This window comes from Methylobacillus rhizosphaerae (assembly GCF_900187985.1).
GTDB lineage: Bacteria > Pseudomonadota > Gammaproteobacteria > Burkholderiales > Methylophilaceae > Methylobacillus > Methylobacillus rhizosphaerae.
On sequence record NZ_FZOA01000002.1, the window covers coordinates 59,805 to 117,475 of the forward strand.

Below are 57,671 nucleotides of genomic sequence, written 5' to 3' on the forward strand. Positions count from 1 at the left end.
TCACCGATAGTGTCAAAGAAATTGCGATTACCGGGATAACCAATCATATAGATGTCATCGCGTAGATCAGTGCGATATACACCCAAATTCCACTCAACATTGTCGTTGAGTTTTCCGCGCATCCCTAAATCAAAGGTGGTTGCCTTGATTTGAGGTAAATAGGGGTCGCCGGAGAGAGTGGTTGGCAAGGAGCATGCGCGGTTTTCTGCCAGGCTTCGTGGGGCATACTCTATAGATCCATCAGGGTTCAGATTTACTGGTACAGGAGTTCTATCAAAGGCACATCCTAACTCAACAACTGAGGGAACACGTGTGCCTTGGCTTGCGTTACCATATATATTGATATCAGGTGTGACCTGCCAGGTAGCCCCCAGTGAAGGGTTCAGAGAGTAATAGCTGAATTTCTCTTTCTCAGCCGCATTCAATACATTAGATGCATCTGGAGTGATATACCCAGTAGTTGGGCAGACCCCATTAACACACACATTGTAATAATCAGGGAAAGCCTGCATCTGTGCCAAGTCCCAGACATACGTACCGTAAGTGCGTGAAGCAATCTTGTTCTTGCCCTTAGTATCGTTATAACGTAATGCACCTGTAATACTCAGAGTTTCAATAGGCGTCCAGGTTTCACTGGCATAAATACTCTTAGTCACCTGATGACCAGAGAAATTACTGTTACTGATTTCCTGGCTGGCCGCAGCATATTGATCGCGTATTTGATCTGGCGCTAAATATCCATCGCGCTCAGCATCAAACAAGCCCAACATCTGCCCACTTCTATAAGTGGCTGAAGGCATATCTACCGATGCACCGACCATGAACTTATGTTTTTCATAATTCCAGTTGAGTTGGATGGAAGCGCCATCAGTAATTTGGTCAATCTGGGTATTGGTCATGACGGCAGTAGGCGTTCCCTCTACGACTCCGGCACCCGTACCTCCAGAAGCTGCCCCATCAACCAGTGTTGCAGTACCATTGGAATCTTCAACAATCAGCCCATTATTATTGACATCACCCTGGCATTTATCACCATTGACTACAGAATTAGGGTCAATAATCATGACGTATTTGGTGCCAGTGCCACCATCCGCATCTGGAACCCAATAGTAAAACATAGATCCTACTGTCAAAGCGCGTGCAAAATTGAAACCATTTCGCGCTATCTGAGACAGGTTTTGTTCTACTCTATAGTTATATTCGTTCTGTCCATTTGACCAATCAGTCGCAGGAGGAGGTGCTAGCGACTCACCACCTTCTCCAGCCTGAGGGGCAAATAATTCAGACTGCTGAAAGTTTTTTGTGAAATTTAATTTATGTTGGGCAAATGCTACAAACTCTGCTGGGAGCTCAGCATTAAAAGAGCCGGCTGGCAATTGAGCTAAAGCATAGTCGATACCATACTGCCGAACATTACTCACGAATGGAGTAGTTAACGACCATGTGCCGTTGGGAGCTTCTACAATATAATAGTTTGGCAATCCATACTGATTGGTACTATTAAATAAACAGGTATATTCTTCGCCATCAGCAAGATTTCTCCGTACTTTTTGATTCTCAAATTCAGTGTAAACATCTGCTCCTTTTTGCTTACGTTTACTGTTCCTTCTGTAAACCTGTCCAGTAATAGAGAAGTTGTCATTGACGAAGTAGCTGCCTGACAACTGGAATTGCCAGAGGCGGTTGTCGGTGGTATCGGGGGAGGTGAAAACACTCCTTCTGTCTTGAGCGTACATTTCGCTAGGCAACATGCCGTTGCCAGTTAAATCATTCCAAACAGCCAAGACACTAAGATTGAGATCGAGTTTATCGCCACGGTAACTGCCTTTAGTGAACAATTGATTCACTCGGCTCGGTGAGTTATCTCTCCAACCATCCTCCAGGAAGATGTTGGCAGCAGCGAAGCCAGCCACGGTGCCGTTATTCCATCCTCCTTCGGCTTGCAGCTGGCGTCTGCCAAAGGAGCCTGTCAATACTTCTGCATTGACTTTGGTGTTATTGAAACCATCCTTGGTTTTCATGGAGAGGGCACCGCCCAGTGTGCCTAAACCAAAAATAGGGTTTGAACCGGGGAATACATCAAAGCTGGCAAGTGCATTCATGGGGATCATGTCCCAGTTCATGACATCGCCGAATGGTTCATTGACGCGGATGCCATCCAGAAACACGGACAAGCCTTGTGGTGTGCCAATCTGAGGGCCTGCGGTAAAACCACGGTACGTGATATCCATCTGGAATGGATTGCCCTGATAGTCATTCACATTCACAGATTGCAGTCTGGAATTCATCAGGTCTGCCATGCTCAAGGCATGTGCGTCCTGAATATCCTGGGCTGTGAGGGTCTGGACGTTGCCGGGAATTTGTTCTTTAGTGAGGCCGGTGCCGCCCAATGGCCCGATTTCATAGAAGCGCTTGGCGCGGACTTCGATGGCGTCGACATCGAAGTTGATGGAGGATTCCTCACCTGGGAGGGTTTCTTTCATTTTGACTGGTGCGGCTTTATCAAGAAAGAAGCCACCATGCTGGTCGCTGACTACTTCCAGGCCACTGCCCTTTAGCAGGGTTGCGAACCCTTGTTGTACTGTGTAACTGCCGTTCAGGCCTTTGCTGTCTACGCTTTGTGTCAGGGCTGGATCAAACACCAGCACGACGCCTGAGCGCTGGGCAAAGCGGTTGAGGGATTGGGTGAGTGTGCCGGGTGGGATTTCATATTGTCTGGCAGCGTCAGCGGTGAGTACTACGCTGTCTCCTGCTGCCATGGTGTATTGTGCTTTGCCCGCCATCAGCAGCAATGCACAGTGTAGTGCGACCGCGATTGGCGATGGCTTGAAATGCAGACCGTTCATGAAATCCTCCCTGATTTTTATTGTGTTCTTCACCAAGACGAACAACTCAAGGCAAAGTACAGTCAGGGCATTAAAATTTTTTCATCGCTGGGCGGGTTGCTTGACGCTACCGTGGTTTGACTACTGCAAGTAATGGGGTGTAGTACTGGATATCGACGGGTAGGTAGGTGGTCAGCATTTCCAGTGCTCGGTCGGTATCATTGAGCGGGAATACGCCGGAAACGTGCAGATGTGCGATGTCGTCTTCCTTGAAGTGGATACGGCCATGGCGGTAGCGTTCCAGTTCCAGTAATACGTCTGCGAGGGATTGGTTATCGACTGCCAGTGTGCCGTTCACCCAGCCGGTCAGGGCGTTGGCATCTATATCTTGCGGCTGGCTAATATAGGTATCTTCGATACGGGTTCCCTGGTTGGCATGGAGGATGACACATTCAGGCGCGGCAGTGGAGAACATGCGTTTGACCTTGCAGGCCTCGACTACGGATTCAATGACGCCTACCCTGGTGGCATCGGTTTCTTTTCTGACGACAAACTGGGTGCCAAGCGCTCGGGCAGTACCCTGGCGTGTTACCACGATGAAGGGGCGTGCGGCATCTTTTGCTACTTCTACCAACACTTCGCCTTGCAGCAGTTTGATGCGGCGTTCGGCAGTGGAGTAATCAATATCCACAGCGGAATAGGTATTGAGGGTAATCCGGCTATGGTCGGGCAGTTCTATCACACGCTGTTCACCCACTGCGGTGGTGTAATCCGCCATCAGGTAAGAGGCTGTGTCAGATTGGGAACCGAGCCAGATGCCCAGCACGAGGGTGATGCCCAATGCCAGGGATTTGGCGGAGAGCTTGCGGCCCACTGGCTTGAACTCAGGGGTTAGTACTTGTTCCAGGGCATTGAGCGCGGGCTTGGGACTGACTTCGTCCAGGTCGCGCCACATGTGTTCCATGCGTTCATAGGCGATGCGGTGGGAGGCATCCTGTTCCAGCCATTCCGTGAAGGCGGCCCGCTCGGCTTCCGTGCAGTCCGGCGCGTGTAGCTGGACATACCAGTTGGCTGCCTGCAATACGGCTTCCAGCTCTGGTTCGTCGGCTGCGTCTTGTGCCTGGTTTTGTGCGGGTAGGGCGGACATGGATCAAGGCATGCGGTGCATCAAGGTATAGCAATGCACCATGACCTTGGCGAGGTATTGCTTGACCATGCTGACGGAAACGCCCAGTTTGTCGGCAATCTCGACATAGGATAAATCCTCGAACTGGCTCATGAGAAAAGCCCGGCGGGGTTTATCAGGCAAACCGCCTAACATGCTGGCCAGCAGGTTCAGGGTTTCGATGGCTTCCTGGTATTGTTCTGCGGAGAATTCGTAGCGATCCTCGCTGATCAGCATCAGCGATTCAAGATAAGCCTGCTCCAGTTTGCGGCGCCGGGCGGCATCAATCATCAGGTTGGTGGCAGTGGCTGCCAGGTAGGCTTTGGGTTCACGCAGGATTTTGCTGTCGGGTGCCAGGAGGATGCGCAGGAAGGTGTCGTGCGCAAAGTCATCGGCATGATGCACAGCCCCCAGTTTTTTACGTAGCCAGCATACTAGCCAATGATGATGATCAACATATAACTGTCCGACTGCATTGACAGTGATTGCTTTGGAATCTGAAACTGATTGCTCCTGCATGCCACTCCCTCGTCCCTGAACCAGATGGCCTAACCCCCCCTTATGGAGGGCAATCATAACATAAGAAATTTATGGATTAATCCCGGCAGAATTGCACAGGAATCAGACGAGATATCTGGAAATATTTTTTTGAGGAATTTGGAGATACTGCATCATAAAAATGCGCAAAATATTGGCTGTATACAACCAACGCTGGCTATATATAACCAACCTGGTTGTATACAGCCAATTTTGGGGCAGAGGGTTGCAAAATTTGGCAAGAAAATTGCAAATTATTCGGGAATAAATCCTAGATAAAAAAGTGATAAAATCACATACGAAGTGTTTGTGATGATTAGGGGTAGGTTTTGTAAAGATCCAGACCTTGAATCAAGTCCCGATGGAGAGATCAATTAAAGTATGTACTTTTCCGCAAGCATCCCTGTACTTTCATGGCTCTGTGTTTGCGGTTCCCGCAAAGCTGATCAAGCTGTGGTAAGCGTCAATCCTGTCCTTGAACATTGTGTAACGCAAGGCAGCAATCTTGAAATTGTCGAGGTGTATCTGGGAAAAGGACATGTGCCATTAGCCTGATCGCCTTGTGGTAGAGAGAGTGAGTGCTGCTGTGCTGCGATCATGCCATAAACTCATCAGCCACATTGTAGGCAGCGGTAGTGTATTCATGCTGCGCATATCAAAAAAAAGCCGCCCAGTATTGCTGAGCGGCTTTCTCCCGGACGGGTATTACTTCTTCAGTCTATTTCAATCCTGCTGATCATCCTGACGGAATTTCGATAGCCAATGTTCCATCAGCTTGCCAGCTGCTTCGCGTCCACCCAGGCCGAAGGACAGCGCCACGGCTACCGCGATAGCGCCCAGGGTTAGGCCGAATGCCAGGTTGACGATATCATCGGCGATGCCCATGGCGCGTAGGCCCATGGCTACCACCAGGCCGAGGATGGCGAAGCGGGCGATACGCGCCAGGCCACGGCTATTGGGGCCTGCTGCGCGGTCAATGGCTTCATACACCAAACCGGCCAGCCAGAAGCCGATTACCAGGATCACGGAGCCGAGCAGCACGTCGCCGCCGAAGCGAATGAAGGTAGCGACAATATCGCCAATCTGCATGAAACCGAGCTGGTTGGCCGCTTCCACTGTGGCGAACAGCATGGCGAAAAACAGCGCGACCTTGCCGATGAAGCCAGAGGCTGATTTGTTTTCAAACGCATGGCCAAGGCCGATACGCGCTGGCAGGGTGTCGAAGCCTAGCGTTTGTAGCAGACTTGCCAGCAGGCGTGAAGCGAATGAGCCCACCAGCCAGGTGACTGCAAGGATCAGGCCAGCGGCGATGATGTGCGGCACAGCAGCGAGGATCATGGAGAGCATGTCGGTGGCTGGGCGCGAAATCGCCTCGATGCGCAGTGCGTCGAGCGCGGCAATCAACGACGGCAGGAATACCGCGATGAACACCAGCAAACCACCTATGTTCGACAGACGCAGTGTTTCCGCGATGCCAGCGCGTTGGCCGAGATTGTCGGCACCAGCGGTACGCAGCAGGTTGCTGACGAGGTTGCGCAGCACTGTGGCAACGATCCAGCCGACACCACCGATCACCAGCGCGGCGACGGCATTGGGCAGGATATCAAGTGCTCTGCCTATCATGTCGCGTAGCGGGTCGAGCAAACCTTGCAGTTGCAGTGCGCCCAGCACGGCTGGCACAAACAGCAGGATTACCAGCCAGAACAGTGCCTGAGCCAAGCCGTCGCTGATCGGGGACATGCCGGCATGTTCGGCCAGTCTTTCATCCAGCGTGGTTTTTGCCAGTATGCGAGTGATGACTGCTCGCACCAGGCTGGCCAACAACCAGCCTATCAACGCCAGTATCAGTGCTGCCAGGATGCGTGGTGCATAGGCGAATATTTCGGTAAGTAGTGCGGCGAAGGGGCCGGATACCATGGCTAGGTTGAGCGAGGTGAGCACCGCGATAAAGGTGAACAACAGCACGATCCAGAACAGACTGACTGCTGCACCTTTTTCGATATCCACTGGTTTACCGGTCTGCCCGGTCAATTGTGCAAAGCGGCGGTTCATACCCGCCATACCCAGGCCACGCCGTACTCCGGCACGCACCAGCACTGCGAATAGCCAGCCCAGCACGAGAATGGTCAGTGCGCCAAGTAGTTGAAGCATATTGTCACCGAGACCGGATTGCACCGCCCCCCACATGCTGTTCCATTCCATATCCATGTGATCCTCCCATTAATGTTTAAGATGATAATTTTTTTATCTTACGTTTTTAATAATGAGCGTGCTGGGAAAGGCTTGTCAACCGATCACTGACCTCAAGATGTGATGGCGCTGCATCATTGCCACGCAGCCTTTCGCTTGCCAGCGAGTGACTTTCCTTTGCTTCGCCAACGCAAAGTCACCAAAGTAAAGACGATCCTGATTGCTCTGGATGGGAACAGCTTCCCGGTGTTGCGCGCTTTATCCGGGCGCTGGCTGAACTCGCTGTGCTCAGACAGAGTCCAGCGCTTGATCCGGCCTAACCTGTGCTACTCGGCTCAGTCAGACGGGGGAAAGGTCAAGGTTGTGTAGAGGGGAACAAAGAGAATTGTTTACATTTGTGCAGTCATTCCGGCCTGTGGGCCGGAATTTTGTGGTGCTTCGCTGCAGGTTGTTGGACGAGACCCCGGATCAAGTCCAGGGTGATATTGGTCTTGAGGACAGGGGGGCAGGTGGCTCTGGGGTTATAGTTGTTCGCTGTCGAGTTTGCGGATACTGGTGTTCAGGGAGCCAAGTTCAAAATGCTGTTTATTGCGTTTGAGCAGGCGCATGATGCTGATGACGACAACCGGGGTCAGGGCGGCCAGCAGGAAGGATTCCAGCAGGTGTGTGACCGGCTGGCTGGGCATGGGGAACATGAACAGGCCTGCGGCCAGGCCGGCAATGGTGCCTGTGGTTGCTTCACGCCCGGTATGGGAGCGGCTGAACAGGCCAAAGAAGACCGGGAAGGCAGCCGCAGCACAGAGCAGGTCGGCGAGCAGGAATAGGTAGAGCACGCTGTACCCCTGGGCTGCCACAATCATGACCGGGATTGCCAGTAGGAGCACCAGCCAGCGGGACAGCCGCATCAGGCTGGCTGCGCTGCTTTTCGGGGCAATCCTGCCAATGTCTACGGCGACGATGCTGGAGATGGCACTGATGGCGGTATCGACGCTGCACATGACCAGGGAAATGCCCAGTGGAATCAGGGCGATGGCGAGCCAGAGCGGGATGTTGGGCATGATGACGCTGAACAGTGCGACTGAGCTGTCGCCATCGGGTGTCATGCCCATGAAGGCCAGGCCGAACAGGCCCATGATGAAAATGAACGGGACGACCAGCACGCCTCCCAGCAGGAAGCCGTTGCGCATGGTGGGAATGTCTTTGGCGGAATAAATGCGTTGCCAGTTGCCCTGGTGGAAAATGCCGGTGAGCAGGATGGCGACAAAGAAGGTCAGCCCGGCCTTGATGCCGCCTGCATCGCCAAGGTCAATCAATTGAGGCGCACTTTCCTGCAGTCTGCTTGCAATCGGTGCGATGCCGCCGGTGGCTTGCCAGCCTATCAGTACCAGCATGATCAGCAGCGGGATGATAATGACGATTTGCACCTTGTCGGTAAAAATGGAGGCACGCAGGCCGCCATACGTGGTGTAGAGCAATGTGAAACCAAGCACGATGGCGGCTGTGGCCCAGAGAGGGACAGGAGCGAGCAGGGTGACCATTTTGCCTATGGCAGTGATTTCCGCTGTCATGGCGATGAACAGGTAAAACAGCATGATGCTGAGGGCCAGCAAGTACATGGGTTTGCCATAACGGGCGATCAGAAATTCGGTGAGCGAATGCCCGTTGGGCATGAGTTCGCGCATGCGCTTGCCCAGCGGGATCATGGCAATGCGTGGTGACATCGCTCCCAGCGCATAGCCGATGACGGCGGTGAGGCCACCCCAGGTGGCAGCCTGGGCAGGGGAGAACAATATCCACGCACCCAGCGATGAGGCCAGCAATGTCATAATGCTGGCGATGGAACCCTGGCTGTTGCGGGCAACAATATATTCTTCAAGGTTGCCGCGGAACCGGCGTGAATAGGCCATGCCAAGAATGGCGAAAATCGCGGCAAAAAAGACGAGCCAGCCAAGGGCTGCTTGGGTACTGAGCATGATGTGGGCGGTTCCTGCAATCGACGAACGGCAGGCAGCCCGCGCACTTGGGGCGGTGCTTCCTTCCTTTCGCCGGTATTATCCGGATCAAGTAAAGAGCCTGTTCACCATGATGAGCAGGCTCTAAGGGTCATGGCCATTGCCATTTCTCAGCCGCGAGCGGCTCCCCTAGGGTTAAGAGTGGAATTATAGCGATATTCTTCCGCAATGCGATGAATGCATGCGAATAATTCATGTTTCGTGATATGGTTCGGCCTCAGAGTGGTTAACAAAACTCAGGGTAGCAATCCTGGCTGGCTGCACGGCGGGATAACAGCATCAGGAGAGTTTTGTTAGCTATTCTTTGGCACGGGGTGTCCCTTTTACGCTGGTGAAAGGGGCTGAGAGCATACCCGTTGTACCTGACCCAGATCATTCTGGCGGAGGAATGCCTGTCGCAGCTTGTCCTGCCTTGTATTTCCTTGCCGTGGATCATTGCAAAGGAATTACATGAGCAACTTATCTTCATTTCCCATTCAGGATCAATTGGTACTTGTTACCGGCGCGGGGCGCGGGCTGGGTGCGCATATTGCCCGTGCTTTCCTGCAGCAGGGCGCGTGCCTGATCGTGAATTACCTGCATAGCGCGGATGCTGCCGCTACATTGGCCGCTGAGGCACCAGAGCGTGCATTGGCAATTCAGGCTGATGTGAGTGATGCTGCCGCTGTCCAGGCCATGATGGCGCAGGCAAGGGCGCATTTTGGCAAGCCGGTGATGACCGTGGTGAACAATGCCTTGCCTGACTTCAAGTTCAATGGCGATGCCAGGCCACATGCAGATACCCTGGGCTGGGAAAGCCTGCATCAGCAATTTGCAGGTGTGGTGCGTGGCGCGCTGAATACGATACAGGCTGCCTTGCCCGGCATGCGTGAGGTGGGCGCTGGCAGGGTGATCAATATTGGTACCAACCTGTTCCAGAACCCGGTGGTGCCTTACCACGATTACACCGCTGCCAAGGCGGCCTTGTTATCGCTGACGCGTACCCTGTCGCAGGACCTGGGGCCAGATGGTATTACTGTCAACATGGTGTCTGGCGGTTTGCTGCGCACGACCGATGCTTCTGCTACCACGCCGGATGCCGTGTTTGACCTGATCGCCGCGAGTACACCATTGCGCCGTGTTACCACACCGCAGGAATTTGCCGATGCTGTATTGTTTTTTGCCTCGCCCTGGTCGCGTGCTGTGACGGGGCAGAACTTGGTAGTGGACGGCGGGTTGGTGAAAAACTGATGTGCTGACTGCTTGGCTGGGTATGGGAGCTGACTTGGCATCCTGCTCGCCAGATCAAGAGATGTTGAGCCAGATTCGGCCACATGAGGATGTAGTGTGGTCATTGGAATGGTCACCCCGGACTTGATCCGAGGTCTGGTGCTTTATGCAAACAAGATGCCGGATTAAGTCCGGCATGACAGCACAGTGTGATGCTGAGCCAGCACGGAGCATATCAGAGCAAGGGCTGACAATCACTGGCTGAGTTTCATGTAAAAGGTTTACTTAAATATGATGCACATTAACCTGTTTCTGTTCGGCTGCGGCCACCACAACGCAGCCTGGCGCCACCCGAATTCCCCAGTCGAGCGACTGGGTGATATCCGTTATTACGAGGAAATGGCGCAGCTGGCCGAACGCGGCAAGCTGGATGCGGTGTTTTTTGCTGACGGCCATGCGACTAACAACATTACCGATGGGCCGCGCTGGTTCCTGGAGCCGGTGACCATGCTTACGGCCATTAGCCGCGCCACCCAGCACATCGGCCTGGTAAGCACGATTTCCAGCACTTTCTTCACGCCTTTTCATGCCGCGCGGCTGATGGCCTCGCTCGACCATATTTCCGGCGGGAGGGCAGGTTGGAACGTGGTGACCTCCATGTTTGATGTCGAGGCGCGTAATCATGGCTACGAAGCCATGCCTGGCCATGCTGAGCGCTATGCCAGGGCGGATGAGTTCATCCAGGCGGTGCTGCAATTGTGGGATAGCTGGGACGATGGCGCATTGCTCAATGACCGCGCCGGGGATTATGTCGATGAAAACCGGGTGCGGCAGATCAATCACCACGGCGAACATTTTCTGGTCGATGGGCCGTTGACCGTGCCGCGTCCGCCGCAGGGCAACCCGGTGCTGTTCCAGGCAGGAGCTTCCGGTCATGGACGCGCACTGGCTGCCAGGTATGCAGAAGCCATTTATGCCGTGGCCTGGGATCTGCCATCCGCCCAGGCGTATTACCGTGACGTCAAGGACAGGATACGGGCAGCAGGCCGGACTGTGGATGTGCCCATCCTGCCGGGGCTGGTGACATTTATTGGCTCAACGGAAGCCGAGGCGCGCGCCAAGCAACGAATGCTGGATGAACTGTTGCCTGCGGAAACCTCGTTGCGGCAATTGCAGTTGTTTATTGACCAGGATTGCATGGACTGGGAACTGGATGCGCCAGTGCCTCCACTACCACCGCTGGAAGCGTTCAAGGGACCCAAGGGCCGCTATGCCACGGTGCTGCGCATCATAGAAACTGAACAGCCTACCGTGCGCGAGTTGCTGGGTAGGTTGGCAGCCGGAGGAGGGCATTGCACCATGGTGGGTACGCCAGAGCAGGTGGCTGATCAGATGGAGCACTGGTACCGCAACGGTGGGGCAGATGGCTTCAACCTGATGCCGCCTATGCAGCCTGAAAGCGTGCAGGATTTTGTTGATTATGTAATCCCCATCCTGCAGCAGCGCGGCCTGTTCCGTCAGGATTACGAGCACACAACCTTGCGTGGGCATTTGGGGTTGGAGCGGCCAGGAAGAAAATAAGGTCGCAGATAATCCTCCAATGCTGGCCGGAGATGAATGCGACGGGGCAGCTTCACTCTTTGCAATTTTCCGACTGGCTTTCTTCTTGATTAGCCTGTTGATCTTTCCGTGACCTGGCTTGCGACTCCTTGTCGAGCAAAAGCCGTTTGCGTTCCACGCCCCAGCGATAGCCCGAGAGCGCACCATCGGTACGCACGACCCGATGGCAGGGAATTGCCACCGCCAGCGCATTGGCCCCGCACGCTTGGGCGACCGCGCGGACAGCCTTGGGCATGCCGATTTTTTCCGCAATCTCGCTATAACTTGCCGTGCTGCCATAGGGAATGTGGCGCAGCGCCTGCCATACCCGCTGCTGGAATGCCGTGCCGCGCACATCCAGGGGCAGATTCAGCCCAAGTTGCGGCGCTTCGACAAAACCTACCACCTGCGCCACTAGCCGTTCATAAGTGACATCAGCGCCGATCAGGGTGGAACGGGGAAACCTATCCTGCAAATCCCGCAGCAGGAATTCCGGGTCGTCATCCATCAGGATGGCACACACGCCTTTGGCGCTGCTGGCAACCAGAATGCTGCCCAGCGAGCATTCCGCAATCGCAAACCTGATCTCGGTATCCTGACCGCCTTTTTTATAATTTGACGGTGTCATTCCCAGTACCTGTTCCGCTGTCTCGTAAAAACGGCTGCTGGAGATGTAACCGGCGGCATAAATGGCGTCCGTGATCTTATTCTGCTGACCGAGATACTCCTTTAACGCCCGCTGATGTTGGGCGGTTAGATAGGCCTTTGGTGTCAGCCCTGTGGTGGCCTTGAACAGACGATGAAAATGATGCTCGCTCATGCCGACATGCGCTGCGATCTGCGCCAGAGTGGGCGCTGCGCTGGATTGCTCGATGAAGCGGCAGGCCTGTTCCACCAATATGCGATGCCGCTCCGCAAGGTGGGGTTGATCCGGCTTGCAACGCTTACACGGTCTGAAACCCGCCTCTTCAGCCTCTGGCGCGGTGTTGTAGAACAACACATTTTCAGGGCGCGCAGGGCGAGCGCCACAGGAAGGTCGGCAATATACGCCGGTTGTCCTGACCGCATAATAAAATGTCCCATCCGCAGTGGTGTCGCGCGCCAGTACTTTCTGCCAGCGAGGGTTGTTCAAGGTGGTAGCGGCGCGTTCAGCAGTCGTTTCGTCCATGATGCACACTTTAGTCCTCTCAGGTCTTTCAGGCATCATAAGCCACGCTTTTCATACAAACACTCCAGCTCTTGCTTTTGAATTCCATTTATTGACATGCCAGATCCGTCCAGGTCTTGTGAGGAATGCCAAGGTGTTTTGACAGCAAATGCTTGACGTTGTGTACATTCGTACAGTACATTTTTGTTTATGGGACAAGATAAAGATTTTGAATATCTGGGCAAGATCCAGGACTATTTCGCTGAACACAAGACATTGCCTACATTCAGCCATGTGGCGCAACTACTCGGGTTCAAGTCAAAAAATGCCGTGACTTCGTTTGTGGCACGCCTGAAACTGCAAGGTTATCTCGACTATGCACCGGATAAACGGCTCAAGCCGGGACGGCGTTTTTTCGAGCGCATCATTGCCGAAAGTACGGTACAGGCCGGATTTGCCACGCCTGCATATGGCGACAGTCTCGACACCATGGGGATTGATGACTACCTGATTGAAAAGCCATCGCAGACGGTTTTGATCACCGTACGTGGTGAATCCATGAAAGATGCCGGTATTTTCAACGGAGATACCGTAATTGTGGAGAAGCGCGCTTTTGCCAATGTGGGTGATATTGTCGTGGCGATCCTCAATAATGAATTCACCCTGAAAACCCTGGGCAAGGAAGGCGACAAGTTTGTATTGATTCCTGCCAACAAGGATTTCCCGGTACTGCGGCCCCAGGATGGTTTCGAAATCTTCGGGGTGGTCGTCGGCCAGTTCCGTAAATACGATTGAGGGCACCAAGCCTCAGTCCATCATTTCCTGTCATCCCGGCCTTTGAGCCGGGATTTTATTATGTTTTCGTCTATTCACGAGATACTGTGACTGGGATCACAGGTGTTGCAGCTATGTCACTGCACGGTTTTGGGCGGCCACGGCATGGCCGAGTATGACAGATGCCAGGTATTGCCTAAATTTTAGGCAGTATTGCTTTGTTGCATTGCCATCAGCTACTTACTGTCCTCATCCCCAGACTGCTCACAAAGTTACCCACAGATTTTGTGAGTGTCAGTAATATTACTTCTGGCATGCCGGGTTCTGGTCATGATGTCAGCCCCATGGTAGCTGCAGTCTCAGCATGGATGGCGTGAGCCCGGTCCAGCGCTTGAGAGAGCGGCGGAAATTATTGGCATCGTGAAACCCCAGGTAGTCCGCAACTGCGTCATTGCTGTAGTCTTGTCCCTGTATCAGTTGGATGGCGATATGCATGCGTGCCTGGTCCAGTTCAGCCTGGAAATGGGTGTGGTGCGTTACCAGGTGGCGCTTAAAGGTGGCGGGGCTGACGCCGAAGACCGCGCTGGTTTGTTCTAGTGTCGGGCTGGCGCGGATATGCTCAGATAGGTAGTCATAGAGGGTGGACAATAGGCTGCGTCTGTATTGCAGACGGATGCTGGCAAGAGCTGTTGTAACGGCCATGTCACTGCCGTGCGGCCAGGGATGGTCGAGATATTCCACTGGCAGGCACATGCTGTCCATTTGCTCGTTGAAATACAGCTGGTTGCCCAGGTGTACGACATATTGTTCAGGATGTGCAGGGCGTGTGCGGTTGAAGCGATAGCTCCAGGGCAGCCTGTTTCCAGATAGCCAGCGGCTCATACTGCTGATTGCGGTCATCATCATTTCGACAATGAAGCTGCGCAGGCGCGGCGTGACACAACTTTCAGTCCAGTAGAGTATGACCTGGCCCTTGTGTTCCATAAGGTGGGGAGCAAGCAGGGGGCTGAGGCAGGACTGGAAGGAAATGAAGATATCCAGTGCCTGACGCAGGTTGCGGGCATGCAGCAAGGCATGGCTCAGGTTGCCGTAATGTCCGGGTAGCAATTGTTGGCCCAGCATGAAGCTGGTATCACTGGCAGATAGCCCGCTTTGCAGGTTGGCAAGCAGTTGCAGGTACTCAGCCGGGCTGATCAGTGTATCAGCTGCCAGGACATCTGCTTCTGACAGTCGTGTTTTTTGCAACAGGGCATGTACGGGTAAGTCCCTGCTGCTGGCATATTCAAGTAGTAAGGCTGCCTGGTGCTGTGCCGGAATGAACCTGGTCATAATCAGGTAGCATGGTTGTGGAATATCATTCACGATACGCTGACAGTTGTGAACATGACGGGCATGGCCGCTTCTAATGTTGTATTCATGTCGGCCAATAACTGTTCGGGGTTCTGGTTGGCTCTGGCACAGGTTGTGCGGGATGAGAGATGGATACGCTGTAAGCCGTCGCGGGTGTGGTGTGCCAGCGTGCTGATGGCTTGGCTCAGTTGCACTTCCATCCAGTGGGCATGCGCTTCGTTCATGCTAGGCAGCAGGATGGCAAACCTGTCGCCGGCATAGCGGCAGAGCAGGTCTTGTGGCCTGAGGTTGAGCAGTAGCAGGTGGCTGACTGCCTGCAGCAGCCTGTCACTTTCTGCTTGTCCGAATTGCCGGTTGATTTGCTGGAAGTTATTGATATCCAGCAAGATCAAGATGCCTTCTTCTCCGTTTTGCTGTTTTTGCTGCAGGCGGATTTGCCGATACAGGTAGTCGGCATCCGCTAGCTGGGTGATGTGGTCGAATGATCGATGATCGCGAAACAGGCGCTCACGTTTCTGCATGTGTGTGTTGAGAATGGCTTGCTCCTGCCGCCAGTAGTAGAGGCCAATCGTGACGATCAGCATACCGACCGGCATGCAGGCTTCAAGCCAGTTATCCCAGTACTGGCTTGATGGCACAGAGAAAAATTCATCCATGCAGTCAGCCCAGGCCCCGAGCATGATGGTCATCAGGCCGCCTGCCAGCAGTGTGGTGACCCGGCCACCTGGCCGACTGTATAGGATCAGGAGTGCCCACAAGGTTGCCAGGACAGCGGTACCGCCTTCACTGACAATATCCATCCAGTTCCAGGCTGACATTGGCACTGCCTGCCCCAGGCTGGAGTAGAGCATGGCAGTCAGCAGTAATACGGTAAGCACGATGCATGGTACGCGATAATGGTTCGGCAGCATTTCGGTGATCCCGGGTCTGAAATGATGACAATCTTAGGTTGGTTCCATGACAAAACGATGATGGAAATCTGCTAACCGGGGAGGGGTGCAATCAGCTCATACAGAAGCTGAATTGCTGCATAAAAACTACTGATTTTTATAAAAATTTGTTTTATATCAATGTGATATATCATTTGTGAGGGAGTCATATCGGCTCATTGGCGGATGAAAATTGGGATAAATCCGGTTTTTCAGCCAACCGGGAGCGAAGCTGTCACGGAAATGACATATGGCATGATTAGTTTGTACGGCATTCAAAACAACCATATTAGGTTTAAAGGGGAATGACGTGCAGGTAAATTATATTCAACTCACCCGGGAAAATAGTGGATGCCGCTTTCCCATCAGGGTAACTGCGGCCGCCATTGCCTTGATGGGTAACAGTCTGGCGTATGCGGAAGATACTGCTGTGGTGTTGCCGGTAGTGTCTGTCGTTGGGCAGGCGGCCAGTATGGATAGTGCACTGGATGTGCAGCAGATGTCTGACAATATCGTCAGTGTTGTGCATGCCGACGATATAGGCCAGCTACCTGATACCAATGCCGCAGAAGCATTGCAGCGTATTCCAGGCATTTCTATTGAGCGTGATCAGGGAGAAGGACGGTATGTGCGTATCCGCGGCCTCGGGCCTGACCTGAACGCAGTCACCATCAATGGCAGCCTGGTGCCAGCGCCGGAGAGCGATAGGAGGGCGGTATCGCTGGATGTGCTGCCTGCCGGCTTGATACGCTCACTGGAGGTTAGCAAGACGCTGATGCCGAGCCAGGATGCCAACTCGATAGGTGGGACGGTAGAGGTCAAGACGATTTCCGCGTTTGACCATAAAGGGACGTTCTATTCACTGGAAGCAGGGGCATCTCACGATACCAATACTGACCAGGAAAGTCCCAATTTTGCAGCAGCATGGAGTGACCGCTTTCTGGATGGAAAACTGGGGATTGCCTTGGGTGTCAACTCATCCAAACGTAAATTTGGCTCGGATAACGCTGAAACCGGTGGTGCATGGGATTTGTCCGGCCCGCGTCCGGCACTAGAAGAATTCCAGCGGCGGGATTACAGCATTACGCGTGAACGCCAGGGAGGGATTTTTAACCTGGATTACCGGCCCAATGACAAAGAGTCCTACTATCTGCGTACGTTGTACAGCCGCTTTATCGATAAAGAGGTGCGCCAGCGCCACAATATCGAATTTGATGACCCGCAGCAGGTGGGAGAGCTTGGTACTGCCGAATCATCCCGTGAGCTGAAATCGCGTGAGGAAACACAGGATATTGCTTCGGTCGTGCTTGGTGGCGAACGCACTTTCAATGATTGGAAAGTCGCAGTGGCAATGGGGGCTAGCCGCGCCAGTCAGGATACACCGGATGCGATTGATGCGGCGACGTTTGAATCCGGGCAAAGTTATCTTGCGGGTTACTCCAGCAGCAGGCTGCCGCGCCTGATTAGTGATGGCAGCATCAACAATGCCAGTGATTATGAGCTGGACTCCATTGAGCTGAGCAAACAGAAAACTGTGGACCGCGAGCGCAACCTGAAAGTAGATATTGATCACAAATGGTCTGCGCTGGGCGTGGATTCTGAATTGAAATTCGGTGCCAAGGCCAGCCGCCGCAAGAAAACCAATGAAATGACAGCCTGGGAGGTGGATGGGGGGGATTTTGGCAATCCCGGCCTGGGAGATTTTCTTGGCAATCATGTGGATTATGATTTCGGTAATTATGGTCCAACTGTCAGTAGCTCTTCCATCAGGCATTTTCTCTCTGGTGTGAACCTGTCTGACTACATTAACGCAGAGGAATCCAGGATCAACGATTTCTCCATGCGTGAAGACATTAATGCTGCTTATGTGCAGAATACTTTCAACTATGGAATGTGGCGTGTCCTGGCCGGGATGCGATACGAGCAGACCAAGTTCAGTGCCAATGGCACCTCGGTGACAGATGGCGATTACACGGCGGTGCAGGCTGGCAGTAAATATCACCATTGGTTGCCAGCCCTGCATATCCGCCGTGACCTGGACAACGATACTTCTATACGTGCTGCCATTACCAACTCTGTAGTGCGCCCGACTTTTGGCCAGCTTGCGCCTGGCGTGGTCATCAATGGTGACGAGGCCAGCTTCGGCAATCCTTCCCTCAATCCGATGGAGTCCAGGAACCTGGACCTGGGCATTGAAAAGCGTATTGGTTATGCTGGGGTGTTGTCTGCTTATGTTTTCCATAAGGATATCAAGAACTTTGTCTATCGTACGGATATGGCAGGCAGTGGGATATGGGCGGATTTTGACCAGGCGGATACTTTTGCCAATGGCAGTTCTGCTTCGGTGAAAGGGTTGGAACTGGCGTATGCACAAAGTTTCCGTGAAGTATTGCCGGCACCGTGGAATGGTTTGTTATTGTCAGCCAATGCGACTTTTGTCAGTTCCAGTGCCAAGATTGCAGGATATAGCGATGGCGTGTCCATCACCCGTAATATTGCCTTGCCCAGTCAATCTGACCGGACTTTCAACCTGGTAGTCGGGTATGAACAAGGACCATTGAATATGCGCCTTGCTGCCAATTACAAATCCAAATATCTGCTGGAAGTCACGGATATCAGCGACTCGCGCGCAGACCAGTATGTGGATGCACAGACCCAGTATGATTTTTCTGCACGCTACAACCTTAACCGGCAGATGCAGCTTGCATTTGAAGTGCTCAATATCACCGATGAGAAATATTATGTGTACACAGGTAACCGCAGCCTGAATTCACAGTACGAGTCCTATGGGCGTACTTATCGCCTAAGCATGAAGATTGCGACTTTCTAGGATGAGTTCGACTCACATGAATAATGGAATCAAGATGTCACGATTAAAGAACAAATTGTTTTTTGCATTACTGCTGCTGTTACCGGTGTGGGGCGGGCAGGCAGCTGAAATCAAGGCGCTGCCGGCATTGAAGCAGGATTTTCATGAGGTGGCGGCCTTACCTGATGGACGCTGGCTGGCACTCGACAAACATGCGGTGCGTCTGCTGGACAAGGATGGCAGGCAGCAGGATAGCCTGGATGTGAGGGCCCAGCACCTGGATACCCGCGTGACAGAGGGTGGCATGCAGGCTGTGGTGTTTGATGCAGACCACCAGCAGCCCTGGATTCTGCAGGTCGGGCAACAGAAGCTGCAGGTCCGCACAAAGCTTGCACCAGTCATGTTTGCGCTGGAAACCCTTTGTCTATATCAGGATGCACAGCAACTTAGTCATGTATTCCTGATTGCCAAGGATGGCATGGCTGAGCAATGGTTATTATCAGGCAAGTCACCACAATTGTTTCGTCGTTTGGCATTACCGCCAGGAGTGGAGCATTGCCGGGTGGATGACAGCAGACAGGCACTGTATGTTAGTGAGCCGGGGTTAGGCGTATGGCGCTATGACGCCAACGGTGAGGGAGTTCCTGAACGCGACCTGATCCTGGGACGTCAGCCATATGGTGTATTGATGGGTGCGGCCGGAGCGCTGGCGGTATTGCCATCTGGGCTGGCGGTGCTGGATGCGACTGCAGGCAAGGTGCATATCCTTGGTGCGCATGGAAAATCGGTGAAGCCGGTTGTCGATGTACCCGGTGCGCATGCTTTGGCTGTGTCAGGAAGGGATGTACTGATAGGGGGGAAACAGCGTTGGCAGGCGTTAGTGCTGGGTGATATGCCCCATGTTTCTGCTGGCAGGGAGAAACTTCCAGTGATCGTGGCGCGCGGGCAGACAGCTACTATGGCGCGGGCAGGAGATGCAGCGGATGATCCGGCTATTTGGATACATCCGCAAAGCCCTGCGCAATCGCGCATCATCGCGACCAACAAGAAGCAGGGGTTGCTGAGTTATGACCTGAAAGGCAAACAGCTCCAACTGCTCGAAGCCGGGCGTCTTAACAATGTCGATGTACGCCAGAATATCTCCTGGCCGGGAAGCAAGGTTGACCTGGCAGTGGCAACCCAGCGAGATGAGGCTGCAATAGCGGTATTCGAGATTGACGGCCAGGGCAATCTGCGCGATGTTGCCCGTATCAAGACTGGTCTTGAGGATATTTATGGTACTTGCTTATTCCAGCCAGCAGCAGGTGGGCTGGAGGTCTTTGCCAATGACAAGGATGGGCGTTTTGAGCATTACCGTATTGAGCGGCAGGGCAAGCGTTACGAAGGAAAGTTACTGCGCGGCTTCAGGGCGGCCAGCCAGCCGGAAGGATGCGTTGTGGATGATAGCCGTCAGCGCCTGTTCTTTGGCGAGGAGAAGCGCGGCATATGGACACTCTCTGCCAATGCTGAGAACAAGGGGGTGCCACAGTTGATATTGCCGGTTGGTGAATACCTGAAGGCCGATGTGGAAGGAATGGCGATCTATCACGGTAAGCGGGCGAGTTACCTGCTCGCATCAAGCCAGGGGAACAGTAGTTTTGTCGTGCTGGATGCGCAGGCCCCTTATACCTATCGTGGCGCATTCCGGATCGGCATCAATGCCCAGGCAGGGATTGATGGAGTATCAGACACGGACGGCCTTGAGGTCAGTGCCGTGAATTTTGGCACTGACTACCGCTATGGATTGCTGGTAGTACAGGATGGCTACAAGCGCTTGCCGGATGGTACCCAGAATTTTAAGTATGTCGCTTGGGAGGACGTTGCGCGTGCACTGAATCTGGAGTAGTTCATACCCCATTCAGTATCAGGCTGGCAGTTTAGTTGCCGGCCTGCAAGGCTTTCCATCCTGCATCCCGCATGCATAGTAATAAACCACGGGTCACCCTGGCTGTTTTCCCTGACATGTCGGGTTGGTGTTCTTCACCTAACTTGGCAACACAGGTTTGCATATCATTTTTCAGGATGTCAGCACCCTTGCCTGTTTTCCACCATGAGCTGACGATAAACATATCCATGGGATCTGCCAGCTTCTTGACCGGGAGCGGCGAGGTGGTGGCATGGTCGGCAGATGTACTTTCCGTTAGAGGAGTGGCAGCAGCGCTGTTGCGATAATCCGCTTTGATGCTGGCCTTGATCACCGGGTCAGCATCTTCACTGACATCTTGTGGAGAATGAACTAACCACCCATTGTTTTCCATACACTTCGTAAATTCAGGCTCCAGCGGTTCTGCTGTCTGGCATTGTTTTCTGGCCTCATTCAAATCTTGAATCCCTGCACCGCGTTTGTAGGAAAACTCGCCACCACATGCAGCCAGCATGATGGATGCAAGTAGCACTGTGGCAGTGTGGTAGTTGCCATTTCTCTTAAATTTCATGTGTTTCCCTCCCTGAGTGGGCAGCCTGCAATCAGTCCTGCCGGTGTTTGCCTGGACTCAAGTTATCACGCTAGTTCATCTCGTCATGTACGCAATATGACGTATTCAAGCCGTGCCCCTCAATCGCTAATCTGGCAACACGAAAAGATTTAGCGGGTAGTTCACGTTACGGGTTAATGGTTTTTGGTGAAACTTTAAAAGGGGTAAGGGAAATGAAATTCAAGTTGAAGAAATGTGCGCTCATGGCCGCAGTGGCAGCATCTGCTGCATTGCCATCCATGAGCTCCCAGGCAGCTGGCACGATCACGTTTGGCGAAGATAAGTCCATCAGTATCGGCCTAGGAGTCCGGACTGCATTTACCAGTGTGAAGGATGGCGCGCCCAATGGCAGTTCGCGCTCCAAGGATTTTGATGTGGATGATGCGCGTATCTATATCAATGCGTCCTTCAATAAATACATCAAGGGGACTTTCAACACTTATACCACGACAAGTGCTGCGGATGGACAGGACAGCATCCGTACCCTGGATGCTTATCTACAGTTCGAGTTCATGGATGAGTTCAATATCTGGATGGGGCAATTATTGCCACCTACTGACCGTGCCAACCTGGATGGCCCGTTCTTCCTCAATGCCTGGTCTTATCCTGGCGTGGTTTCCCGTTATCAGAACAAGTTTGTAGGCCGGGATGTGGGTGTCACAGTCTGGGGCAAGTTGCTGGACAAGCGTCTGGTGTATTCCGTGGGTGCTTATGAAGGTAACCGGGCTTCATCGTTCACTGGTGCTGCCAGCCCCAACCGTTCCGACAATCTGATGTACAGCGGGCGTATCCAGTATGACTTCTGGGATGCAGGCAATGACCCGGCGTATTACACCAGCAGTGCCTATTACGGCAAGGATGTGCTGTCTGTTGCCCTGGTTGGCATGTACCAGAAAGATGCCGTAGGTGCTATCGGTGCCAGCGATGACTACCTGGCCTACAACATTGATGCCTTGTTGGAGAAGAAGTTTACTGCAGGGGTGCTGAATCTTGAAGGTGCTGCCTACAAATATGACTTCAGCAATACGGCAGTCAATGCTGACCCTGATGGGGCAAAGTCAGGCAAGGCATATCTTGGCCTGGTGTCATGGATGTTCAACGATACCATTGGCTGGGGCAAGTTCCAGCCTTATGCGCGCTACCAGAAATTCACTGCCGAGAGCGGCACGCTCTTCAACCCGGACGTCAAGGAGTATGACCTTGGCCTGAACTACATCATTGATGGCCATAACGCCCGTATCAGTACTGTGTACACCAAGACCAAGACTGAAAATGCCAGTGATATCGACAAATTCACGGTCGGCCTGCAGTTGCAATTCTAGTTGGGGGATGGCCGTCATCCTTAGCTGAGATGGCGGCTGTCGTGAGTTTAGTTGTTAAAGGAGACGTACAGATGAAGACATTGATTAAGCTGGATTTTGACAAGCCAGCCTGGGAACAGGATGGACAGATCCATAACCGTTGGCACCCTGATTTGCCGATGGTGGCGATGGTCAAGCCTGGTGATGAATTCCGTGTCGAGTGCATGGATTGGACGGGCGGGCAGATTGGCAACAACGACAGCGCAAATGATATCCGCGATGTGGACTTGTTGCAGGTGCATTACCTGAGCGGCCCGATCGGTGTCGAAGGCGCTGAGCCGGGTGATCTCATGGTGGTGGAAATCCTGGAGATAGGCACACTGGCGGACCAGCAATGGGGTTTCAACGGATTGTTCGACAAGAACAATGGTGGCGGTTTCCTGACGGATCACTATCCAGATGCTTCCAAGAGTATCTGGGATTTCCACGGCATCTATACGACTTCCCGTCATGTGCCCAACGTCAAGTTTGCCGGCATCATGCATCCCGGCCTGATTGGTTGCCTACCATCCCGCGAGTTGCTGGATACATGGAACAAGCGTGAGGCGGACCTGATTGCCACTGATCCAGATCGCGTGCCTGCACTGGCATTACCGCCGAATGAAACCGGTGCCGTCATGGGACGTTTGGCTGGTGAAGATGCCAAGGCAGCAGCGAAAGAGGGCGCGCGCACCGTGCCGCCACGTGACCACGGCGGCAATTGCGATATCAAGAACCTGACCAAGGGTTCAAAGATTTTCTTCCCAGTGTATGTGAAGGATGGCGGTCTCTCCATGGGTGACCTGCACTTCTCCCAGGGCGATGGTGAGATTACGTTCTGTGGTGCGATTGAAATGGCTGGTTACCTGGATATCAAGGTGAGCCTGATCAAGGACGGGGTGAAGAAATATGGTGTGAAGAACCCATTGTTTCAGCCTAGTCCATTGACACCTAACTATCGTGACTACCTGATTTTTGAAGGTATCTCTGTCGATGAACAAGGTAAGCAGCATTACCTTGATGTACAGGTTGCATACCGCCAGGCTTGCTTGAATGCGATTGAGTACCTGAAGAAGTTTGGCTACAGCGGCGAACAGGCGGTGGCGATTCTCGGCACGGCACCGGTGGAAGGCCATATCAGTGGCGTGGTGGATATCCCGAATGCCTGCGCCACCCTGTGGCTGCCAACGGAGATATTTGATTTCGACCTGAAGCCGAATGCTGACGGGCCAGTGAAGATCATCACCGGCAATGTGGATGTTGCCAAGACATCCTGATAGCAGATTTCTTGATTGACGATTTGAAAGCACAAGGGGAGCAGCCATGCCTATGTATGAATATCGATGCGACGAGTGCGGCGTGTTTTCCGCACTGGGGAAGATGAGCACATCCAGTGATCCCGTGATCTGTCCGGATTGCGGCGAGTTGAGCGAGCGCATTCTTTCGGCACCGCGTCTGGCCATCATGGGCAAGGCTCAGCGAAGTGCGCATGAACGCAATGAAAAATCTGCCCATGAGCCCCGGTCCACGCGCCGCTCCAGCTGCGGATGTAGTGGGACTCACACTTGTAGTTCGTCATCCACTTCCAAGAAATCCGCTCAGGGAAAAGAGAAAGGAAGCTTATTGCAGATGCAGACGAAAAAGACGGCCCGCCCTTGGATGTTGGGGCATTAGGGATGTCCCAGCATTGCACGATAGCGGCGTTGCGCCTCCTTGCCGTACCTGGTTTGTACTGTCTGCGTCGGCGCGCCTTGCTCTCGCACAATGCTGAACATCCCAGATATTAAGTTAATTGATCACCCCACTTTTTTAGTTTTTTCAGGAGAAATCTGATGAGTAAGACAAATCGACGCCAGTTCATCACCAAGGCAGGCGCCTTGATGGGAGCCATGCTTGCAGCAGGTATTGTTTCCGGCAGTGCTTATGCGGCAGACTTCGCGACTGCCAAGGTTAACACCACCAAGCTGGCAGTGACCGACACCACAGTCAAGGTCGGTATCCTGCATTCATCCACTGGCACCATGGCGATCAGCGAAACCGGTTCCATCCAGGCTGAGAAGCTGGCTATCGCCCAGATCAACGCCATGGGCGGCGTACTGGGTCGCAAGATCGAGGTTGTCCAGGAAGATGGTGCCAGCGATTGGCCGACATTCGCCGAAAAATCCAAGAAGCTGCTGGAAAAGGACAAGGTAGCCGCCGTGTTCGGTTGCTGGACTTCCGCTTCACGTAAGGCGGTACTGCCAGTGTTCGAGAAGGACAATGGCCTGTTGTTCTACCCGACTTTCTATGAAGGGCTGGAGCAATCCAAGAACGTGTTCTACACCGGACAGGAAGCCACACAGCAAATCCTGGCTGGCCTGGATTGGATCGCCAAGGAAAAGAAGGCAAAAACCTTCTACCTGATCGGTTCTGACTACATTTGGCCGCGTACTTCCATGAAGATAGCCCGCAAGCACATTGAGCAGCATCTTGGTGGCAAGGTCGTGGGTGAAGAATACATCGCCCTGGGCGATACCCAGTTCGGCTCAGTCATCAACAAGATCAAGCTGAAGAAGCCTGACGTGATCTACGCAGCAGTGGTGGGCGGCAGCAACGTGGCATGGTTCAAGCAGTTGAACGCTGCGGGCCTCAATTCCAAGAAGCAGAACATGCTGACCATTTCCGTGACTGAGGACGAAGTCCTGGGCATCGGTGGCGAGAACCTCGAAGGCTTCTACTCTGCGATGAAGTACTTCCAGTCGCTGAAGAACGCTAACAACGAGAAGTTCGTTGCCGAGTTCAAGAAGATGTGGGGTCCCAAGGCTGTGATCGGCGACGTGACGCAGGCTGCTTACCTTGGCCCATGGCTGTGGAAGGCTGCAGTGGAGCGTGCCGGTAGCTTCGACGTGGACAAGGCAGTTGCCGCCTTGCCTGGCTATGAGTTCAAGGAAGCGCCTGAAGGCTATGTCAAGGTTGATTCCAACCATCACCTGGAAAGCAAGCTGCGCGTGGGTAAATGGCTGGCTAATGGCCAGGCTGAAGTGGTCTACGAATCTGACCTGATCAAGCCTGATCCATTCCCCAAGGGCTACCAGTAAGCGTTCAGTGTTTCATTAAGTGCAATACCGCAACAACTCTGCAAGGGGTTGTTGCGATGTGTAAGTGCAATAAATCTTCTGTAAGTAAAAGGCTGGAGGCCGATTATGTTTGATTATTCAATGGCAGAGATAGGCAATATCGTTGTCATGCAGGCTTTCTCAGGGCTGAGCCTGTTCAGCGTGCTTCTCCTGATGGCACTTGGCCTGGCGATCATCTTCGGGCAAATGGGCGTGATTAACATGGCCCATGGCGAATTCATGGCGATAGGCGCCTATACCACCGTGTTTCTTTCCCGAGTGGCCGAGACTTACGGAATCGTCAATTACTACTTCCTGTTTGCGATTGTTGCCGCGTTCATTGTGGCGTTCATTATTGGCTATATCGTCGAGTTTGCCCTGATACGGCACTTGTACAAGCGGCCGCTCGATACTTTGCTTGCCACCTGGGGGTTGAGTTTGGTGATGCAGCAGATTTTTCGTTCCACTTTTGGTGCCAAGGAGGTTAGCGCCGTGTTGCCAGAATGGCTCATGGGTTCCTTCCAGCCGACGCCTGATATTGATATTCCGATCAATGGAGTGTTTGTACTGGTGCTGGCCGCGGTGGTCACATTGGGTGTTTTTCTCTTCATGTTCCGTTCCCGCTGGGGCCTGCGTGTGCGCGCCACGGTGCAGAACCGAGTGATGGCTGGCGCGGTTGGTATCAATACCAAGAAGGTTGACCGTGTGACCTTTGCGCTTGGCTGCGGTATCGCTGGTGTGGCGGGTGCAGCATTCACCACGATTGCTTCCACCGGCCCTACCACAGGCTCGCTCTACATCGTCGACAGCTTCATGGTCGTCGTGTTCGGCGGCGCAGCCAGCGTATTAGGCACGATAGCTTCCGCCTTCGGCATCGCTCAGGCGCAATCCATCCTGCAGTTCTTCATGACCAGCTCCATGGGCAAGGTCGCGACTCTGATGGTGATCGTCGGCATCCTCATGATGCGTCCGGAAGGTCTGTTTGCATCCAAAGTACGTAAGTAAGGGGAATAATATGAATGAAACATTAAGCAAAATACTAGGCGGAAAGCAGGGAGCTATCGGCCTTGGTATTCTCGCCGCCCTCATCCTGGTGCTGTTGCCGCTGGGCTTGGATCCCTTCCGTCTTGGATTGGTCGGTAAGTACCTCACTTATGCCTTCGTCGCGGTCAGCCTGGTGCTGCTGTGGGGTAACGGCGGTATCCTGAGCCTGGGGCAGGGCATCTTCTTCGGCCTCGGTGGCTATGCGATGGCGATGTTCCTCAAACTGGAGGCCTCCGACCCGGTAAGCACTGCGATCCAGTCCACCCCTGGTATTCCTGACTTCATGGACTGGAACCAGCTCACGGCCCTGCCATGGTTCTGGGAGCCGTTCAAGAGCTTGCCGCTCACCATTCTGGCAATCCTGATTGTGCCAACATTGTTTGCCTTCCTGATTGGTTACGCCATGTTCAAGCGTCGTGTTGGTGGAGTGTATTTCGCCATCATTACTCAGGCGATTGCGCTGATTCTGAGCATCCTCATCATCGGTCAGCAAGGCTATACCGGCGGCGTGAATGGTATTACCGATCTCAAGACCTTGTTGGGCTGGGATATTCGCACTGATAGTGCCAAGTATGTGTTGTATTACGTGAACGCAGCATTGCTGATCGGCTGCATCCTGCTTTCGCGCTATGTCCTCAGCAGCAAGTTCGGCATGCTGCTGTTGGCGATGCGCGATAAGGAGGAGCGCGTACGCTTCTCTGGTTACGATGTGTCCAACTTCAAGATATTCATCTTCTGCCTGTCCGCCATGATCTCGGCAATTGGCGGTGCGATGTTTACTTTACAGGTTGGTTTCATGTCACCCACTTTCATCGGTATTGTGCCTTCGATTGAAATGGTGATCTTCGCAGCCGTGGGTGGTCGCATGTCCCTGATTGGAGCGGTATATGGCACCTTGCTGGTGAATGCGGGCAAGACCATGTTCTCCGAAACCTATCCAGAGCTGTGGTTGTTCCTCATGGGTGGCTTGTTCATCGCTGTGGTGATGTTCTTCCCGAATGGTCTGGCAGGTATCTACGACAAGTATGCGAAGAAAGTACCTTTCCTGCGCAAATTGTCTGAAGAATCACCGAAGGCCAGAAAGGCTGAAACAGTGCTGGTTGAAACCAAGGAAGCGGGGGTAAAAGCATGAGTAACACCGATTTTGTACTGGCAGTCGAAGATCTGACCGTATCGTTCGACGGTTTCAAGGCGGTCGACAAGCTCAATATGTACATCGACAAGAACGAACTGCGTGTGGTGATCGGACCTAACGGCGCGGGAAAGACCACGGTACTGGACCTGATCTGCGGCAAGACCAAGTCCACCGCTGGTTCGATCAAGTTCAAGAACCGCGAGCTGACCAGGCTTTCCGAGCACGAGATCGTACGGGCCGGGGTAGGACGCAAGTTCCAGACGCCGTCGATCTACGAAAACCTCACGGTGTACCAGAACCTGGAAGTTTCATACCCCAAGGGCCGTGGGGTGTTCGGCAGTCTGTTCTTCAAGCGCAGCGATGAAGTGGTGGCACAGGTGCGCAAGATTGCCAGGGAAATCATGATGGAAGACATCCTGGGCATGGAGGCTGCACTGCTGAGCCACGGTCAGAAGCAATGGTTGGAGATCGGCATGCTGCTGATGCAGGAACCGGAACTGCTGATGCTGGACGAGCCGGTGGCAGGCATGAGTGCCAAAGAGCGCGACCAGACGGCGGAGCTTTTGAACCGCATCTGCCAGAATCGCTCCGTGATCGTGATCGAGCACGACATGGAGTTCGTCAAGAAGATCGCGCACAAGGTCACAGTGCTGCACCAGGGCAAGATTCTTGCCGAGGGAGCCATGGACAAGGTGCAGGCCAACGAAAAAGTGATTGAGGTCTATCTGGGACACTAATGCATGCAAGATTCGGCGCGATGTATTCAAATCGCGCCGCTAGCCCGGACAACGAAAGGATAGGAAATGATTGAGATTGAAGACCTGACAGTCAGCTATGGACAAAGCGAAGTTATTCACGGCATCAGCTTTACTGCTGCCAAGAATGAAACCTTGGCGATCATGGGCCGCAACGGTATGGGCAAGACGACTTTGTTCAAATCGCTCATGGGCATCCTGCCAAGCAAGAGCAAGAAAGCCAGCGTGGACGGCGTGGATATCGGCGGCAGCGAAACCTTTCAGCGCGTGCAGAAAGGTCTGGCCTATGTGCCGCAGGGCCGTATGATCTTCCCGACCATGACTGTGCAGGAAAATATTGAGACCGGCCTGGAAAAATCCAAAAACCGTGAAATTCCTGAAGATATATTTGCTCTGTTTCCTGTACTTTATGACATGAGAAACCGCAAAGGTGGCAACCTTTCCGGCGGCCAGCAACAGCAGTTGGCAATCGCCCGGGCATTGGTAACCAACCCCAAGGTCTTGTTACTGGATGAGCCTACTGAGGGTATCCAGCCCTCCATCATCAAGGACATTGCCAAGGTGCTGAATGAAATCCGTAAGATGCGCGAGATCACGATCATTGTTTCGGAGCAGGTGCTGAGCTTCACCATGGAGATCGCGGACCGTATCATCGTCATTGACAAGGGCAACTTCATTCATGAAAACAAGCGCAGCGAGGTGGATGCGGCCAAGATCAAAGGCTACCTCTCCGTATAGGAAAACAAACAAAACAGCCTGCTGGCGGCGTTGCGCTCACTTGCCGTACTTATCGTACTGTTTGCGTTCGCGCGCCTTGTCAGCACCGCTGCGCTGGCTTTTTTGATTGTTTTGAACGTGAGAGAAGGTTCAATAATGAGTGATTGATTTCGAGATGCTGGCGTTTTTATGGCAGGATGCTGCCGATGGATGACTCACAAACAACAAGGATGGCATGGATGAACAAGCGCTGGCAGGCCATGCTGGCGCTCGATTTTGCAGCCAAGGCCGGGCGGACGACGCTGGTAGGAAAACGCCACCAAGGGCCGCTGGTGGTACAGAAAATGCTTTACCCGGAAGGAGGCGAGGTCTGCCACGGCATCATCATCCATCCGCCGGGCGGGGCGGCGGGCGGCGACCAGTTGCAATTGCAGGCAACCCTGGGAGCATCAGCTAAAGCCTTGTTGACTACGCCGGGCGCTGGCAAATGGTACAAGGCTAACCAGTTGAGCGCGAGTCAGAATATATGTTTCCGACTGGCTGCCAATAGCTGCCTGGAATGGCTGCCGCAGGAGAATATCCTGTTCGACGGCAGCGATGTGCGCTTCAGCAGTGAAATCGACCTGGCTGAGGGGGCCGTGTTCTGTGGCTGGGACATTGTTTGTTTTGGTCGCCAGGCACGGGGGGAACAGTGGCGTGAGGGGGAGTTGCGTCAGGTGATGCAAGTGCGGCGTGAAGGGTGCTTGATCTGGAACGAGCGCCTGTTTATCCAGCCGCAAAGTCTGCTAATGCGTTCTGGTATTGGTTTGAGGGGTATGCCGGTCAATGGCAGTCTGGTGGTTGCCGCAGGAGCGGTACCTGCGGAGATTGTCGCAAACTGTCGGGCAATCGAGCCGCGCGGCGATGCGCATTATGGTGTGACTGCCTTGCCGGAGATATTTTCGGCACGTTATGTTGGTCGTTCCTCGGAGGCGGCAAGGGAGTATTTTGAACAGCTCTGGCAAGTGCTCCGGCCGTGGTATGCGGCACGCCTTGCCATCAGGCCACGGATATGGAATACCTGAGCCTGGCGTTAAATTGAATTGATAAAGAAGAAAGATTGATGGAACTGAGCCCAAGAGAAAAAGACAAGCTGCTGATCTTTACCGCAGCATTGGTTGCAGAGCGCCGCAAGGAGCGTGGCCTCAAGCTGAATTACCCGGAGTCGATTGCATTCATTAGCGCCGCGATCATGGAGGGCGCGCGTGACGGCAAGACGGTGGCGGAATTGATGGGGTATGGCGCGACCTTGCTGAGCCGTGACGATGTGATGGAAGGCGTGCCGGAGATGATTCCAGAGATACAGGTGGAGGCGACTTTTCCGGATGGGACGAAATTAGTCACCGTCCACCAACCGATTCCCTAAGCATGGCGCTGCAAGCGCGGATGGCGGCGTTACAAATTCTTGCCGTACTCAATATGTACTGTCTGCGAATTTGTGTCTTGCCCTCCACGTTTGCAGCACCATGCTGAGATTGGCGTAAAACGAAAAACAAAACATTGATCATTGGAGTATCCAGCATGATCCCAGGTGAAATGAAAATAGACGCAGGCGAAATCCTGCTCAACGACGGGCGCGAGACAGTGACGCTGGAGGTGGCGAATACGGGCGACCGACCGATCCAGGTAGGTTCGCATTACCATTTTTACGAGGCCAATGAAGCTTTGTCGTTCGAGCGGCAACAGGCTTATGGCTTCCGCCTCGACATTGCGGCAGGTACGGCGGTGCGTTTCGAGCCGGGACAGAGCCGTACGGTGCAATTGGTGGCCTTGAGCGGTAAGCGCGAAGTGTATGGCTTTGCTGGCAAGGTGATGGGAGTGCTGAAATGAGTGTGAATATCGACAAGCGTGCCTATGCCGAGATGTTCGGCCCAACGGTGGGTGACCGTGTGCGCCTGGCTGATACCGAGCTATGGTTGGAGGTGGAGCAGGATTACACCATCTACGGCGAGGAGGTGAAGTTCGGCGGCGGCAAGGTGATACGCGACGGCATGGGGCAAGGCCAAGGTTTGGCGAGCGAAGTGGCGGATACGGTGATTACCAATGCGCTGATCGTCGACCATTGGGGCATCGTCAAGGCCGATATCGGCATCAAGGGCGGTTATATCTCTGCCATCGGTAAAGCGGGAAATCCCGATATCCAGCCTGGCGTGGGGATTGCCATTGGTGCGGGTACCGAGGTTATCGCAGGCGAGGGCATGATCGTTACTGCGGGGGGCATCGACACTCACATCCATTTCATCTGTCCGCAACAGATCGAGGAAGCATTGATGTCCGGCGTCACCAGCATGATAGGCGGCGGCACTGGTCCGGCGACTGGCACCTTTGCCACAACTTGTACGCCCGGCCCCTGGCATATCCACCGTATGTTGCAATCGGCAGATGCGTTTCCGATGAACCTGGGTTTTCTCGGCAAGGGTAATGCCAGTCTGCCGCAACCGTTGCGTGAGCAGGTCGAGGCAGGCGTGGTCGGGCTCAAGCTGCATGAAGATTGGGGCACGACGCCTGCTGCGATTGATAATTGCCTGAGCATCGCTGAGGAAATGGATGTGCAGGTAGCGATTCATTCCGATACTCTCAATGAATCTGGTTTCGTCGAGACCACGCTGGATGCGTTCAAGGGCCGCACTATCCATACCTTTCATACTGAGGGCGCGGGCGGCGGCCATGCGCCGGACATCATCCGTGCGGCGGGATATCCCAACGTATTGCCGTCGTCGACCAACCCGACCCGGCCTTTTACCATCAACACCATAGACGAGCATCTGGATATGCTCATGGTCTGCCATCACCTCGACCCGGCGATTGCCGAGGACGTAGCATTTGCCGAGAGCCGCATCCGTCGCGAAACCATCGCGGCAGAGGATATCCTGCATGATCTCGGCGCGTTTGCCATGATGTCCTCAGACTCGCAGGCCATGGGCCGCGTGGGTGAGGTGGTGATTCGCACCTGGCAGACCGCGCATAAGATGAAAGTACAGCGTGGCCCGCTGGAGCAGGATAGCGAGCGCAACGACAACTTTCGCATCAAGCGCTATATCGCCAAATACACGATCAACCCGGCATTGACGCACGGCATCGCCCACATCGTCGGCTCGATCGAAGTTGGAAAGTTGGCTGATCTGGTGCTCTGGCGTCCGGCATTTTTCGGCGTCAAGCCTTCCACCATCCTCAAGGGTGGCATGATCGCGGCTGCTGTGATGGGCGACGCCAACGCTTCCATCCCGACGCCGCAGCCCGTGCATTACCGCCCAATGTTTGGTTCATACGGTGGGGCATTGCAGACTTCGGTGACATTTGTTTCCCAGGCGGCATTGAGCAACCCGGAAGTGGCGGCATTGAACCTGAAAAAACCATTGGTCGCGGTCAAGGGCACGCGTGGCGTGAAGAAAACGGACATGGTGCACAACGGCTGGATGCCGGAGATTGATGTGGATCCGGAAACCTATGAGGTACGGGCGGATGGCATGGTGTTGAGTTGTGAGCCGGCAGAAATACTTCCTCTAGCCCAACGCTACTTCCTGTTTTGACGCGCACAGACTAGCGTCCCTGGCGGCGTTGCTTTAGCTTGCCGTACTAAGCGTACTGTCTGCGCTAAAGCGCCTTGCCAGGAACGCCAGTCTGCACGCTCAAGTAAGAGTTGAGGGTGTTGAAGTGTACGTCTACGGCAAAGCGCCTAGTCAGAATCGCTTTATTGAGCGCTTGTGGTATGACCATTTTGGAGAGTTTGAAAACTGAGCATGCTAGGAATCAGCAAGAAAATAGAAACCGCCAGCCAGGTTGACGATCAACTGGTGCTGCCGTTCGACCGCAGACAGAAGAGCCGTTTGCGCGTCGTGTTGGCTTCTGGCACTGAGGCGGCTTTGCTGCTGGAGCGCGGCACGGTGTTGCGTGGCGGCGATTTGCTGCAGGCCGAGGATGGACGTGTGGTGCAGGTGGTTGCTGCAGATGAGCCTGTATTGCGGGTGACGGCAGCGACGCCACGCGAACTGGCGCGGGCGGCTTACCATCTGGGCAACCGCCACGTGCCGCTTGAGGTTGGTGACGGCTGGCTGCGCCTGGAGCAGGATCATGTATTGCAGGAAATGCTGCTCGGGCTGGGCGTACAGGTGCAAGGGCAGATGGCCTCGTTCGAGCCAGAGGCTGGTGCATATGGCGGCGGGCATCGCCATCATCATGATGACAGCGATGTGCCTTCGATTCGCCAGCCGGCACGCCTGAGGATGCATGAATAAGTCCCAGTCTCTGGTGCGGCTGCTGCAACTGGCAAGCCCGATGCTGCCGGTCGGGGCGTACAGCTACTCTCAGGGGTTGGAGTGGGGCATAGAATCGGGCGAGGTGCACGACCTGGTGAGTGCTCAGGCCTGGATAGGTGATGTGTTGCAGGTTTACCAAGGTGGTTTTGAGCTGCCTGTGCTGAGCCGGTTTTATCGTGCGTGGCAAAGCGGTGATGCTGATGCTTTGAATGATTGGAATGCATTTTACCTGGCTGGGCGTGACAATGCCGAGGCGTTGGCCGAAAGCAGGCAGATGGGGTATTCGCTCAAGCGCTTGTTGCTGGAGTTCGATGATTTGCCTGATGCCTGGACGATGATGATGGAGGCTTTGCCAAGTGCTTCATTCCCGGCTCTGTATGCGGGCATCAGTCAGGCTTGGGGTATAGATGAGCAGGATGCCTTGCAGGCATATGCCTGGTCGTGGCTGGAAAACCAGGTTAGTGCTGCGATGAAGGCAGTGCCGCTGGGACAGGTGGCAGGGCAGAAAATATTGCTGAGTGTGGCGGACAGTATTTCTGTATTGGTGGAAGAGGCAATGCACCTACCGGATTTCATGATCAGCAATTTCTGCCCCATCCTGACAATAGCGGGATGCAGGCACGAAACGCAATATAGCCGCTTGTTCAGGTCATGATGGTTTGTTGTATTGCCAGCTACACGATCGTGTTCTACTTGCTGGATTTTTTCGTGTCTATATCTCTTTAACTGTTTAATACAAAAAACCCTGACGTCTATTTATAAAAAAATACATTTTTATTATAAATAGACTATAAAAATTTGATTTGTTTTCTAAATTAAAATTCGGGACTGGCAAGGTCTAGGGTAGGAGTGGCCGGACTTTTGCTTGCAATGCCAGTAACTTTGAATCACAAACCAGGATGGAAGCAAAAGATGCAGATTAAGGAGCCTTTACGTGTCGGGATAGGTGGCCCGGTCGGGTCAGGCAAGACGGCACTCACTTTGGCCTTGTGTCAGCGTTTGCGCGATGTGTACAACATCGCGGTGGTAACCAATGATATTTATACCCGAGAGGATGCCGAGTTCCTCACGCACAACGAGGCCCTAGCGCCAGAGCGCATTATTGGAGTAGAGACGGGCGGCTGCCCACACACGGCGATTCGCGAGGATGCATCGATGAATCTTGAGGCGGTGGCGCAACTGAGCGAGCGCTTCAACCCGCTGGATATCGTGTTTGTCGAGAGCGGGGGAGACAACCTGGCGGCAACTTTCAGCCCGGAATTGTCTGACCTGACAATCTACGTGATTGATGTTGCCGCGGGGGAGAAGATTCCGCGCAAGGGGGGGCCTGGTATCACTAAGTCCGATTTGCTGGTCATCAATAAGATCGACCTGGCACCCATGGTAGGAGCATCTCTTGAAATAATGGACAGGGATGCGCGCAGGATGCGCGGCGAGCGACCATTTATTTTTACCAATCTCAAGGATGGTAAAGGACTGGAGGATATCGTCAGTTTTATTGAAAAGCAGGGATTGATGCTCTAGGGCATGTATTCAAAGGATAATCATATGAAAATTGCGCGTTTGGCAGCATTGGGGCTGCTGGTATTTTCTCCTCTGGCATTGGCTCATCCGGGCCATGCTGTTCATGGTTTCTCAGCAGGTTTTATGCATCCTCTGACAGGACTGGATCATCTGTTGGTAATGCTGGCAGTTGGCGTCTGGGCCGGTAAAATTGGTGGTGCTGCACGTTGGCAATTGCCGCTGACGTTTGTTGTGGTTATGGCGCTGGGTGCCTTGCTGGGAATGACGGGCTATAGTCTGGCACCGATTGAGACACTGCTGGCAGCCAGTGTGATGGCACTAGGTGTCTTGCTGGTAGTCAGCTTCAGGTTACCGCGCTTGTTACAGTTGGGCCTGGTTGCGCTGTTTGCTGTGTTACATGGCCTGGCACATGGTGCCGAACTATCTTCTGGGCAAGGGGCATACGTCATGCTGGGCATGTTGTTGGCAACGGCCTTGCTACATGGAGTGGGAGTGAGTCTGTCTGCCAGCCGCTTGCCTAGATTGGTGCAATCTGTCATCGGCTGCACCATGATTGTGCTCGGGGCTTGCTTCCTGGCGGTGTAATGCTGTAGCCGCCAGCCTGAAGGAAATGCGGCGAGCGTTGATGGGAGGAAGTTGGGTGCAGATGGTCTCGCCTGTGTCATTATCGTGCGTATCTGGCTTGAAACTTGCTGGAATCAACTCAGGTTTCAACGCAGGAAATGACACGCCTACATGGCCATTATTAACGATCAGCACGCGGAAGCTGTAGCAACAGAACCCACCCAGCGCATTGTCAAGGTGCGCCGGGACTACAATACTTGGGTAGTCAACGAAACCCTGGAGGATTACGCCTTGCGGTTTACGCCCAAGGCTTTCCGGAAATGGTCGATTTTTCGTGTCGCCAATACCGCATTCGGCGCTATTTCTTTTCTGGTGCTGGAAGCCATTGGTGGCACGCTGGCGGTCAATTATGGTTTTACCAATACGCTCTGGGCCATTCTGGCGATTGCCCTGATCATTTTCATGACCGGCCTGCCTATCAGTTATTACGCGGCAAAATATGGCCTGGACATGGACCTGCTCACGCGTGGGGCAGGCTTTGGCTATATAGGCTCGACCATTTCATCCTTCGTCTATGCTTCATTCACCTTCATCCTGTTTGCGCTGGAGGCGGCCATCATGGCCTATGCGCTGGAGCTTTATTTTGAGCTGCCGCTCTATGTGGGATACCTGGTAAGTGCGTTGCTGATTGTGCCGCTGGTCACGCACGGCGTCACCTTGATCAGCCGTATCCAGATGATTACCCAGCCGATCTGGTTATTGCTGCTGGCATTGCCTTACATTTTCATTATCTACAAAGACCCTGGGGTGATCAGCCGCCTAGCGGAATTTTCCGGCAAATCCGGTTATGACGGTGATTTCAACTTGCTGATGTTTGGCACAGCCATGGCGGTGGGCATGGCATTAATTCCGCAGATCGGCGAACAGGTGGATTTTCTGCGTTTCATGCCGCAGAAAACCAGGAAGAACCGTTTTCGCTGGCATTTTGGGGTATTGATGGCCGGGCCGGGATGGATTTCACTTGGCATGCTCAAGATGTTGGGGGGAGCGCTGCTTGCTTATCTGGCGGTCGAGAATATTCATTCATTTGAACAGGCGGTGAATCCCAACCAGATGTACCTGGCAGGTTTCGGCCAGGTGTTCTCCAACCCTGAAGTCGTGCTGGCGGTCACGGTTTTTTTCGTGGTCATATCGCAGATCAAGGTGAACATGACCAATGCCTATGCCGGATCTCTGGCATGGTCCAATTTCTTTGCCCGCCTGACCCACAGTCATCCGGGGCGCGTGGTATGGGTGGTATTCAATGCCATGATCGCCATTATCCTCATGGAGATGGATGTGTTCCAGGCGCTGGAACAGGTTTTGGGCCTGTATTCCAATATTGCGATTTCCTGGATCACGGCCGTGGTGGCTGACCTGGTCATCAACAAACCACTAGGGCTGAGCCCCAAGGGAATCGAGTTCCGTCGGGCTTATCTTTACGATATCAACCCGGTAGGGGTCGGGGCGATGGTGATTGCTTCATTGCTATCGGTGGCTGCCTTTTTCGGCATATTCGGTCTTGAGGCTGAAGCATTTTCCGCCATGATCGCGCTGGTCTCTGCACTGGTGGCTTCGCCTTTGATCGCCTGGCTGACAAAGGGAAAATACTATATTGCCCGTCATCCTGTGATTTACCAGCCAGGCAGACAGGTGCAGCGTTGTAGCATCTGCGAAAGGGAATATGAAGTCGAGGACATGGCGCATTGCCCGGCATATCAGGGTGCCATCTGTTCCCTGTGTTGTTCGCTGGATGCGCGTTGCAACGATATCTGCAAGCCGCAAGGCCGTATCGAACACCAATGGCAGCTGGTGATGCGGCGGGTACTGCCGGAAAAGTGGGCCGAGGTGATGCAGAGTGGTCTGGGACATTACCTGCTATTGATGGCGGTGACACTTGCCTTCCTGAGTGCCTTGTTCGGCTTGATTTATTTTCATGAGTCCCTGACATTTACCGGCCCCAAGGAGGCTTTGCTGCCCGAGCTGCGCTTGGGATATTTCAAGGTGTTTGCGGCGCTGGCTTTCGCCAGTGGCATTATTGCCTGGTGGATTGTGCTGACTTCAGAGAGCCGTCGTGTTGCGCAAGAGGAATCCAATCGCCAGACCAACTTGTTGCAGCGTGAAATTGTCCTGCACCGGCAGACAGATGCGGAGCTGCAACGGGCCCGGCAGCAGGCTGAACAGGCTAACCAGGCCAAGAGCCGGTATATCACTGGAATCAGCCATGAGCTGCGTACGCCGTTGAACAGTATCCTGGGATATGCGCAGCTGCTGGACAATGATCCTACTATCCCTGACAGCAGGCATCAATCCATCCGTGTCATCCGCCGCAGCGGGGAGCACTTGCTATCCCTGATAGAAGGCACGCTGGATATTGCACGTATCGAGAGTGGAAAGTTTGCATTTGACCTGAGATTGGTGCGTTTCCCCGAGTTCATACAGCAACTGGTCAGTATGTTCGAAATACAGGCGCGTAACAAAGGTATCAGTTTCCATTATGAACAGCATGGCGAACTTCCCAAGGTGGTGCGTATCGACCAGAAGCGCTTGAGCCAGATATTGATCAACATCCTTGGCAATGCCGTCAAGTTCACCCGGCAGGGCGGCGTTTCCTTCAAGCTGGTTTATGCGCGGGAAATGCTGAATATTAGTATTGACGACACGGGCCCCGGTATCGCCCCGGAAGAAATCGAGAAAGTGTTCGAACCGTTTGCGAGAGGTTCGGCCGCTACGAGCAATATTGGAGGCACCGGCCTGGGACTGACTATCAGCAAGATGCTGACTGATCTCATGGGTGGGCAGCTGACTGCGAGAAGTATCCTGGGACAGGGCAGCCAATTCAGTATCCGCCTGTTTCTTTCACAGGTCAGGGTGGAGGAAGACATTGAAACTGCCTCCATGCCCACACCCATAGCCTATAAAGGAGCACGGCGCAGGATTCTGGTGGTCGACAATGAGCAGGTGGACCGTGAGCTGCTCAAGCACATCCTGCAGCCGTTGGGATTCGAGGTAGCGGAAGCTGCCAGTGGTCGCGAATGCCTGCAGGTCTATACCGGCTTCCGTCCTGATGTGATTCTCATGGATCTTGCCATGCCGGATATGGATGGTTGGGAAGCCAGCTACATGATACGCAAGGTGCACCAGTCCGATGTGCCGATTGCCATTGTGTCTGCCAACGCCTTTGACAAGGGGCTGGAAAACACGGCAGGCATCCCGGCATCGGATTTTATCGTCAAGCCAGTGAATGTCATGGAATTGCTACGCTGGGTCGGGGAGCAGTTGAAGCTGGAATGGATTACTGATATTGGGCAGGTCCAGCCCGACGCATCTACTGTCACGCAGGAACCGGATGTTGAACCGCCGTCCAAGGGCGATCGGGATGAACTAATGGCATTGATCAAGATGGGATATGTGCGCGGGATCAGCCGCAAGCTTGATGAGATCGGCACAGATAGTCAATATGCGACATTTATTGCGGCCATGCGCAAGTTGTCACAGCAGTTTGAACTGGAAGCAATGCAGAAAATGCTGGAAGAAGTGAATGATGGCAGTTAGAAAAGAAACAGTAGTAGTGTTGATTGTGGATGATGTCCCGGACAATCTGGCGGTGCTGCATGATGCGTTGGATGAATCGGGCTACATGGTGCTGGTTGCCAACAATGGGGAAGCGGCATTGGCGCGTGCGGAAGAAGCGCGACCCGATATCATCCTGCTGGATGCGATCATGCCGAGTCTTGATGGTTTTGAGGTTTGTACCAGGCTTAAGGCCAACCTCAATACCCGTCATATCCCGGTGATTTTCATGACTGGGCTGACCGAGTCCGAGCATGTGGTGGCAGGCTTTGCTGCCGGAGGGGCGGATTACGTCACCAAGCCAATACGTACCACGGAAGTCTTGGCACGCATCAGCACACACCTGCAGGCGTCGCGGCAGATACACCAGACACGCGGGGCGCTGGATGCATTCGGGCAGGCTGCCATTGCCATATTACCCGGCAGCGGGCGTATTGTCTGGCAGACACCTTTGGCAAGGGACTGGATGACGCGTTATTTTACGTCTGGCGATCTTGATGCGGAAACGCATACGCCAGCTATATTCCTCAAATGGCTGGATAGCGTGAAAACCAGCGGTATGGAGGTGCATCCGCTGACCGTGGTACAGGGAGGCGGGCGCCTGGTCTTTTCCCCGGCAGACCTTGATAGTGAAGAGCAGTGGATTATCCTGTTGCGCGAAGAATCCGATGCCGCACAGACTGAAGCCCTGATGCAGGCATTCGGCCTGACGCAGCGTGAGTCAGAAGTGCTGTATTGGGTGATTCGAGGCAAGACCAACCGTGATATCGGCGATATCCTTGGCACCAGCCCGCGTACCATCAATAAACATATGGAGCACGTGTTTGCCAAGCTGGGCGTTGAAACCCGTACTGCGGCTGCTTCACTGGCGACAAGTAAAATGCGTAGCGCCAAGGCTGGCTGATGATGAAATGAATACTGTGGCAGAGCTGGTGCTTATAAAATGAGCAGGCTTATTTCCATGCATCATATCAGCTACTTAATGGCTTTCTCCCCAGACTGCGCACAAGGTTACCCACAGATTTTGTGATGCAGTATGACAGCCAATAAAAAAAGGGAACCCATGGGTTCCCTTTTTTGTGTGTGGCAGCAGGCTTACTTCACGCGGTTCTTGTATTCCAGTGTGCGGGTGTCGATTTCGATCTTGTCACCGATATCGCAGAACAAAGGCACTGGCAATTCGAAGCCGGTGTTGATTTTGGCTGGTTTCATCACTTTGCCTGAGGTGTCACCCTTGACGGCTGGTTCAGTGTAGGTGATTTCGCGTACTACAGAGTTTGGCAGTTCAACGGAGATAGGTTTGCCGTTGTAGAACACGACTTCACATTCCATGCCGTCTTCCAGGAACTTGAGCGCATCTTCCATGGTTTCCGCTTCAACTTCATACTGGTTGTATTCTGCATCCATGAACACGTACATGGGATCTGCGAAGTAGGAGTAGGTAACTTCCTTCTTTTCCAGTACCACGACATCAAACTTGTCATCAGCCTTGTAGACAGCTTCGCTCGGGGATTCTGTGAGCAGATTCTTGAATTTCATCTTGACCACGGAAGAGTTGCGGCCTGATTTACTGTATTCGGCCTTCAATACGACCATAGGGTCGTTGCCTACCATAAAGACGTTGCCTACGCGAAGTTCCTGAGCTGTTTTCATTGTGATGTCCTAGGACTTAAAAATGGTGAATGGTAAAAAGTCGCGCATTATACCTGAAATTATTGGAAATTTCTCACGAAATTGACCAGTTGGGTAGTCATATCTGCTTGTTCAGCAAGGGATTGTGCCTGGCAGATGGTGTGCGCTTGTGCGGCGGGGAGTATCTTGAGCAGTTGAGGCCAGTCGCCAGAGGCCAATTGCATATGTGCCCAGGCGTGATGGAATGCTGACCATGTGCTGGCTGTTTCAGTGTCCAGTCCAGAAAGATAGCGTCCAAGGAAAGCCTCCAGCTTGATGATATGAGCATCTTCTTCCTGCAGGTAAGGCTGCCAGATGAAAGGTTTACCTGCCCAGATGGCGCGAATCCAACTATCTTCGCCCCGTACAAAATTGAGGTCACACGACCACAACAGGCGGTCATAGTCTGGCTGGCTGAGAAAAGGCAGAACTTCGACAGTCAGTGCGCCTTGTGTCAGGGAATCCCCCACGCAAAGGCGCGATTTCCCGAAAAAATGGCTCACAGGCTGCAACAAGCTACTTTCCGGGATCAGGCACTGAACAGGGCGTTCACTAGCGGCCATCCCGGTCAGCAGGGTTGCTATATCAGCTTGTGGATAGGCAAACAGCGAAACGCGCAATGCCGATGTATGATCAGTGGTCGGCTGTAATTGCTGGAGGGAGAGTTGATACTGCTTGCGTTGTGTCAGCAGGTCGTGTTCGCGCAACAGGCCGCCGGTGCGCTCCGTAAAGCCCGGGAAGAAAAAGGTTTTCTTCAAGGGTAGCCTGGGGTGGGGCGAGGGCTGTTGATGGTATTCCTCGACCCATGTTTCCGCACTGAGGTAGTCGAGATTAATCCAGACAGGAGGTGTTGCCACCATGGCCTGTATATAGCTTGCAGGCAACTCGCAGGCGAATGCCTCAATGACGACCTCAGCTACGCTGTCACATATGAAATCATTGTCCCAGCAGGCAATCGTGACACCTTCGAGCTGCTGTTGTGGCAGTCCGGCATCAAGCCCCGGAAGCAGGCGCTGTGCGACAGGGATATCGTCGACCCATAGCCGCACATGGATACCATATTCCTGTGACAGCTGTCGTGCCAGCCGCCAGCAGACGCCGATATCGCCAAAATTATCGACAATCCGGCAGAAAATATCCCAGCGTTGGATCATCCGATATCCGGTGCGTGGTAGCTGACATCTACGACTTCAAAGCTTTCCTCGCCTGCTGGCGTCGCTACCCGGATCACGTCCCCGGGTTGTTTGCCGAGCATGGCGCGTGCCAATGGCGAAATCCAGCTGATATATCCCTTGCCGGGATCCAGTTCATCCTGACCGACGATGCGGTAGTGGTGCTCACTATCCTTGTCCAGTGAATACAGCTCCACCCAGGCGCCAAAATAGATTTTTTCCAGGTCCTGCTGGGTCTGTGGATCAACTACAACGGCAATATCCATGCGTTTCATGAGAAAGCGCAGGCGCGAGTCTATCTGGCGCAGGCGCTTCTTGCCGTAGATGTAGTCGCCATTCTCGCTGCGGTCGCCATTGCCTGCTGCCCAGGAAACGTCACTGACGACCTTGGGGCGCTCAATCTTGTAAAGTTGTTCAAATTCATCCTTCAGGCGTGCGTAGCCTTCCGGGGTGATGTAGTTTTTCTGGTCTGCCATAGGCTAGGCAAGTTAGATGGCAAGGCGCCGGCTGTCAAGCAGTATGCAGATGGAATTCAATGCACATGACACGGAAGCAGTTGCATCAGGTGGTAATCAAGTAAAATCCTTGTCATGAATGCTCATGACACCCTGATTCTATGTGCTACGGCACGCCTGGCGCGTGCATTGCAGCTTGACCATGGCAAGGCCTTGTTTGCTGCCGGGCAGACGCAATGGGCCTTGCTCAATACGGCAACCGTCAACCAATGGCTGGCTGGCCTGCTTGAATCCGCCATGCTGCAAGGTGATTTACAGATCGGGCAGATGCCACCCAATGTACTGAGCCAGGCGCAGGAGCGCATGTTGTGGGAATCCGTGATCACTGATGCCTTGGCTGCTGAGTCATCAGCCGCATTATTCGATACCAGGGGACTGTCTGGAGCAGCGCAGGAGGCCAACCAGTTATTGCTGGAATGGCGCCTGCCGTTGCCTGATGCAGGGCATAGTGAAGAAACCCGCCAGTTTCTTGCCTGGCGGCGAGAATTTACTATCCGCTGCCAGCGTGATGGTTGGATAGAGTCGGTACGTTATTTCGACTGGCAGCTGGATCAGTTGGAGCATGGCCTGGGACAATTGCCGGGGAAGGTGACTTTTGCAGGGTTTGATCGTATCACCCCGCAGATACAGCGTTTGCAGGATATCCTGCGGCAGCGTGGCGTGAACGTCAGTCGCCATGTCACTGGTATGGAAAACGAGGGCCAATGTTGCCGGGTGATTCTCAATGACCAGGATGCCGAGTGCCGCGCCGCCGTGGCCTGGGCACAGGAAATACTGGAGCAGCAGCCGGATGCCAGAGTAGCCATTGTCGTGCCGGAGTTGGCCAGGTTGCGGGGAACATTGGCACGCTTGCTCGATGATGTATTGCACCCGGCCTGGGTGCGTCCGGCCATGGTGGAAGCTGCGCGCAGTTATGATTTTTCCCTGGGATTGCCCGTAAGCCGGGAGCCCGTGATTGAAACCGCGTTGTCCTTGCTGCAATTTTTCAGCCAGTGCAGGCCGCAGGACAAGGTAGAGCAGGAGGCGTTTTCCCGCCTTTTGTCACAGCCATACTGGTCGCATGCCGTGACCGAGGCTGATGCGCGTGCGCAGCTGGATGCGCGCATGCGCGAGCATTTGCCCTTGTCCATGAAGCTGTCCCGGCTGCAGCGGTTTGTCCGCAGGGAAATGGAAAGTACATCATTGCCTTTGTCCCTGGCGGGATTGCAGGCGCATATCACCGCAGTGCTGGAAGTATTGCGTGAGTCGGTGAAAAAAGAGCTATTGCCGTCCGCATGGGTGGACGTCATCACGCGCGCCCTGGATGCCCTTGACTGGCCAGGCAGGCAGCGCAGCCTTTCCAGCTTTGAATACCAGGCGATACAGGCGTTTGGCAAGGTGCTGGAATCCCTGGCAGCACTGGACGTTCTGCAACGGCCCATGAGCCTGGGCAGCGTATTGTCACGTTTGCGGGAGTTGTGCCGGGAACAGATTTATCAGCCGGAAGCCGAGGGAGAAGTACGCCTGCAAGTCATGGGGATGCTGGAAAGCAGCAGTAAACCGCTGGATGGTCTCTGGGTGATGGGGATGAATGACCATGTATGGCCTCCGGCACCACGCCCGAATCCGCTGCTGCCTGCTGCGATGCAGCGTGAGCATGGCTTGCCCAATGCGGATAGTGCCGTACAGATGGTGTTTGCCCAGGTGATACATCAGCGCCTGTTATACAGCGCGCAGCAGATTATATTTTCCAGTGCCTTGCGGGAGGGGGAGCGTGAATTGCGCATGAGCCCAGTGATACAGGCGATCCCGTTGCGCGATGGCCAGGTCAATCTGGCGCAAAGCCTGGCACAGAGGCTGGCGCAGCAGTATGCCCGCAGGATGGAGTGGTTGGATGACCATCAGGCACCTGCTGTTGGCGAGGGGGAGCATGTATCCGGCGGCACTGGCCTGCTCAAGGCCCAGGCGATCTGTCCTGCCTGGGCTTATTTCCAGTATCGCCTGCATGCTCGGGCGCTCAGGGTACCAGTCAATGGCCTGGATGCGGCTGAGCGTGGAACCCTGGTGCATCTGGTGCTGGAACATTTCTGGCGGGGGCGCAGCCTGCAGGACTTGCAGGTCATGGATGAGGTGCAACTGGAACAAGCTCTGGCAGCGGCCGTGGAGCTTGCGTTGGCCCAATACATGGAAACCTGCGATACCGTATTGAGCGAAGCATTTATTCTGCTGGAAAGTCAGCGCCTGCAAAAACTCCTGCGCGGCTGGCTGGTATTGGAGCAGACCCGGGAGCAGCCATTCAGCGTACTTGCCAGCGAGCAGCGGCAGAAAATCCTGATAGAAGGAGTGGAAATCACCCTGGTCATAGACCGTATTGATGCCTTGCCGGATGGCAGTCGTATTGTCATGGACTATAAGACCGGGCGCAAACCGGATACCCGTAACTGGGCGCAACAGCGCATTACGGAACCACAGCTGCCGGTATATGCGGCATTTGTGCTCAGCACGACAGATCCGGGCACAGAGAGTGGCGAGATTACGGCTATTGCGTTTGCCATGGTCAAGTTGGGGGAATATGGCTTTGCCGGCTTATCCAGCACAGATGTATTGCCGGACATGACCACGCTGGATGATAAAAAGGCACGCGAGATATTCCCTGAAGCGGAATTCCCGGATTGGCACAGCGTATTGCAGCATTGGCGCAGCAGCATTACGGCGATTGTGCATGAACTCAAGCGTGGTGAGGCAGCCGTGCAACTGCAGGAGGAAAAGGATCTGATGTATTGTGAAGTGAAGCCTTTGTTGCGGTTGCCGGAGCGACGCTTGCAATTCGAACACCGGCAGCAGGGAGAGGCCGAATGAGCGGGATGCACATGAATGCCGAGGAGTTGCTGCACCTGGATCAGCACAGCCGCCAGCGTGCCTTGGCACTGGAATCATTTATCGTGGAAGCGCCAGCGGGTGCTGGCAAGACGGAATTGTTGACACAGCGCTTTCTGCGTCTGCTGACTACAGTCCAGTCGCCGGAAGAAATCATGGCCATTACCTTTACCAAAAAGGCAGCTGCCGAAATGCGTGCCCGCATTATCGACAGCCTGGTGATGGCAGACAGTGGGAAGCTGCCGGAAGCACCACACAAACAGCAGACATTTCAGCTGGGGCAGGCTGCGCTGGCCCATGCTGCCCGCCTGGATTGGCAGTTACTGGATAATCCCTCGCGCCTGCGTGTTTACACCATAGATTCTCTGTCAGCTTCACTGACCATGCAGATGCCATTGTTGAGCCGTTTCGGCAGCCAGCCCGCCATCAGTGATGATGCAACGGTACATTACCGCCTTGCGGCCGAACGCACCCTGGCGCTGGTGGATGATGACATTTATGGCGGGATAGCAAGACTGGCGTTGGGTTATGTCGAGAATGATGTGCAGAAGCTGACCCACCTGTTGGTGGACATGCTGGGGAGAAGGGATCAATGGCTGGAGTTTGCCAATCGCCAGGATACCCAGCAGCTTGCCGAACAGGCATTGACGCACTTGGTCAGTGCAGATATCCATGCTGCGGCTGATGCGTTTCCGCCGCGATTGCAAGCTGTATTGATGCCGATAGCACGCTATGCCGCTGCCAACCTGGCCTGTGATATTCCGCAGGCATTGCTGTTGGATTGGGACAATGTGCTGCCAGCAACAGTATCGGCATTACCGGTATGGCTGGCGGTGTGCGATTTATTGCTGACTGATAAAGGGACATTGCGCAAAAGCGTGAATGTGCGCAATGGTTTTCCCGCCACACCTGAGTCCAAACCATTCAAGGAGCAGTTTGCCGAAGTGGTAGCAACCTTGCAGCAGACACCAGGCGCTGAAGCTGCTCTGCATCGCTTGCGCAGGCTGCCTCATAAGCATGATGCGGAAAGCTGGCAGATGGTGGCCGCGCTCGCTGGATTGCTGAATATTGCAGTGGCCCAATTGTGGCTGGTCTTCCAGCAGGCGGGAGAGGTAGATTTTGTCGAAGTGTCGCAGCGTGCTTTGATGGCGATTGATTCCGGGGATGGTGCTGCTCCCCGCGAACTGGCCATGAAACTGGATTACCGGATTTCCCATTTGCTGGTGGATGAGTTTCAGGATACCAGCCCGACACAGGTCAGGCTATTGCAGCATCTGACCCAGGAATGGGTGCCAGGCGATGGGCGTACCCTGTTTGCCGTGGGCGACCCCATGCAGTCCATCTATCGCTTCCGCAAAGCCAATGTCGGCTTGTTTCTTGAAGTGGCAGCAGAGGGGATTGGCAGCCTGCAACTGGAACGTCTGCAACTCTGCCGCAACAATCGCTCCTGCCCGGCAGTGGTGGAATGGATCAATAGCACTTTCCGTCATGTGTTCCCGCCACGGGACAGTGTAGTGCAGGGTGCCATCCATTACCGTGATTTTGTGGCAACACGTGCTGACAGTGCAGGTGCTGGTGTGATGGTGCATCCGCTGGTGGCAGGCACTGACGATACGACAGAAAACATGCGGATATGCGAAGCAGCCCGGATCGTGGAGATTATCCGTCATACCTGGGCTGACAAACCTGGGGCCAGTATTGCGGTCTTGGTGCGCGCGCGATCACACCTGGAAACCCTGGTAGCGGAAATCCGCCGCCATCATGCTGACTTGCGCTTTCAGGCCGTGGAAATCGAGCAGCTTGCCGGGCGCCAGAGTGTGCAGGACCTGCTGGCGTTGACACATGCCTTGCTGCACCGCGCTGACCGGGTCAACTGGCTGGCAATCCTGCGTGCGCCATGGTGTGGATTGCGATTGGCGGATATGCATGTACTGGCAGGGCACGAACGCCATCGCACGGTCTGGTCATTACTCAATGATGTGCGTATCAGCCAGGCCATGAGTGAAGATGGGCGCCAGCGTTGCCAGCATATGGTGCATGTGCTGGCTGAGGCCCTGTCACAGCAAGGACGTATGCCGCTGGGGCGGTGGCTGGAAAGTACCTGGATCATGCTGGGTGGTGCTCAGACCTTGTGGCAGGCAGGAGATATTGTCGATGTCGAGGCTTATTTCAGGCTGGTGGAGCGTTTGGATCAGCAAGGTAGTTTCAGCCTGGAACGACTGGTGCAGGAAATGGACAAGCTGTTTGCCGAGCCGGATACACAGGCTGATGGGCAGCTGCAGTTCATGACCATCCATAAGTCCAAGGGACTGCAATTTGATACCGTAATCCTGCCCGGGCTGGAGCGCAAGCCTGCCAATGGTGCCACGCCCTTGCTGTTGTGGGAGGAGGTGGCTATCGAAACACCAGCAGGCAGCAGTACTGAACTGGTGGCGGCTCCTTTCATTCCCAAAGGTTCTGCGGCGAAGGATGAACCGAATCCTTACAGCTACCTCAAATTGCTGGAAAAGGAGCGCACGGATAACGAGGGTGCGCGCGTGCTCTATGTGGCTGCCACGCGCGCGGAGCGTAGCCTGCACCTGCTGGGGAGTGTGAAGCCGAACAGCAAGGGAGACCTCAAGCCTGCCAGTACTACATTCCTGGAGTTGTTGTGGCCTGCCATAGGCGGACAGTTCCTGCAGTCAGCGGATGAACCGTCTCGTCCTGTTTCTTGCGGGCAGGCTTTGCTGGCAGATTTTGTGCCGCAACTCATTCGCACAGCGGAAGCTGACATACCATTGCTTTATATCGATAGCCGGCATGACAGTATTTCTTCTGGTGAGAAGCGCGGAGACACGCCGGTACTGAGCAGGCAGGCCAGTATCGAGGCCAGTATCGGCACACTGGCGCACAAATATGTGGAAATGATAGCCGCGCAGCCGGATTTCAACGGTTGGTTGCAACGGTTGCCGGGCCTGAAGCCTGCGATGATGCATTGGTTGCGCATGCAGGGACATTTTGGTGAGGTAGCCGAAACCGCAGCCGGGCAGGTCGTGAAATTGTTGGAGCTGACACTGCAGAGTGATGATGGGCGATGGGTGCTGGCTGCCAGGCCTCAGGCCGCTGCAGAACTTGCCATGGGGCATATGGGGGACAATGGCCTGAAACGGCTGGTGGTTGATCGTTGCTTCATCGAGAACGGTGAGCGCTGGATCATTGACTATAAATCTACCCGCTTGCCTGAAAAGGCCGATGCGGCGGAGATACGCAAAGCAGCCAGCAGTTTTGCCGCACAGCTGGAGGGTTATGCAGCCTTGTTTGCCACAGAAGGCTTACCAGTGCGAAAAGCTATTTATTTCATGACATTAGGAAAATTGAGCGAACTGCTGTAAGTTGCGTTAAAATTCGTGAAGCAACCAGCACTGCCTGGTTGGCCTCTTTATCTCGGGGGGGGATAAAGGAGGACTAGGGCGTGGGTTATCCCACGCTTTTTTCCTTGTTTTGTTTCTCTGTCTGCCTTAAACGTCGCGTATAGCTTTCAAGTGGCGCCGGATATACCACGCGGCAAAAATGACCCCCAATACGACCAGTACCAGGTGGAACTGGTGAAAATAAACTTCGATAGACTCCCAATGCTGCCCGAGTTTCATGCCGATATAGGCGAGCAGGTAGCACCAGATCAATGATCCCAGGAAAGTGTAGACAATAAACTTGTTCATTGCCATGCGCGCGACTCCCGCCGGAAAGGCGATGAAAGTGCGCACGGCGGGCAGCAGTCGGCCAATGAAAATGATGGCATCGCCATATTTCTCGAACCAGCGGTCAGCGAGCTGCAGGTCATGATGGGAAATCAATACCCATCTGCCATATTTCTCTACCAATGGGCGTCCTCCGAACATGCCCAGATAATACGCAGGGATGGAGCCAAGCACGCAGCCAATTGCCCCGGCCAGTGCCACGCCCCATAAATGCAGCTCACCCTTGAATACCAGGAAACCGGCAAAGGGCATGATAATTTCCGAGGGCAGGGGAATGCAGGCGGATTCAATCGCCATCAGCAATACAATACCGCCATATCCCATGCTGGAAATGATGCTGATGATCCATGCGGCAACGATGGCAATGATTTTTTCCAGCATGTCAGGTCAGTTCCTTGAGCAGATTCTTGATGAAGTCTGAGCGCAGTGTAATGTCCGGGAGCTGGGCTGTCACCCTGAGCTTGTCTGGGCCGTTCATGCGACAACGGCGATCACGCTGCAGCAGGGCAATGAGCTTGGTTGGGTCAAGTTCGGTACTCGGTGCAAAATGCAACTGGATTGCGGAATCGCTGGCGTCGATCTTGTTGATGCCCAGCGGCTTGGCAGCGATGCGCAGGCGGTGACAGGCCATCAGGGCTTCGCCCTGTTCCGGCAGCAATCCGAAACGGTCAATCAGCTCTTCCTGCATGGTGTCCAGGTCATCGTCGTCGTTGCAATTGGCCAGGCGCTTGTAGAGTACCAGGCGTTCATGCACATCCGGGCAATAGTCATTTGGTAATAATGCAGGAGTATGAAGATTGATTTCAGTGGTGACGCCGAGTGGTGCCGATAGATCCGGCTCCTTGCCTGCCTTGAGCTGTTTCACGGCATGGTTGAGCATGTCGGAATACAGGGTGAAGCCGATTTCCTGCATTTCCCCGCTCTGGCTGTCGCCCAAAAGTTCTCCCGCACCGCGGATTTCCAGGTCGTGCATCGCCAAATGGAAACCGGCACCCAGGTCTTCGAGCAGCTGGATCGCGTCCAGGCGCTTTTGCGCCTGTGGTGTGATATTGCGGTCGGGATCGGTCAGCAGGTAGGCGTAGGCCTGGTGATGTGAGCGACCCACACGTCCGCGCAGCTGGTGCAGCTGCGCCAGCCCAAACATATCGGCACGGTTCATGATAATAGTGTTGGCCGTCGGCACGTCGATGCCGGTCTCAATGATGGTGGTGCACAGCAACAGGTTAAAGCGTTGCTGGTAGAAGTCGCGCATCACATGTTCCAGCTCGCGTTCGCGCAGTTGGCCGTGCGCAATGCCGATGCGGGCCTCGGGCAGGATTTTCTCCAGCTTTTCTTTCATAACGAAGATGGTGTCCACTTCGTTGTGCAGGAAATACACCTGACCGCCGCGCTTGAACTCTCGCATGGCGGCTTCACGGATGATGCCTTCGGAATAATGGGTGGCGAAGGTCTTGATCGCCAGGCGCTTCTGCGGTGGCGTGGCGATGACCGAGAATTCGCGCAGGCCCTCCATCGCCATCGACAAGGTGCGTGGGATCGGCGTGGCAGTCAGCGTCAGCACGTCCACTTCGGCGCGTAGCGCCTTGAGTTGTTCCTTTTGTCGCACGCCAAAGCGATGTTCTTCGTCAAGGATGACCAGTCCGAGGTTCTTGAACTTGACGTCTTTCTGGATCAGGCGGTGAGTGCCGATGACGATATCAATGCTGCCGTCTTCCAGGCCCTTGAGTGCCTGCGCTTGCTCCTTGGCAGTGCGGAAACGGGAGATCTCGGCGATCTTGACCGGCCAGTCGGCAAAGCGGTCGCTGAAGTTGTTGAAATGCTGTTCCGCCAGCAAGGTGGTTGGCACCAGCACAGCCACCTGCCTGCCGCCCATGACGGCGACGAAGGCAGCGCGCAACGCCACTTCAGTCTTGCCGAAGCCGACATCGCCGCAGACCAGCCTGTCCATGGGACGTCCGGATTGCATATCGCTGATGACTGCTTCGATGGCGGCCAGCTGGTCCATGGTCTCCTCGAACGGGAAACCTTCGGCAAAAGCTTCGTAATCCTGTAAGCCCAGCTTGAAAGCATGGCCTTTGCGCGCTGCGCGTTGGGCGTAAAGATTGAGTAGTTCCGCAGCGGTGTCGCGCACCTGTTTCAGGGCTTTCTTCTTGGCTTTTTCCCAATGACCGCTGCCCAGGCGGTGCAATGGCGCAGACTCTGGCGGTCCGCCGGAGTAACGTGAGATCAGGAACAGTTGTGAAACGGGTACGTAGAGTTTGTCGTCGCCGGCATATTCCAATAACAGGAACTCAGTTTCGCCTTCGCCAAAATCGATATTGACCAGACCGCGGTAGCGGCCAACACCGTGCTGCTCATGCACCACAGGGTCATGCTCGCGCAATTCTGACAGGTCTTTCAGCATGCCTTCGGTATTGCGCTGTTTTTCCTTGTCGCGGCGGCGTTGCTGGCGCACGGTGTTGGCGTAGAGCTCTGCCTCGGTAATGACGGTAATATCGTCCAGCGCATAGCCACCGTGCAAAGGGCTGATACCCAACATGACGGGGATTTCGCTGGATTGGAAGGTGCTCCAGCTTTCTGCTACTTCGTATGTAATATTGTGGTCGGAAAAAAGCTGTGCCATGGTTTCGCGCCGCCCCAGGCTTTCCGCGGCGATCAGGATACGGCCCTTGTTACGGCGGATGAAGTCCTGCAATTTGTGCAGCGGATGTTCGGAGCGTCGTTCCACTTCCAGTGAAGGCAGCTTCTTCTCCGAGGTGATACTCAGCTGTATTCGCGCCCAGGCATGGCTCTGGCTGAAAAATTCATCCGCCTTGATCAGCAGGGCTTCTGGCTTGAGTATGGGGCGTTCGGGATCATGCGCCAACTGGCGGTAACGTGATTGTGCATCCTGCCAGAATGATTGCGCAGCCTTGTCCAGGTCGCCGTGCAGGCAGAGCACGGCATCTGCTGGCACATAGTCCAGGAGTGTGGAAGTGTGCTCGAAAAACAAGGGTAAGTACCATTCGATGCCACCACTGGCGAGCCCCTTGGAAATGTCTTTGTAGATGCGGCTGCGTGAAGGGTCGCCCTCGAAAGTTTCCCGGAAATTCTGCCGGAAGCGTGAAATGCCGGTTTCATCCAGCGGAAACTCGCGTGCGGGCAGCAGGCGGATTTCCGCTACTGGATACAAGCTGCGTTGCGTGTCCACATCAAAAGTGCGGATAGTCTCGATTTCATCATCAAATAAATCCAGCCTGTAGGGTAGGACACTGCCCATGGGAAACAGGTCAATCAGGCCACCGCGCACGCTGAATTCCCCAGGGCTCACGACCTGGCTGACATGATGATAACCGGCGTTGGCGCACTGGTTGCGCAAGGCTTCGATGTCCAGTGTCTGGCCCTTCTTCAGCATGAAGGTGTGGGCATTCAGATAGGCATTGGGTGGCAGGCGTATCAATGCCGTGGACGCCGGAACCAGCACGATGTCGCAGCTGTTCTGGCTGATCTGGTACAAGGTGGCCAGCCGCTCTGAAATCAGGTCAGGGTGTGGCGAGAAGTGATCGTAGGGCAGGGTTTCCCAATCTGGTAACAGGTGTACGCGTAGTTGAGGTGCATACCAGGGAATTTCCTCCAGCAGGCGCTGGGCATCGAAGGCACTGGAGGTGATTACGACCAGGGGGGATGTTGCATTTGCTGCGATGCGCTGATTGGCGAGTTGCGCCAATGCCAGACTGTCTGTGCCGGAAATCAGCGGATTGACGCGGGAGGTTTGACCTGTTGCCGGAATAGGCAGGGAGAACTGCATTGCTTTTGCCGTTACATATTGGATAAGCGGCTTATTATAGCGCCAGGCACTACAGGCAGGCCAATAATGCTGGGTAGTGCTGTTTTAAATCCGGGGGAGAAAGGCATTCCAGGCTGTCCGATGGCGGACATGCTGGAAGCCGGATAGCTCAATTGAACTGGGAGTTGATCTGGGCCTCGGCAGTTGCCCAGTATGCTATGGGGTCGCCGGAAAACCCATTGCTTTCGGCAAGAAAATAGGCAGCAACTTCAATCATGCGGTAACGTTCTTCTGCGCTGATACTGGCGGCGGCCTTGCTTGTTCCTGCTTTGCTGCTGGTTTTTCTGCTGACGGTTTTCCTCGCTGCTGCAGGTTTTGCAACGACTGCTTCAGGAGTGGTGGATTTCTTGACGGTAGTACTTTTTGGTGTAGCCATTTCGGTTCCTTTCTTTTGGTAGGGACTTCCATGCTGGATTGAATACAAAGAGGTGAAGGCGGTAACCTTCACCTACATCATATTAAACCGTTCCGCCTACCGTCAAGCCGTCTATACGCAGGGTAGGCTGGCCCACGCCAACCGGCACGCTCTGACCCTCCTTGCCGCAAGTGCCGACACCGCTGTCGAGTGCCATATCGTTGCCTATCATGGACACTCGGGTAAGTACATCAGGGCCGTTGCCGATCAAGGTAGCACCTTTGACCGGGTAGGCCAGTTTTCCATCTTCGATCATCCAGGCTTCAGCAGCAGAGAACACGAACTTGCCGCTGGTGATGTCCACCTGGCCGCCTCCGAAGTTGGCTGCATACAGGCCTTTTTTCACTGACTTGATGATTTCCTCGGGCGCCATATTGCCATTGAGCATATAGGTGTTGGTCATGCGCGGCATGGGAATATGGGCGTAGGATTCGCGTCGGGCGTTGCCGGTCAGCGCCATGTTCATGAGCCGGGCATTGAGGCTGTCCTGCAGGTAGCCACGCAGGATGCCATCTTCGATCAGCACGGTGCGCTGGGTGGGGTTGCCTTCGTCGTCGATATTGAGCGAGCCTCTGCGGTTGCTGATCGTGCCGTCATCCACCACGGTGAGTCCCTTGGCAGCCACCTGCTGCCCGATGGCATTGCTGAATGCTGAGCTGCCTTTGCGGTTGAAATCGCCTTCCAGGCCATGGCCGATGGCTTCGTGCAACAGGATGCCGGGCCAGCCTGCGCCGAGGACGACTGTCATGCTGCCTGCGGGAGCAGGACGGGCTTCCAGATTGACCAACGCTTGGTGCACAGCTTTCTGTGCATAGTCCTGCAATACTTCATCCGTGAAATAGCTATAGTCAAAACGACCGCCGCCACCTGCGGAGCCTTGTTCCCGTCTGCCATTTTGCTCGGCAATTACTTGTATGGAAAGACGTACCAGTGGACGCACATCGGCAGCCATCATGCCGTCATGGCGTGCGACCATGACGACTTCATATTCACCGGCCACTGAAGCCATGACTTGTGTCACCCGTGGGTCCTGTTTGCGGGCGAACATTTCAAGCCGTTCAAGTAGCTTGACCTTGGCATCAGCGCTCAATGAAGCAATCGGGTCTTGTGGCAGGTAGAGTTGCGGGGCTGCAATGCGCTGTACTGCCTGGGCCTGTTTTTCTTCGCCCAATGCCGCAATGGCGCGAGTGGCGGTTGCTGCCTGCTCAAGCGCAGAAAGATTGATGTCATCGGAATAGGCAAAAGCGGTTTTTTCCCCGCTGACTGCACGCACACCCACACCCTGATCAATACTGAAGTTGCCGGATTTGACCTGGCCTTCTTCCAGCCCCCAGCTTTCTGCGCGGCTGTACTGGAAATACAGGTCTGCATAATCTACCTGGTGCGACATGATACTGCCAATTACGCCCTGCAATTGACCGACATTCAGCCCGCTCGGGGCAAGTAAAGTGTTGGTAGCCGTACTGAAATGGGAGTTTTCAGCAGGGCTGGAAGCAGAAGGCAGGATATCGTGTTTCATGATCGAGAATTTTCAGCAGTTGCAGTTGCAGTTGAATACCATCATAACAGGCCGGGATGTGCCTGCCGCTAAGTGTTTTCCTTAAATTACACTAATGACAATGGGGCTGCCCGGCGAGGTTTTCAAGCCGGGCAGTGAGATGGCGTGGCTTACAGTGTGCGGTGTTTCAAGGCCGGCAGGCTCTTGCGCAGGCTTTGCAGATATGCCGTATTAATGGATGCAATCACTACCCCTGAGCCGCGTGGCAGACGGTCTTGCACCACGCCCCACGGGTCGACAATCATACTGTTGCCATGTGTTTCCCGGCCAGATGCGTGGTAGCCGCCTTGGGCGGGTGCCAGCACATAGCTGAGATTTTCTATGGCACGGGCGCGTACCAGGGTTTCCCAATGGGCCTTGCCTGTGGTTTCAGTGAACGCGGCAGGAATGACAATGATGTCGACTTCACCCATGGCGCGATACAGTTCGGGAAAACGTAGGTCATAGCAGACGGATAGGCCTATCTTGCCGAAAGGAGTATCAACAGTGACTACCTTGTCTCCCGGTTCTATGGTGTTTTCTTCCTTGTAGTGTTCTTCGCCAAGATCAAGGCCAAACAAGTGTATTTTGTCATAACGTGCAACCTGCTTGCCCTTGTCATCGAATACCAGGCAGGCATTGCGCACCTTGTCCGGGTGTTCACATTCCAGCGGGACGGAACCACCGATAATCCAGACCTGGTGTTTTTTTGCTGTCTTGGCAAGAAACCGCTGGATCGGGCCGCTACCTTCTTTCTCCCGCGCTGCCACTTTGTCCGTGTCCTTGAGGCCCATAATGGCAAAGTATTCCGGCAGGGCGACAAGTTTTGCTCCCATGTTGACGGCGGTTTCGATCAGTCGCTCCGCTTCACTCAGGTTGGCTGCAACATTTGGGCCTGAAGCCATCTGGATGGCCGCAACGCGGCTGATTCCAGGAATGGAGTTCTTGTTCTTGCTCTTGGCAACTTTTTCTCGTGATTTGATAGCCATGATATAAATTCCAGACAGACAGTCTATTATCGAGTCGTTTTGTTACATTGATTAGGTACCCGGAATTACTTGCCCAAGGGGGAAGCCTCCGGTGTCTTATTATCGCCCTTGCCGTTTTTTACTTCCACAGGATTATCCCAGGTTCCCACAAACTCATATTCCGAAGAAGCAATCTGATTCAGCGGGTCTTTCAGCAGTTTTTGCGCAAGGTAGGTAGCGGCACCGACGACAGGGCCACCTGCCAGCGCAGCGATGGAAAGGCTGTCACTGACATACGGAGTGACTTTGACTTTGATATGCTGGGTTTCTTTCTGCAAATTGGTTTCGCCGGTCATGGTGACTGAGGCAGTAGGGCCTTCCAGGTGGAAGTTATCGCTACGCATGATGCCGTCATCAATACGGACATTGGCATCGATCTTGTCGAAAGTGAAGCCACTGCTGAAAACGTCGCGGAAATCAAAACTGAGACGGCGCGGCAGATTCTGCAGGGTCAGGACGCTGAACAGGCGGCCAACACCGGGCTGTATCTTGAGGATCTGTCCCTTGCGCACATCAAGTTGCAGGTTGCCACTTAACAATGTGGTATCAAAATCATGCGGACTTCCAGGCCACTTGAGCTGGCCAGTCAAGTCGGCAGTGCCTCCCTTGATGGTATTGGGATAGCCGAAACTCTCAAGTGTCTGGCCTACATCACTGATTTTCCAGTTGATATTCAAGCGGGTATTGGGCCGTCGTTTCCAGTTGTGCCATTCGCCGTCCGCGTTCAGCTCACTTTCCGGTGTGCTGATACGTAATTTCTCTATACTCCAGTCGTCATGATGTTCATTTGCCAGCAACTCCAGTTTCCCCAACTGCTTGGTACCATACTCAAAACGGTCGGCAATGATGTCCAGTGATGGATATTCTGTAACCGTGCCTGGCTGGTTGAATTGGCCCTGGGTGCGCAGTGTCGCGGTGTCAGGGGTGGAGGATGGAATGCTGAGGCGTTGCAGGCGCGCCACGACCTTGCCGTTGCCCTGGCTGAGCCACTGGATATTGCCGGTCAGCTCCTTGCTCTGTACCTGCATTTGCCAACCACCGCTGATTGAGTTTGCTGCCATCTTGAGTTCATTGATACGGCGATCAAAAGCATCCAGTTTGTTGATATCCAGATCAATGCGCTGAAGATCAATTGCAGCCTGGTTATTGCCTTGCTGTTTGCCTGCAATCTCGCGCCACTCGTCAATATCCAAGTGATCCATGCTGCCATGGATGGTTAGGCCTGTCTGCTGCGGCAATGTTGGTGCCACATTGAAACCGATATCGCCACGCAGCAGTTTCCAGCTTCCGTCACTTTGTTTGCCTCGCATGAGTATGGCCCCCAATGCATTACCATAACTGATGTTGATGGTGTCCTGCAGTGGATTGGCCTGTTTGCGCTCCACCTTGAGTGCTGCTGTGTCACTCATGGTTTTGTTCAAAGGGTAGGGCAGGCTCGACGTGATGCCTTGCAGGTTGGAGTGTATGGTAATGTTGGCGCCATTTGGCCCAACCACAATATTGCCGTTCCAGTCTGTCGTGCCGAAAATCCGCTCAAAGGGGCCGGGGCCGAAAGCCGCACGCAGACCACTGTCGTTGACCTGGCCGCGCGCGCTGATATTGACGATATTATCCTTGCCGGTGTTGAGACTGACCTGGGCTGGGCCACCGTAGACCCAGGTGCTGAGGTTCTGTCCGCGTAGCTCGTGTTCGGTAAAGTCCAGTTTGCCATTGATACGCGACAATGCCGGAATGTCCTGGCTGGCAAGGCTACCGTTGGTAATGGTGTAACTGC

Annotated in this window: 44 protein-coding genes and 1 riboswitch (2 of these 45 cut by a window edge); of the genes, 25 read left to right on the top strand and 19 right to left on the bottom strand. The window is 54.2% G+C overall.

The window, feature by feature from the left end; translation table 11 throughout:
• The 6 genes from CHB59_RS02545 to CHB59_RS02565 all read right to left on the bottom strand — a co-directional run.
• Positions 1-2,846, bottom strand: the 5' portion of a protein-coding gene (locus CHB59_RS02545; RefSeq protein WP_245835014.1) for a TonB-dependent receptor. The gene continues 688 nt to the left of window position 1, outside the view; 2,846 of the gene's 3,534 nt are visible here — the first part of the coding sequence; it begins with the start codon at positions 2,844-2,846; its stop codon lies off the left edge, out of view.
• A gap of 106 nt (positions 2,847-2,952) precedes the next feature.
• Positions 2,953-3,972 (bottom strand): FecR domain-containing protein, encoded by a 1,020-nt coding sequence (locus CHB59_RS02550; protein WP_089374672.1) that lies wholly within the window; start codon positions 3,970-3,972, stop codon positions 2,953-2,955.
• A 3-nt stretch (positions 3,973-3,975) separates the two neighbouring features.
• Positions 3,976-4,509 (bottom strand): sigma-70 family RNA polymerase sigma factor, encoded by a 534-nt coding sequence (locus CHB59_RS02555; RefSeq protein WP_089374673.1) that lies wholly within the window; start codon positions 4,507-4,509, stop codon positions 3,976-3,978.
• A gap of 429 nt (positions 4,510-4,938) precedes the next feature.
• On the bottom strand, positions 4,939-5,067 hold the full coding sequence (locus CHB59_RS11850) for a hypothetical protein (protein ID WP_281252002.1): 129 nt from the start codon (positions 5,065-5,067) through the stop codon (positions 4,939-4,941).
• 183 nt (positions 5,068-5,250) lie between these two features.
• On the bottom strand, positions 5,251-6,735 hold the full coding sequence (locus CHB59_RS02560; RefSeq protein ID WP_089374674.1) for a mechanosensitive ion channel: 1,485 nt from the start codon (positions 6,733-6,735) through the stop codon (positions 5,251-5,253).
• A 503-nt stretch (positions 6,736-7,238) separates the two neighbouring features.
• Positions 7,239-8,690, bottom strand: a complete 1,452-nt coding sequence (locus CHB59_RS02565; RefSeq protein WP_089374675.1) for a sodium:solute symporter family protein — start codon at positions 8,688-8,690, stop codon at positions 7,239-7,241.
• A 339-nt stretch (positions 8,691-9,029) separates the two neighbouring features.
• Positions 9,030-9,135: riboswitch (TPP riboswitch) on the top strand.
• A gap of 44 nt (positions 9,136-9,179) precedes the next feature.
• Between CHB59_RS02565 and CHB59_RS02570 the strand changes: the two genes are divergently transcribed.
• Together CHB59_RS02570 and CHB59_RS02575 are read left to right on the top strand one after the other, a co-directional pair.
• On the top strand, positions 9,180-9,959 hold the full coding sequence (locus tag CHB59_RS02570) for a 3-oxoacyl-ACP reductase (RefSeq protein WP_089374676.1): 780 nt from the start codon (positions 9,180-9,182) through the stop codon (positions 9,957-9,959).
• Positions 9,960-10,229: 270 nt separating this feature from the next.
• A complete protein-coding gene (locus tag CHB59_RS02575) occupies positions 10,230-11,519 on the top strand; it encodes an LLM class flavin-dependent oxidoreductase (RefSeq protein WP_089374677.1) in 1,290 nt (429 codons plus the stop codon).
• Positions 11,520-11,571: 52 nt separating this feature from the next.
• Here the strand turns inward: CHB59_RS02575 and ada are convergent, their stop codons facing one another.
• Complete coding sequence (gene ada / locus CHB59_RS02580; RefSeq protein ID WP_089374678.1) at positions 11,572-12,705, bottom strand: bifunctional DNA-binding transcriptional regulator/O6-methylguanine-DNA methyltransferase Ada; 1,134 nt, start codon at positions 12,703-12,705, stop codon at positions 11,572-11,574.
• 189 nt (positions 12,706-12,894) lie between these two features.
• Between ada and CHB59_RS02585 the strand changes: the two genes are divergently transcribed.
• Positions 12,895-13,479 carry a LexA family protein gene (locus CHB59_RS02585; RefSeq protein WP_089374679.1) on the top strand — a complete coding sequence of 195 codons (585 nt, stop codon included), beginning with the start codon at positions 12,895-12,897 and terminating at the stop codon, positions 13,477-13,479.
• A gap of 315 nt (positions 13,480-13,794) precedes the next feature.
• Here CHB59_RS02585 and CHB59_RS02590 read toward each other — a convergent pair whose 3' ends face one another.
• The gene (locus CHB59_RS02590) at positions 13,795-14,787 is read right to left on the bottom strand and encodes an AraC family transcriptional regulator (protein ID WP_089374680.1); all 993 of its coding nucleotides are present in this window, start codon (positions 14,785-14,787) and stop codon (positions 13,795-13,797) included.
• Positions 14,788-14,816: 29 nt separating this feature from the next.
• The gene (locus tag CHB59_RS02595) at positions 14,817-15,719 is read right to left on the bottom strand and encodes a GGDEF domain-containing protein (protein WP_089374681.1); all 903 of its coding nucleotides are present in this window, start codon (positions 15,717-15,719) and stop codon (positions 14,817-14,819) included.
• Positions 15,720-16,047: 328 nt separating this feature from the next.
• Here CHB59_RS02595 and CHB59_RS02600 point away from each other — a divergent pair, with 328 nt between their 5' ends.
• Positions 16,048-18,567: a TonB-dependent receptor gene (locus CHB59_RS02600; protein WP_218816192.1), complete on the top strand. Its 2,520-nt coding sequence runs from the start codon at positions 16,048-16,050 to the stop codon at positions 18,565-18,567.
• A gap of 34 nt (positions 18,568-18,601) precedes the next feature.
• Positions 18,602-20,431 (top strand): phytase, encoded by a 1,830-nt coding sequence (locus CHB59_RS02605; protein ID WP_179212046.1) that lies wholly within the window; start codon positions 18,602-18,604, stop codon positions 20,429-20,431.
• 31 nt (positions 20,432-20,462) lie between these two features.
• Here the strand turns inward: CHB59_RS02605 and CHB59_RS02610 are convergent, their stop codons facing one another.
• Positions 20,463-21,020 carry a hypothetical protein gene (locus tag CHB59_RS02610; protein WP_089374684.1) on the bottom strand — a complete coding sequence of 186 codons (558 nt, stop codon included), beginning with the start codon at positions 21,018-21,020 and terminating at the stop codon, positions 20,463-20,465.
• A gap of 212 nt (positions 21,021-21,232) precedes the next feature.
• Here CHB59_RS02610 and CHB59_RS02615 point away from each other — a divergent pair, with 212 nt between their 5' ends.
• The 18 genes from CHB59_RS02615 (at position 21,233) to CHB59_RS02700 (ending at position 40,044) form a co-directional block, all read left to right on the top strand.
• Entirely contained in the window at positions 21,233-22,381 is a 1,149-nt protein-coding gene (locus CHB59_RS02615) for a porin family protein (RefSeq protein WP_089374685.1), read from the top strand.
• A gap of 71 nt (positions 22,382-22,452) precedes the next feature.
• The gene (gene fmdA / locus CHB59_RS02620; protein WP_089374686.1) at positions 22,453-23,676 is read left to right on the top strand and encodes a formamidase; all 1,224 of its coding nucleotides are present in this window, start codon (positions 22,453-22,455) and stop codon (positions 23,674-23,676) included.
• A gap of 46 nt (positions 23,677-23,722) precedes the next feature.
• On the top strand, positions 23,723-24,073 hold the full coding sequence (locus CHB59_RS02625; protein ID WP_089374687.1) for an FmdB family zinc ribbon protein: 351 nt from the start codon (positions 23,723-23,725) through the stop codon (positions 24,071-24,073).
• Positions 24,074-24,231: 158 nt separating this feature from the next.
• Positions 24,232-25,476 (top strand): urea ABC transporter substrate-binding protein, encoded by a 1,245-nt coding sequence (urtA, locus tag CHB59_RS02630; RefSeq protein ID WP_089374688.1) that lies wholly within the window; start codon positions 24,232-24,234, stop codon positions 25,474-25,476.
• 105 nt (positions 25,477-25,581) lie between these two features.
• Complete coding sequence (gene urtB / locus CHB59_RS02635) at positions 25,582-26,499, top strand: urea ABC transporter permease subunit UrtB (protein ID WP_089374689.1); 918 nt, start codon at positions 25,582-25,584, stop codon at positions 26,497-26,499.
• A gap of 10 nt (positions 26,500-26,509) precedes the next feature.
• Positions 26,510-27,670 carry an urea ABC transporter permease subunit UrtC gene (gene urtC / locus CHB59_RS02640; RefSeq protein WP_089374690.1) on the top strand — a complete coding sequence of 387 codons (1,161 nt, stop codon included), beginning with the start codon at positions 26,510-26,512 and terminating at the stop codon, positions 27,668-27,670.
• The gene (gene urtD, locus CHB59_RS02645) at positions 27,667-28,410 is read left to right on the top strand and encodes an urea ABC transporter ATP-binding protein UrtD (protein WP_089374691.1); all 744 of its coding nucleotides are present in this window, start codon (positions 27,667-27,669) and stop codon (positions 28,408-28,410) included. The genes urtC and urtD overlap by 4 nt, the downstream gene beginning before the upstream one ends.
• A 66-nt stretch (positions 28,411-28,476) precedes the next feature.
• Complete coding sequence (urtE, locus tag CHB59_RS02650; RefSeq protein ID WP_089374692.1) at positions 28,477-29,166, top strand: urea ABC transporter ATP-binding subunit UrtE; 690 nt, start codon at positions 28,477-28,479, stop codon at positions 29,164-29,166.
• A gap of 218 nt (positions 29,167-29,384) precedes the next feature.
• Positions 29,385-30,209, top strand: a complete 825-nt coding sequence (locus CHB59_RS02655) for an urease accessory protein UreD (RefSeq protein WP_245835015.1) — start codon at positions 29,385-29,387, stop codon at positions 30,207-30,209.
• Positions 30,210-30,247: 38 nt separating this feature from the next.
• Positions 30,248-30,550 (top strand): urease subunit gamma, encoded by a 303-nt coding sequence (gene ureA / locus CHB59_RS02660; RefSeq protein ID WP_089374694.1) that lies wholly within the window; start codon positions 30,248-30,250, stop codon positions 30,548-30,550.
• Between the two features lie 155 nt (positions 30,551-30,705).
• Positions 30,706-31,014 carry an urease subunit beta gene (locus tag CHB59_RS02665; RefSeq protein WP_089374889.1) on the top strand — a complete coding sequence of 103 codons (309 nt, stop codon included), beginning with the start codon at positions 30,706-30,708 and terminating at the stop codon, positions 31,012-31,014.
• Entirely contained in the window at positions 31,011-32,714 is a 1,704-nt protein-coding gene (ureC, locus tag CHB59_RS02670) for an urease subunit alpha (RefSeq protein WP_089374695.1), read from the top strand. Before CHB59_RS02665 ends, ureC begins: the two co-directional genes overlap by 4 nt.
• Before the next feature lie 210 nt (positions 32,715-32,924).
• Positions 32,925-33,419 (top strand): urease accessory protein UreE, encoded by a 495-nt coding sequence (gene ureE, locus CHB59_RS02675; protein WP_089374696.1) that lies wholly within the window; start codon positions 32,925-32,927, stop codon positions 33,417-33,419.
• A complete protein-coding gene (locus CHB59_RS02680; RefSeq protein WP_089374697.1) occupies positions 33,412-34,095 on the top strand; it encodes an urease accessory protein UreF in 684 nt (227 codons plus the stop codon). The genes ureE and CHB59_RS02680 overlap by 8 nt, the downstream gene beginning before the upstream one ends.
• A gap of 257 nt (positions 34,096-34,352) precedes the next feature.
• Positions 34,353-34,964 carry an urease accessory protein UreG gene (gene ureG / locus CHB59_RS02685; RefSeq protein WP_179212048.1) on the top strand — a complete coding sequence of 204 codons (612 nt, stop codon included), beginning with the start codon at positions 34,353-34,355 and terminating at the stop codon, positions 34,962-34,964.
• A gap of 24 nt (positions 34,965-34,988) precedes the next feature.
• Complete coding sequence (locus tag CHB59_RS02690; RefSeq protein WP_089374699.1) at positions 34,989-35,549, top strand: HupE/UreJ family protein; 561 nt, start codon at positions 34,989-34,991, stop codon at positions 35,547-35,549.
• A gap of 150 nt (positions 35,550-35,699) precedes the next feature.
• Entirely contained in the window at positions 35,700-39,122 is a 3,423-nt protein-coding gene (locus CHB59_RS02695) for a hybrid sensor histidine kinase/response regulator (RefSeq protein ID WP_089374700.1), read from the top strand.
• Positions 39,109-40,044 (top strand): response regulator transcription factor, encoded by a 936-nt coding sequence (locus CHB59_RS02700; RefSeq protein WP_089374701.1) that lies wholly within the window; start codon positions 39,109-39,111, stop codon positions 40,042-40,044. Before CHB59_RS02695 ends, CHB59_RS02700 begins: the two co-directional genes overlap by 14 nt.
• Before the next feature lie 191 nt (positions 40,045-40,235).
• Here the strand turns inward: CHB59_RS02700 and efp are convergent, their stop codons facing one another.
• The 3 genes from efp to greB are packed head-to-tail and all read right to left on the bottom strand — an operon-like array spanning position 40,236 to position 42,459.
• Complete coding sequence (efp, locus tag CHB59_RS02705) at positions 40,236-40,793, bottom strand: elongation factor P (protein ID WP_089374702.1); 558 nt, start codon at positions 40,791-40,793, stop codon at positions 40,236-40,238.
• A gap of 59 nt (positions 40,794-40,852) precedes the next feature.
• Positions 40,853-41,965: an elongation factor P maturation arginine rhamnosyltransferase EarP gene (gene earP, locus CHB59_RS02710; RefSeq protein ID WP_089374703.1), complete on the bottom strand. Its 1,113-nt coding sequence runs from the start codon at positions 41,963-41,965 to the stop codon at positions 40,853-40,855.
• Positions 41,962-42,459, bottom strand: a complete 498-nt coding sequence (gene greB, locus CHB59_RS02715; RefSeq protein ID WP_089374704.1) for a transcription elongation factor GreB — start codon at positions 42,457-42,459, stop codon at positions 41,962-41,964. Before greB ends, earP begins: the two co-directional genes overlap by 4 nt.
• Before the next feature lie 114 nt (positions 42,460-42,573).
• Here greB and CHB59_RS02720 point away from each other — a divergent pair, with 114 nt between their 5' ends.
• Together CHB59_RS02720 and CHB59_RS02725 are read left to right on the top strand one after the other, a co-directional pair.
• Positions 42,574-45,336: a PD-(D/E)XK nuclease family protein gene (locus tag CHB59_RS02720; RefSeq protein WP_089374705.1), complete on the top strand. Its 2,763-nt coding sequence runs from the start codon at positions 42,574-42,576 to the stop codon at positions 45,334-45,336.
• Positions 45,333-48,725, top strand: a complete 3,393-nt coding sequence (locus CHB59_RS02725) for a UvrD-helicase domain-containing protein (protein WP_089374706.1) — start codon at positions 45,333-45,335, stop codon at positions 48,723-48,725. The genes CHB59_RS02720 and CHB59_RS02725 overlap by 4 nt, the downstream gene beginning before the upstream one ends.
• 126 nt (positions 48,726-48,851) lie before the next feature.
• Here the strand turns inward: CHB59_RS02725 and CHB59_RS02730 are convergent, their stop codons facing one another.
• The 6 genes from CHB59_RS02730 to CHB59_RS02755 form a co-directional block, all read right to left on the bottom strand.
• Entirely contained in the window at positions 48,852-49,472 is a 621-nt protein-coding gene (locus tag CHB59_RS02730; protein ID WP_089374707.1) for a DedA family protein, read from the bottom strand.
• Position 49,473: 1 nt separating this feature from the next.
• The gene (gene mfd / locus CHB59_RS02735; protein WP_089374708.1) at positions 49,474-52,878 is read right to left on the bottom strand and encodes a transcription-repair coupling factor; all 3,405 of its coding nucleotides are present in this window, start codon (positions 52,876-52,878) and stop codon (positions 49,474-49,476) included.
• Between the two features lie 148 nt (positions 52,879-53,026).
• Positions 53,027-53,293: a DUF2934 domain-containing protein gene (locus tag CHB59_RS02740; RefSeq protein ID WP_089374709.1), complete on the bottom strand. Its 267-nt coding sequence runs from the start codon at positions 53,291-53,293 to the stop codon at positions 53,027-53,029.
• A gap of 82 nt (positions 53,294-53,375) precedes the next feature.
• Positions 53,376-54,851, bottom strand: a complete 1,476-nt coding sequence (gene tldD / locus CHB59_RS02745) for a metalloprotease TldD (protein WP_089374710.1) — start codon at positions 54,849-54,851, stop codon at positions 53,376-53,378.
• A 149-nt stretch (positions 54,852-55,000) separates the two neighbouring features.
• A complete protein-coding gene (locus tag CHB59_RS02750) occupies positions 55,001-55,858 on the bottom strand; it encodes a carbon-nitrogen hydrolase family protein (protein ID WP_089374711.1) in 858 nt (285 codons plus the stop codon).
• A gap of 65 nt (positions 55,859-55,923) precedes the next feature.
• On the bottom strand, positions 55,924-57,671 hold the final stretch of the coding sequence (locus tag CHB59_RS02755) for a YhdP family protein (protein ID WP_089374712.1). It continues 2,095 nt past the right edge of the window; 1,748 of the gene's 3,843 nt are visible here — the last part of the coding sequence; its start codon lies off the right edge, out of view; it ends in the stop codon at positions 55,924-55,926.

Coding starts and splice junctions, on each gene's coding strand:
- CHB59_RS02590 (WP_089374680.1), bottom strand. CDS start 14,787: ATGACCAGGTTCATTCCGGCACAGCACCAGGCAGCCTTACTACTTGAA.
- urtD (WP_089374691.1), top strand. CDS start 27,667: ATGAGTAACACCGATTTTGTACTGGCAGTCGAAGATCTGACCGTATCG.
- CHB59_RS02690 (WP_089374699.1), top strand. CDS start 34,989: ATGAAAATTGCGCGTTTGGCAGCATTGGGGCTGCTGGTATTTTCTCCT.
- CHB59_RS02555 (WP_089374673.1), bottom strand. CDS start 4,509: ATGCAGGAGCAATCAGTTTCAGATTCCAAAGCAATCACTGTCAATGCA.
- CHB59_RS02585 (WP_089374679.1), top strand. CDS start 12,895: ATGGGACAAGATAAAGATTTTGAATATCTGGGCAAGATCCAGGACTAT.
- ada (WP_089374678.1), bottom strand. CDS start 12,705: ATGGACGAAACGACTGCTGAACGCGCCGCTACCACCTTGAACAACCCT.
- CHB59_RS02740 (WP_089374709.1), bottom strand. CDS start 53,293: ATGGCTACACCAAAAAGTACTACCGTCAAGAAATCCACCACTCCTGAA.
- urtB (WP_089374689.1), top strand. CDS start 25,582: ATGTTTGATTATTCAATGGCAGAGATAGGCAATATCGTTGTCATGCAG.
- efp (WP_089374702.1), bottom strand. CDS start 40,793: ATGAAAACAGCTCAGGAACTTCGCGTAGGCAACGTCTTTATGGTAGGC.
- CHB59_RS02720 (WP_089374705.1), top strand. CDS start 42,574: ATGAATGCTCATGACACCCTGATTCTATGTGCTACGGCACGCCTGGCG.
- CHB59_RS02695 (WP_089374700.1), top strand. CDS start 35,700: ATGGCCATTATTAACGATCAGCACGCGGAAGCTGTAGCAACAGAACCC.
- CHB59_RS02575 (WP_089374677.1), top strand. CDS start 10,230: ATGATGCACATTAACCTGTTTCTGTTCGGCTGCGGCCACCACAACGCA.
- greB (WP_089374704.1), bottom strand. CDS start 42,459: ATGGCAGACCAGAAAAACTACATCACCCCGGAAGGCTACGCACGCCTG.
- CHB59_RS11850 (WP_281252002.1), bottom strand. CDS start 5,067: ATGTCCTTTTCCCAGATACACCTCGACAATTTCAAGATTGCTGCCTTG.
- CHB59_RS02750 (WP_089374711.1), bottom strand. CDS start 55,858: ATGGCTATCAAATCACGAGAAAAAGTTGCCAAGAGCAAGAACAAGAAC.
- earP (WP_089374703.1), bottom strand. CDS start 41,965: ATGATCCAACGCTGGGATATTTTCTGCCGGATTGTCGATAATTTTGGC.
- tldD (WP_089374710.1), bottom strand. CDS start 54,851: ATGAAACACGATATCCTGCCTTCTGCTTCCAGCCCTGCTGAAAACTCC.
- CHB59_RS02680 (WP_089374697.1), top strand. CDS start 33,412: ATGAATAAGTCCCAGTCTCTGGTGCGGCTGCTGCAACTGGCAAGCCCG.
- CHB59_RS02565 (WP_089374675.1), bottom strand. CDS start 8,690: ATGCTCAGTACCCAAGCAGCCCTTGGCTGGCTCGTCTTTTTTGCCGCG.
- CHB59_RS02605 (WP_179212046.1), top strand. CDS start 18,602: ATGTCACGATTAAAGAACAAATTGTTTTTTGCATTACTGCTGCTGTTA.
- ureG (WP_179212048.1), top strand. CDS start 34,353: ATGCAGATTAAGGAGCCTTTACGTGTCGGGATAGGTGGCCCGGTCGGG.
- ureC (WP_089374695.1), top strand. CDS start 31,011: ATGAGTGTGAATATCGACAAGCGTGCCTATGCCGAGATGTTCGGCCCA.
- CHB59_RS02550 (WP_089374672.1), bottom strand. CDS start 3,972: ATGTCCGCCCTACCCGCACAAAACCAGGCACAAGACGCAGCCGACGAA.
- CHB59_RS02665 (WP_089374889.1), top strand. CDS start 30,706: ATGATCCCAGGTGAAATGAAAATAGACGCAGGCGAAATCCTGCTCAAC.
- fmdA (WP_089374686.1), top strand. CDS start 22,453: ATGAAGACATTGATTAAGCTGGATTTTGACAAGCCAGCCTGGGAACAG.
- CHB59_RS02560 (WP_089374674.1), bottom strand. CDS start 6,735: ATGGATATGGAATGGAACAGCATGTGGGGGGCGGTGCAATCCGGTCTC.
- ureA (WP_089374694.1), top strand. CDS start 30,248: ATGGAACTGAGCCCAAGAGAAAAAGACAAGCTGCTGATCTTTACCGCA.
- CHB59_RS02725 (WP_089374706.1), top strand. CDS start 45,333: ATGAGCGGGATGCACATGAATGCCGAGGAGTTGCTGCACCTGGATCAG.
- mfd (WP_089374708.1), bottom strand. CDS start 52,878: ATGCAGTTCTCCCTGCCTATTCCGGCAACAGGTCAAACCTCCCGCGTC.
- CHB59_RS02610 (WP_089374684.1), bottom strand. CDS start 21,020: ATGAAATTTAAGAGAAATGGCAACTACCACACTGCCACAGTGCTACTT.
- urtA (WP_089374688.1), top strand. CDS start 24,232: ATGAGTAAGACAAATCGACGCCAGTTCATCACCAAGGCAGGCGCCTTG.
- urtE (WP_089374692.1), top strand. CDS start 28,477: ATGATTGAGATTGAAGACCTGACAGTCAGCTATGGACAAAGCGAAGTT.
- CHB59_RS02655 (WP_245835015.1), top strand. CDS start 29,385: ATGAACAAGCGCTGGCAGGCCATGCTGGCGCTCGATTTTGCAGCCAAG.
- CHB59_RS02625 (WP_089374687.1), top strand. CDS start 23,723: ATGCCTATGTATGAATATCGATGCGACGAGTGCGGCGTGTTTTCCGCA.
- CHB59_RS02595 (WP_089374681.1), bottom strand. CDS start 15,719: ATGCTGCCGAACCATTATCGCGTACCATGCATCGTGCTTACCGTATTA.
- CHB59_RS02700 (WP_089374701.1), top strand. CDS start 39,109: ATGATGGCAGTTAGAAAAGAAACAGTAGTAGTGTTGATTGTGGATGAT.
- ureE (WP_089374696.1), top strand. CDS start 32,925: ATGCTAGGAATCAGCAAGAAAATAGAAACCGCCAGCCAGGTTGACGAT.
- CHB59_RS02615 (WP_089374685.1), top strand. CDS start 21,233: ATGAAATTCAAGTTGAAGAAATGTGCGCTCATGGCCGCAGTGGCAGCA.
- CHB59_RS02730 (WP_089374707.1), bottom strand. CDS start 49,472: ATGCTGGAAAAAATCATTGCCATCGTTGCCGCATGGATCATCAGCATC.
- urtC (WP_089374690.1), top strand. CDS start 26,510: ATGAATGAAACATTAAGCAAAATACTAGGCGGAAAGCAGGGAGCTATC.
- CHB59_RS02570 (WP_089374676.1), top strand. CDS start 9,180: ATGAGCAACTTATCTTCATTTCCCATTCAGGATCAATTGGTACTTGTT.